The organism is Pseudoalteromonas sp. CO325X (genome assembly GCF_004208955.1).
GTDB lineage: Bacteria > Pseudomonadota > Gammaproteobacteria > Enterobacterales > Alteromonadaceae > Pseudoalteromonas > Pseudoalteromonas ruthenica.
The window spans coordinates 1-57,671 of record NZ_SGPG01000006.1 but is presented as its reverse complement, the minus strand read 5'-3'; the positions used below and the strand labels follow the sequence as shown (position 1 = coordinate 57,671).

Annotated in this window: 48 protein-coding genes, 2 tRNA genes and 1 pseudogene (1 of these 51 running past the window's edge); 24 read left to right on the top strand and 27 right to left on the bottom strand. The window is 48.3% G+C overall.

Going from position 1 to position 57,671, the window contains the following annotated elements; translation table 11 throughout:
• Positions 1-961, bottom strand: the 5' portion of a protein-coding gene (locus EXT46_RS02605) for a PLP-dependent aminotransferase family protein (RefSeq protein WP_130145072.1). It extends 464 nt beyond the left edge of the window; only the first 961 of its 1,425 coding nucleotides appear in the window; its start codon is at positions 959-961; its stop codon lies off the left edge, out of view.
• An 86-nt stretch (positions 962-1,047) separates the two neighbouring features.
• On the opposite strand from EXT46_RS02605, the gene EXT46_RS02600 reads away from it, so the two are divergent.
• The 3 genes from EXT46_RS02600 (at position 1,048) to EXT46_RS02590 (ending at position 3,822) form a co-directional block, all read left to right on the top strand.
• Positions 1,048-1,572 (top strand): GNAT family N-acetyltransferase, encoded by a 525-nt coding sequence (locus tag EXT46_RS02600; RefSeq protein WP_130145070.1) that lies wholly within the window; start codon positions 1,048-1,050, stop codon positions 1,570-1,572.
• Between the two features lie 117 nt (positions 1,573-1,689).
• The gene (locus EXT46_RS02595; RefSeq protein ID WP_130145067.1) at positions 1,690-2,847 is read left to right on the top strand and encodes a hypothetical protein; all 1,158 of its coding nucleotides are present in this window, start codon (positions 1,690-1,692) and stop codon (positions 2,845-2,847) included.
• Positions 2,848-3,135: 288 nt separating this feature from the next.
• The gene (locus tag EXT46_RS02590) at positions 3,136-3,822 is read left to right on the top strand and encodes a TorF family putative porin (RefSeq protein ID WP_130145065.1); all 687 of its coding nucleotides are present in this window, start codon (positions 3,136-3,138) and stop codon (positions 3,820-3,822) included.
• A gap of 47 nt (positions 3,823-3,869) precedes the next feature.
• Here the strand turns inward: EXT46_RS02590 and EXT46_RS02585 are convergent, their stop codons facing one another.
• Together EXT46_RS02585 and EXT46_RS02580 are read right to left on the bottom strand one after the other, a co-directional pair.
• The gene (locus tag EXT46_RS02585) at positions 3,870-4,595 is read right to left on the bottom strand and encodes a transporter substrate-binding domain-containing protein (RefSeq protein ID WP_022943939.1); all 726 of its coding nucleotides are present in this window, start codon (positions 4,593-4,595) and stop codon (positions 3,870-3,872) included.
• On the bottom strand, positions 4,582-5,469 hold the full coding sequence (locus tag EXT46_RS02580; protein ID WP_130145063.1) for an aldo/keto reductase: 888 nt from the start codon (positions 5,467-5,469) through the stop codon (positions 4,582-4,584). Before EXT46_RS02580 ends, EXT46_RS02585 begins: the two co-directional genes overlap by 14 nt.
• Positions 5,470-5,540: 71 nt before the next feature.
• Between EXT46_RS02580 and EXT46_RS02575 the strand changes: the two genes are divergently transcribed.
• Entirely contained in the window at positions 5,541-6,350 is an 810-nt protein-coding gene (locus tag EXT46_RS02575) for an endonuclease/exonuclease/phosphatase family protein (protein WP_165381044.1), read from the top strand.
• On the opposite strand, the gene EXT46_RS02570 is transcribed toward EXT46_RS02575, so the two are convergent.
• The gene (locus EXT46_RS02570; protein WP_130145059.1) at positions 6,345-9,929 is read right to left on the bottom strand and encodes a M1 family aminopeptidase; all 3,585 of its coding nucleotides are present in this window, start codon (positions 9,927-9,929) and stop codon (positions 6,345-6,347) included. The genes EXT46_RS02575 and EXT46_RS02570 overlap by 6 nt on opposite strands.
• An 8-nt stretch (positions 9,930-9,937) precedes the next feature.
• Positions 9,938-10,822 carry an ABC transporter ATP-binding protein gene (locus EXT46_RS02565; RefSeq protein ID WP_022943935.1) on the bottom strand — a complete coding sequence of 295 codons (885 nt, stop codon included), beginning with the start codon at positions 10,820-10,822 and terminating at the stop codon, positions 9,938-9,940.
• A 162-nt stretch (positions 10,823-10,984) separates the two neighbouring features.
• On the opposite strand from EXT46_RS02565, the pseudogene EXT46_RS02560 reads away from it, so the two are divergent.
• Positions 10,985-11,661 (top strand): annotated as a pseudogene (locus EXT46_RS02560) (nitroreductase family protein).
• On the opposite strand, the gene EXT46_RS02555 reads toward EXT46_RS02560, so the two are convergent.
• Genes EXT46_RS02555 through EXT46_RS02545 form a run of 3 tightly spaced genes read right to left on the bottom strand, consistent with a single transcriptional unit; the run spans position 11,656 to position 16,270 of the window.
• Complete coding sequence (locus tag EXT46_RS02555) at positions 11,656-12,711, bottom strand: efflux RND transporter periplasmic adaptor subunit (RefSeq protein ID WP_130145057.1); 1,056 nt, start codon at positions 12,709-12,711, stop codon at positions 11,656-11,658. The pseudogene EXT46_RS02560 and the gene EXT46_RS02555 overlap by 6 nt on opposite strands.
• The gene (locus EXT46_RS02550; RefSeq protein WP_130145055.1) at positions 12,701-15,970 is read right to left on the bottom strand and encodes an efflux RND transporter permease subunit; all 3,270 of its coding nucleotides are present in this window, start codon (positions 15,968-15,970) and stop codon (positions 12,701-12,703) included. Before EXT46_RS02550 ends, EXT46_RS02555 begins: the two co-directional genes overlap by 11 nt.
• A 3-nt stretch (positions 15,971-15,973) precedes the next feature.
• Positions 15,974-16,270 (bottom strand): metalloregulator ArsR/SmtB family transcription factor, encoded by a 297-nt coding sequence (locus EXT46_RS02545; RefSeq protein WP_022943931.1) that lies wholly within the window; start codon positions 16,268-16,270, stop codon positions 15,974-15,976.
• A 136-nt stretch (positions 16,271-16,406) separates the two neighbouring features.
• Between EXT46_RS02545 and EXT46_RS02540 the strand changes: the two genes are divergently transcribed.
• Genes EXT46_RS02540 through EXT46_RS02530 form a run of 3 tightly spaced genes read left to right on the top strand, consistent with a single transcriptional unit; the run spans position 16,407 to position 18,778 of the window.
• On the top strand, positions 16,407-16,595 hold the full coding sequence (locus EXT46_RS02540) for a DUF2892 domain-containing protein (RefSeq protein ID WP_022943930.1): 189 nt from the start codon (positions 16,407-16,409) through the stop codon (positions 16,593-16,595).
• Position 16,596: 1 nt separating this feature from the next.
• A complete protein-coding gene (locus EXT46_RS02535) occupies positions 16,597-16,941 on the top strand; it encodes a rhodanese-like domain-containing protein (RefSeq protein WP_022943929.1) in 345 nt (114 codons plus the stop codon).
• Between the two features lie 58 nt (positions 16,942-16,999).
• Positions 17,000-18,778 (top strand): alkaline phosphatase D family protein, encoded by a 1,779-nt coding sequence (locus EXT46_RS02530; RefSeq protein ID WP_130145053.1) that lies wholly within the window; start codon positions 17,000-17,002, stop codon positions 18,776-18,778.
• Here the strand turns inward: EXT46_RS02530 and EXT46_RS02525 are convergent.
• Together EXT46_RS02525 and EXT46_RS02520 are read right to left on the bottom strand one after the other, a co-directional pair.
• Positions 18,775-19,320 (bottom strand): PH domain-containing protein, encoded by a 546-nt coding sequence (locus tag EXT46_RS02525; protein WP_022943927.1) that lies wholly within the window; start codon positions 19,318-19,320, stop codon positions 18,775-18,777. The genes EXT46_RS02530 and EXT46_RS02525 overlap by 4 nt on opposite strands.
• Positions 19,313-19,717 carry a DUF3224 domain-containing protein gene (locus tag EXT46_RS02520; RefSeq protein WP_130145051.1) on the bottom strand — a complete coding sequence of 135 codons (405 nt, stop codon included), beginning with the start codon at positions 19,715-19,717 and terminating at the stop codon, positions 19,313-19,315. The genes EXT46_RS02525 and EXT46_RS02520 overlap by 8 nt, the downstream gene beginning before the upstream one ends.
• A 139-nt stretch (positions 19,718-19,856) precedes the next feature.
• Here EXT46_RS02520 and EXT46_RS02515 point away from each other — a divergent pair, with 139 nt between their 5' ends.
• The gene (locus tag EXT46_RS02515) at positions 19,857-21,644 is read left to right on the top strand and encodes an ABC transporter transmembrane domain-containing protein (protein ID WP_130145049.1); all 1,788 of its coding nucleotides are present in this window, start codon (positions 19,857-19,859) and stop codon (positions 21,642-21,644) included.
• Here the strand turns inward: EXT46_RS02515 and EXT46_RS02510 are convergent.
• Both EXT46_RS02510 and EXT46_RS02505 read right to left on the bottom strand, forming a co-directional pair.
• A complete protein-coding gene (locus tag EXT46_RS02510; protein ID WP_045980297.1) occupies positions 21,634-22,266 on the bottom strand; it encodes an OmpA family protein in 633 nt (210 codons plus the stop codon). The genes EXT46_RS02515 and EXT46_RS02510 overlap by 11 nt on opposite strands.
• 83 nt (positions 22,267-22,349) lie before the next feature.
• The gene (locus EXT46_RS02505; RefSeq protein WP_130145047.1) at positions 22,350-23,132 is read right to left on the bottom strand and encodes a transporter substrate-binding domain-containing protein; all 783 of its coding nucleotides are present in this window, start codon (positions 23,130-23,132) and stop codon (positions 22,350-22,352) included.
• Positions 23,133-23,207: 75 nt separating this feature from the next.
• Between EXT46_RS02505 and chrA the strand changes: the two genes are divergently transcribed.
• A complete protein-coding gene (gene chrA / locus EXT46_RS02500) occupies positions 23,208-24,347 on the top strand; it encodes a chromate efflux transporter (protein ID WP_130145045.1) in 1,140 nt (379 codons plus the stop codon).
• A 7-nt stretch (positions 24,348-24,354) separates the two neighbouring features.
• On the opposite strand, the gene EXT46_RS02495 is transcribed toward chrA, so the two are convergent.
• The 4 genes from EXT46_RS02495 to speA all read right to left on the bottom strand — a co-directional run bounded on the left by EXT46_RS02495 (position 24,355) and on the right by speA (position 29,338).
• Positions 24,355-25,548 (bottom strand): mechanosensitive ion channel domain-containing protein, encoded by a 1,194-nt coding sequence (locus EXT46_RS02495; RefSeq protein WP_022943920.1) that lies wholly within the window; start codon positions 25,546-25,548, stop codon positions 24,355-24,357.
• On the bottom strand, positions 25,545-26,465 hold the full coding sequence (locus EXT46_RS02490) for an acetyltransferase (protein WP_130145043.1): 921 nt from the start codon (positions 26,463-26,465) through the stop codon (positions 25,545-25,547). The genes EXT46_RS02495 and EXT46_RS02490 overlap by 4 nt, the downstream gene beginning before the upstream one ends.
• A 2-nt stretch (positions 26,466-26,467) precedes the next feature.
• Complete coding sequence (locus EXT46_RS02485) at positions 26,468-27,361, bottom strand: acyltransferase (protein ID WP_130145041.1); 894 nt, start codon at positions 27,359-27,361, stop codon at positions 26,468-26,470.
• Positions 27,362-27,457: 96 nt separating this feature from the next.
• The gene (gene speA / locus EXT46_RS02480; RefSeq protein ID WP_130145039.1) at positions 27,458-29,338 is read right to left on the bottom strand and encodes a biosynthetic arginine decarboxylase; all 1,881 of its coding nucleotides are present in this window, start codon (positions 29,336-29,338) and stop codon (positions 27,458-27,460) included.
• Between the two features lie 160 nt (positions 29,339-29,498).
• Between speA and speE the strand changes: the two genes are divergently transcribed.
• Both speE and EXT46_RS02470 read left to right on the top strand, forming a co-directional pair.
• Positions 29,499-30,359 (top strand): polyamine aminopropyltransferase, encoded by an 861-nt coding sequence (speE, locus tag EXT46_RS02475; protein ID WP_022943916.1) that lies wholly within the window; start codon positions 29,499-29,501, stop codon positions 30,357-30,359.
• A 185-nt stretch (positions 30,360-30,544) separates the two neighbouring features.
• Positions 30,545-32,578, top strand: coding sequence for a glycoside hydrolase family 97 protein (locus EXT46_RS02470; protein WP_130145037.1), 2,034 nt, complete (start codon positions 30,545-30,547; stop codon positions 32,576-32,578).
• Positions 32,579-32,656: 78 nt separating this feature from the next.
• Here EXT46_RS02470 and EXT46_RS02465 read toward each other — a convergent pair whose 3' ends face one another.
• From EXT46_RS02465 to EXT46_RS02450, 4 genes are all read right to left on the bottom strand, one after another.
• A complete protein-coding gene (locus tag EXT46_RS02465; protein WP_130145035.1) occupies positions 32,657-33,037 on the bottom strand; it encodes a DUF6768 family protein in 381 nt (126 codons plus the stop codon).
• Between the two features lie 11 nt (positions 33,038-33,048).
• On the bottom strand, positions 33,049-33,561 hold the full coding sequence (locus EXT46_RS02460) for an RNA polymerase sigma factor (protein ID WP_130145033.1): 513 nt from the start codon (positions 33,559-33,561) through the stop codon (positions 33,049-33,051).
• A gap of 403 nt (positions 33,562-33,964) precedes the next feature.
• Positions 33,965-35,020 carry a potassium channel family protein gene (locus EXT46_RS02455; protein ID WP_130145031.1) on the bottom strand — a complete coding sequence of 352 codons (1,056 nt, stop codon included), beginning with the start codon at positions 35,018-35,020 and terminating at the stop codon, positions 33,965-33,967.
• Positions 35,021-35,065: 45 nt separating this feature from the next.
• A complete protein-coding gene (locus EXT46_RS02450) occupies positions 35,066-36,853 on the bottom strand; it encodes a DUF885 domain-containing protein (protein ID WP_130145029.1) in 1,788 nt (595 codons plus the stop codon).
• A 232-nt stretch (positions 36,854-37,085) separates the two neighbouring features.
• On the opposite strand from EXT46_RS02450, the gene EXT46_RS02445 reads away from it, so the two are divergent.
• The 12 genes from EXT46_RS02445 to EXT46_RS02390 all read left to right on the top strand — a co-directional run bounded on the left by EXT46_RS02445 (position 37,086) and on the right by EXT46_RS02390 (position 49,409).
• Entirely contained in the window at positions 37,086-38,036 is a 951-nt protein-coding gene (locus tag EXT46_RS02445; protein ID WP_130145027.1) for a diguanylate cyclase, read from the top strand.
• Between the two features lie 90 nt (positions 38,037-38,126).
• Positions 38,127-38,882, top strand: coding sequence for a bifunctional demethylmenaquinone methyltransferase/2-methoxy-6-polyprenyl-1,4-benzoquinol methylase UbiE (gene ubiE, locus EXT46_RS02440; RefSeq protein ID WP_022943908.1), 756 nt, complete (start codon positions 38,127-38,129; stop codon positions 38,880-38,882).
• Positions 38,883-38,891: 9 nt separating this feature from the next.
• Complete coding sequence (locus EXT46_RS02435; RefSeq protein WP_130145025.1) at positions 38,892-39,515, top strand: SCP2 sterol-binding domain-containing protein; 624 nt, start codon at positions 38,892-38,894, stop codon at positions 39,513-39,515.
• An 11-nt stretch (positions 39,516-39,526) separates the two neighbouring features.
• Positions 39,527-41,125 carry a ubiquinone biosynthesis regulatory protein kinase UbiB gene (ubiB, locus tag EXT46_RS02430; protein WP_130145023.1) on the top strand — a complete coding sequence of 533 codons (1,599 nt, stop codon included), beginning with the start codon at positions 39,527-39,529 and terminating at the stop codon, positions 41,123-41,125.
• A 70-nt stretch (positions 41,126-41,195) separates the two neighbouring features.
• Complete coding sequence (gene tatA / locus EXT46_RS02425; protein ID WP_053911688.1) at positions 41,196-41,438, top strand: Sec-independent protein translocase subunit TatA; 243 nt, start codon at positions 41,196-41,198, stop codon at positions 41,436-41,438.
• A gap of 6 nt (positions 41,439-41,444) precedes the next feature.
• Positions 41,445-41,765: a Sec-independent protein translocase protein TatB gene (gene tatB, locus EXT46_RS02420; protein ID WP_130145021.1), complete on the top strand. Its 321-nt coding sequence runs from the start codon at positions 41,445-41,447 to the stop codon at positions 41,763-41,765.
• The gene (gene tatC / locus EXT46_RS02415; RefSeq protein WP_130145019.1) at positions 41,758-42,498 is read left to right on the top strand and encodes a twin-arginine translocase subunit TatC; all 741 of its coding nucleotides are present in this window, start codon (positions 41,758-41,760) and stop codon (positions 42,496-42,498) included. Before tatB ends, tatC begins: the two co-directional genes overlap by 8 nt.
• Positions 42,495-43,046: a hypothetical protein gene (locus EXT46_RS02410; protein WP_045980264.1), complete on the top strand. Its 552-nt coding sequence runs from the start codon at positions 42,495-42,497 to the stop codon at positions 43,044-43,046. Before tatC ends, EXT46_RS02410 begins: the two co-directional genes overlap by 4 nt.
• Positions 43,047-43,055: 9 nt before the next feature.
• Complete coding sequence (locus tag EXT46_RS02405) at positions 43,056-43,829, top strand: TatD family hydrolase (protein ID WP_130145017.1); 774 nt, start codon at positions 43,056-43,058, stop codon at positions 43,827-43,829.
• 2 nt (positions 43,830-43,831) lie between these two features.
• Positions 43,832-45,619 carry a sensor domain-containing diguanylate cyclase gene (locus tag EXT46_RS02400; protein ID WP_130145015.1) on the top strand — a complete coding sequence of 596 codons (1,788 nt, stop codon included), beginning with the start codon at positions 43,832-43,834 and terminating at the stop codon, positions 45,617-45,619.
• Positions 45,620-45,628: 9 nt separating this feature from the next.
• Positions 45,629-46,639, top strand: a complete 1,011-nt coding sequence (gene hemB, locus EXT46_RS02395; protein ID WP_022943899.1) for a porphobilinogen synthase — start codon at positions 45,629-45,631, stop codon at positions 46,637-46,639.
• Between the two features lie 130 nt (positions 46,640-46,769).
• Positions 46,770-49,409, top strand: a complete 2,640-nt coding sequence (locus EXT46_RS02390; RefSeq protein ID WP_130145013.1) for an ExeM/NucH family extracellular endonuclease — start codon at positions 46,770-46,772, stop codon at positions 49,407-49,409.
• A gap of 6 nt (positions 49,410-49,415) precedes the next feature.
• Here the strand turns inward: EXT46_RS02390 and EXT46_RS02385 are convergent, their stop codons facing one another.
• The 7 genes from EXT46_RS02385 to EXT46_RS02355 all read right to left on the bottom strand — a co-directional run bounded on the left by EXT46_RS02385 (position 49,416) and on the right by EXT46_RS02355 (position 57,669).
• Entirely contained in the window at positions 49,416-50,138 is a 723-nt protein-coding gene (locus EXT46_RS02385; RefSeq protein WP_130145011.1) for a transporter substrate-binding domain-containing protein, read from the bottom strand.
• Between the two features lie 82 nt (positions 50,139-50,220).
• Positions 50,221-50,967 carry a hypothetical protein gene (locus EXT46_RS02380; RefSeq protein ID WP_130145009.1) on the bottom strand — a complete coding sequence of 249 codons (747 nt, stop codon included), beginning with the start codon at positions 50,965-50,967 and terminating at the stop codon, positions 50,221-50,223.
• Between the two features lie 56 nt (positions 50,968-51,023).
• Positions 51,024-52,811, bottom strand: coding sequence for an alkaline phosphatase (locus EXT46_RS02375; RefSeq protein ID WP_130145007.1), 1,788 nt, complete (start codon positions 52,809-52,811; stop codon positions 51,024-51,026).
• Between the two features lie 12 nt (positions 52,812-52,823).
• Entirely contained in the window at positions 52,824-54,422 is a 1,599-nt protein-coding gene (locus EXT46_RS02370) for an alkaline phosphatase (RefSeq protein WP_130145005.1), read from the bottom strand.
• A 232-nt stretch (positions 54,423-54,654) separates the two neighbouring features.
• Positions 54,655-56,742, bottom strand: coding sequence for an elongation factor G (gene fusA, locus EXT46_RS02365; RefSeq protein ID WP_045980256.1), 2,088 nt, complete (start codon positions 56,740-56,742; stop codon positions 54,655-54,657).
• 743 nt (positions 56,743-57,485) lie between these two features.
• A tRNA-Met gene (locus tag EXT46_RS02360) sits at positions 57,486-57,562 on the bottom strand.
• Positions 57,563-57,592: 30 nt separating this feature from the next.
• A tRNA-Met gene (locus tag EXT46_RS02355) sits at positions 57,593-57,669 on the bottom strand.
• Positions 57,670-57,671: the final 2 nt, after the last annotated feature.

The following is a 57,671-nucleotide window of genomic DNA, read 5'->3' as shown; positions in this document are numbered from 1 at the left end:
CAAAGGACAGTGTATCACTGTAGTCACATATGCTGATCACCGCTAGAGAGCTATCTTCATCTAAGAGGCTCGCAATTGACGGAGGTCGAAACTCACTAAAACTAAGCTCACCACGGTCATATTCGATTAGCGCAACATCATGGCGCTGCGCCCAAGCCAACAATGCACGTTTTTGTTGTTCGCTCAGCAGGCGCCCTGTCGGATCTTGATAATTAGGGTTAAAAATATAAGCGCGAATGTCATGCTCTTGTCGAGCCTGCTCCAATAATGCCAATTCGGTTTCGAAGTCGGGCTGTATAGGGACACCCACATAAGCTTGAGCGCTGTGGTGCAAATGCGCCAATATAAAAAATGAGCTTGGAGACTCAACTGCCACCTTATGCTCACTCAACCCTAATCCCTTTAACGCCAAAGTAAGTGCCGAACTGCGTCCATGGGTGATCACGACCTCGGCTGGATTTATAAACTGCTGACTCAACGCATAATGTGTCGCAATTTCTTGACGCAGCGAATCAATACCGGCTTCACGATTGTCTTGGAGTAATTTAAATGGACGCTGCCTGCGCACACGCTTTTGCGCCCGCGTGAGTAGCGCTTCGTTGTCTAATACCGTACTTGGCCCAGTGCAGGATAGCGGCACTATATCTGCGTCGTTAAAACTGTATTGCACCGCTTTGTGTAACGGCATGGAAATCAGCTCACTTGGGATTAATTTATCACCAAAGTTTTGTTGCGCAGTGCTTTGTTGACGAGCACAAACGTAATAACCACTGCGCGGCCGGGCCTCAATGAGTTGTTGTCTTTGCAAATGTTCATAAATTTTAGCAGCTGTCGATATCCCAACTTTTCTTTCACGAGCGAAATCCCGGACAGAAAGAAGCCTATCACCCTGTTTTAATTGGCCATTATTAATTGACTTAGCTAGTACCTCGGCCTCTCGCTGATAGATAAAACTGGGCATCTGTATTGCTTATTTTTCATTTTTATTGTGTCTGTTTTGCTTTTTTACGTGCCATTACACTGGTTGTCAAACGAAAAGGAGCTAACATGACCCTATTAATAGACACACCAAGGCTGCAGATGCGTCATTTCCGGCTTGCTGATGCCGAAGCAGTGCGCGCATTTAATTCCAACACCGAAGTCACTCGGTATACCGGAGACCCCGCTCAGATAAGCACCAGCGAACAGGCTCGGCGCCTCATCAAAGACGTTTGGTTACACGAATACAAACGTTATGGTTACGCTCGTTATGCCTTGATACACAAGCAACACAACAAGTTAATTGGATTTTGTGGTTTTAAGTTCAACCCACAACAACAGCTTGCTGATTTAGGCTACCGCATGCTTCCTCAGTATTGGCAACAGGGTCTTGGCTATGAGGCGGCACAAAGCGTCATGACATATGGGCTAACCACCCTCGCATTACCAGGAGTTTATGCCGAAGTAGATAGTGCCAACACGGGCTCTGTACGCATTTTGCAAAAACTTGGTTTTACGCACACGGATTCATATCGTCAATGGGGGCTCAACCTACAACGCTATGATTATCTGTGTGCTCCCTATAGTAGATAAGCCTCCAAGCTACTTAAAACAGCAAAGTCAATATTGCATCAACACACAATGTCAGTATGATGCACAGCCCCGCTCAAAGTGGGCTGTGTTGTATCAAGTGGAGTTGTAGTACCAAGCATGAAGAAGTTGCTTATATCCCCATCAAAAATGGCGCTGGGTGAACAAGAAAGTCAGATTTATCAAAATATTTTAAAACAGGCGACCGATATCAGCCTAAATCTAATGGCGGTGAAGGTTGAAAACCACCCAGACGAGTTCTTAGGTTGGTGTTATGAGTTACTTGACGCACTCAATAACCGCCTAAACTACGAGTTACTAGAGCCTCAGCAGCTCCCTTGTGTAAAGAAGCTACACACACTGCTTACTGAAGCCATTAGCTTTTTGCAACTGAAGGCCTTACGTATTACTCCCTGGCCAGTGCTATGTGAATACCTGCAACAGCAGCAATCACGCGTTTTATTAGATGAACACTTAGCCTTATGTGACTACATCGACAGGTTACGGGAACAGTCGTTAGCTGAACTCACTAAAGAGGACCGCCTTGTAGTCGCGGGTAAACACCTCAACAGTCATGACCCAGCAGTCTACCGCTTTGATGTCGAGCTCTTTGCTGCAACGAGAACCAATAAAGCATTTCACCAATTGCTGGCTGATTTCCCAGCTCTTTTTGATCAGGCTTTGGCGCACATTCCACTACAAGGAGAGGTAACACGCGAGCATTACAGTGCCTTTGTTACAGCCTATCAAAGCATCTTCATCGATGCCGATGAAAAGCCTACACTTGCTCCGGCAACGCGCCTGTTAGCCATGCGCCGACCCGATGTATTCACTCCTGCCAGCCAAGCTAAATTAGATACTTTGTGCGCTGCGCTAGGTGTTGCCAAATTGAGTAACCGCGACTTCGAACGATATTGGCAGGAGCTGGTATGCACTATAACTCGCCTACCCTGGTACACTATGGCCAGCGGCGACAATGACCTAGAGCAACGCTTGTGCGCCAACAAAGCACTCTTGCCATGCTTATTTTTCTATTTCGCCGAGGATAGTGCGCAGCAATCAAACTACTACAAGCTGCTCCATAAGCCGAAGCGTTCATCTTCCAGCAAAGCACCTAGACGCAGCAAAGAGTCTGCAGCAACGCTGGTAGATAGAGCTTTAGCCGAAGATGATATCCCAGAGCATATTCGCGCCAAGCGCGACTCTATCATCGCCGAAGTGGAGAAAGGCCGCAGCATCAATGATACCCTCACCTTGATGCGCACCATTTTCGGTTAACCCCTCATCCCATACAGAGCGCCGCTCGGCGCTCCAGCTTATCAAGCGCCTCCCCCAGGTTTGCAGCAACAGTACCAGCGCATAACGAGTCACAGTGGTGTGAATTATCTCGGTGCATCCGCATAAAATATGCACCAGGGTCGTGCAACAGATCACTTTGTGAAATCAGGCCATTTTCAAAAATCAATACCAAGCTGTTGAAAAATATTTAATTATTAATTTATTTCATACTCTGGCATGGCCTTTGCCCTGTTTATGCCAACACAGCGCGAAAACGGGAATGAAACAATGATAAAAACAACACGCTGGCAAGTCTCGGGGCTACTCTGTCTCGCCCTGTTGCCTATGACAGGCCATGCTAAGAACAGTCTAACTGCGAATGTGGCGGCTAGTTCAAACTATTATTGGCGAGGGATCACACAAAGTGATGACCAAGCCGCAGTATCGGGCGGCTTAGATTATGCTACGGACAGTGGCTTCTATATGGGAACTTGGCTATCCAATATTGATTTCGGCGAAGCCGCAAGCACTAGTTATGAAATGGATTTGTACGCTGGCTTTGGCGGCACAGCGGGAGAGATCGATTACGACGTTGGTTATATCTATTATGCCTACCCTGATGCCGCTGACGACATTGGTTTTGGTGAGGTTTATGGTTCACTAAGCTGGCAATGGCTGAGCGCAGGGGCGAGCTACCTACTTAATGCCGAAGACGATGCCACCAGTGAAGAAGATATGCTTTATTTAGAGCTCAATGCTAGTTTTCCAGTTTTCACCGACACTGAGCTCGCATTCCACCTAGGCCATTCTAGTGGTGACACCGTTCGGGAGTGGTATGGTGAAGATGATAGTTACTTAGATTATGGCGTTAGCATCAGTAAAGCCGGGTTCACACTTGGCCTGTTGCAAACTGATCTTGATGCTGATGACGATTTGAAAGCCTACGTGTCCTACAGTATGGACTTTGATTTGTAGGTATTTACCGACTTATTGTTGCTGCAAACCAGGGGCCGTCAGGCCCTTTATCTTTTATTTTTCTCATCAAAAACCTGCTTTAGAGCTTGCACTAATTGAGGATCAGAGTGTTTATTCACTGCCAAGCATAATGGCGTTCGTTGACTTTGCTGTAACTCCCACACCTTGATTACTGTATTGGCCGATAACTCCCTTTGGCGCAGCGCTAAGGTCATCGCAGCTTCTGTATTTAAAATTAAATCTAACCTTCCAGCTAGAAATTTAGTCATGCTGACCTCAATACTAGCCGCCACATCTAAGTGCCGCTCATCACTAAACCCCTGTTGCCGCAAATGCTGATGAGTCCAGCCGTCTCGACTCACTGCGAGCGTATACTGCTTCACATCAGCCAATGAATGCACTTTTATGCGCTGATCATCACTGCGCTTGTAGATAAACATAGGAGTGGGCGCACTGATGGGACAAAACCAGTGAAATAACTGGTGCCGCTGTGCGGTTTTATAAATTGCGAATATACCGTGGTTAGCGCGAGTTTTAGCTAAATTATAGGCTCGCGCCCAAGTAGTAAGGTGAATATCAGCATCAATATTGGCGGCTTCTAAAGCCCCACGCACAGCTTGCGTTGCCCGGCCAACCACCTGACCCTGCTCATTAAGGTAGTTGTAGGGCGGCCAGTGCTCGGTATAAAGCTGTAGCTGGGGCTGCGCAACGAGGCTAAAGCTAAGACTCATTGCAATTAGCCACACATAGATGTGATATTTAAGGTACTGCATGGCCTTTAGATGCCTGCCATATTCGATACCATTGCTCATGGCTTAATTCTAGCAGCTGAGCGCCAACTGCACTGCGAATACGCTCAATATTCCCCGTACCTAACACCACAGCAGGTTGGCTTGGGTGCTTCAACAACCACGCATATACCACTTGATCTAGGCCGCTTGCCCCGATTTCCTGTGCGATTTGCTCTAGTGTTTGCCGTAACCTTTGCGCCTTTTCAGTCATACTCGTAAATATCTCGCCACCCGCCAGCGGCGACCAACACATCGGGTTTATGCGCCAACGTTGACACTGATCTAAAGTACCCTCATCTAACGCATTCATCTGATAGGGAGAGAACTCAATTTGATTGGTTTGCAACGGGAAATCCAACCGCGACTGCAATAACTCAAACTGACTGGTGGTAAAGTTAGAAACGCCGAAGTGCAATACATCACCACGCGCTCTCAAGGTATTGAATGCTTCAGCCACTTCATCTGCCTGCATTAAGTAGTCTGGGCGGTGGATCAGCAAGCAATCTAAACGATCGGTGTGAAAATGCTGCAGTGACTTTTCAGCACTGGCGATAATATGCTCACGGCTGGAGTTATAGTGATTAACATGCCCGGGCACAGCGCGCTTACCCTGCTGCAGCGCAATGCCGCACTTGGTGATGATACGAATTTGTTCACGTACGCTGGGTTTGAGCTTTAATAACTCTCCGAACGCCGCTTCACAGCGATATTGACCATAAATGTCAGCATGATCTGTATCAACAATGCCCTGCTCAATACATTGCTCTACAAACGCGAGGTTTTGTTGGGCGCTGCGCTGCCAATCGAGCATGCGCCAAAACCCTAACACTAAAGGCGAAATAGTTCTGTGTGCCATACTTTGCAACCTGATATTTTTTTGCCACTATAGCACAGCCCATTGGCAGCCCTTCAAGGTACATCATTGTCGTGATCAGTTTATATTTGGTGTTTTACAGCGCATTTCTACTTTGGCAACAGTGGGTGTTACCAGCTGCCAGTGAAGACATCCAGGGCATTGTCTCAACGCCACGGCAATGCGCGCAGCAACTCAGAAAACCAATCACCACGCACACTGACGTCCTACCACAGCGTATTGAAGTCCTCAGTTGGAATATTTATAAAGCACAACATGAACAGCTGTTACCGGATTTAAGAGCGCTGTCTCAGGGCGTTGACTTTGTGCTTTTACAGGAGGCGTTTCGCGACCAACAACTCTTCGCTATCAAGCCTTATGCACGCTTTTCCCCCGGCTTCCGAGGGTGGTCAAAACAAACCGGTACCTTATTGCTCAGTGATTTTCAGCCACAGCTCTATTGTCGCTTTTACCAACACGAACCCTGGCTGCGAACACCGAAGGCATCAAGTATAAGCCGTTATGCGCTAGCGCAGGGGGGCAGTTTACTTGTGGTGAACCTCCACGGTATCAACTTTACCTGGGGCACCGAAGACTATCAACGCCAACTAAAAACCTTAACCCTGCTCATCGCTCAGCATAACGGGCCTGTTATTTTTGCTGGCGATTTCAATACCTGGAGCCACTCCCGTCAACAATTAGTACAGCAGCTATTAACTCCTTTGCAGTTAGCACCGGTGACTTTATCCCCTGACCAGCGCACGCGTTTTTTTGGCTACGCTCTGGATCAAGTGTGGACCCGAGGGGTAGAAATAAAAAGAGCTCAAGCGTTGGCACGCGAGAGCTCAGATCATAACCCGATATTGGTGTCGTTAAGCTTATAGCTTTTTCACGTTATTAGCGCTATCACGATCGACTAATTTAATGAGTGGGTCGACACCTGCAAAACTTGGCCGCTCATCAACGTACAGCTCTAGTGTATTGGCGCCTGAGACCAGCTCATGCTTTTGTAAATAAATCACTGAATCGTTGGCACTTAACTGTTCAGGGTCAAAGTGGAACAAGCCGATATCCACCAGCTGCTGCATGGGCTCTTCTGTCTCGACCCCCTCACCATTGGCATATACTTTTTTGGCATCAATGCTCAAGGTCACTTTAAACTTACCGCTTTGCTCATTTGTTTCACTCACGACTACATCTTCTAGCGCTAGCTCATACAAAGTGATGCGTTTAAACTGATCATCAATAAAGGCCTGTTCTTGCTCATTCGCTTGCGCTTTGAGGTGACGCAACAGGTCAAGAGTTGTGGGGTAAGGGTTCGTTTGGTACTTAAACTCCTGTAAAAAGTGCTGCAATGCCGTGTTGGTGCGCTTATCGCCTAACCTATCAGCAACCGCCATCATCACCACCGAGCCTTTACGATAGTGCAAATATTGCTGATTTTCAGAGCGATACAACGGCATCTCGCGATAACTTTCCATAGTGCGGCCCTGTAAATAGCGATCTAACTCATACTTGAGGAACTTACGCAGCTTTTGCTCGCCATATTTTTCCGCCATCACTTGCAGTGCACTGTACTGAGATAAGGTTTCAGATATGACCGCCGACCCCTGCACATTGGCGGCACCAACTTGATGCCCCCACCACTGGTGCGCAACCTCGTGAGCGGTTACATAATAAGGCAGGTTAATATCATCGGGGTCTCGCAAATCGGTGATGAAGCCAATACGTTCAGAATAAGGAACGGTGTTTGCGAAGCTCTGCGCAAAGCCACGGTAACCTGGGAACTCGAGGATTCGTAGCTGTTTATGCTGGTAAGGACCAAACTCTTTGGTGAAATAATCGATAGAGTCCTTGGTAGACTGGATCATCGTATCGACATTCCACGGGTGGTCACGATGATAAAAAACTTCAATATTGATGCCTTTGTAACGCTCTTTCTTCACCTCTAAGCGGGCCGACATAATATTGTAGAAGTCTACCATAGGCGCATCCATCTCATAGCGATAAGTCCGGCGCCCGCGTTCTTCATCTACTTGTTCACTTTGCAAATAACCTGGGGCGATAGCAAATTGATCAATATCAGTGCTCACCGTGGCGCTGAAATCAATAAAACCGATGTTGGCACCAAAGAAATTTTGCCCATAATAGCGACTATCCTCGAGGTCATTGGCACGCTCAAGCTCAGGTAAATCACGCTTGCGACGCTCGTTGCGATCCCATAACTGGTAATCAAGGCGATAGCCAAATACCGGTAATAGTTCCGCGTTATTAATAAAGGTGCCATTTTCAACCAAGCTGGTATCAAAGCCGCTATCTTTAAAGCCTTGGTGGGCACGTACCACAGTTAAAGTGCCTTGACGCACCTCCCCTGGCTGCAAAGGTTTTTCGAACTCAAACCACCAAGAGTTTAAGTCATCAATCTTTTCACCTAAGGCACCGCCTTCTAGTTGCACCTGCCATTGTTCACTGTACTGCGGTTTACTCACCAAGAAACGTTCAATCACTTGCTCAGTTGGGTTGGTGAACGTGATATCGGCTTGTGCTTCAATACGTCGGCGCTGCGGATAGATATCAGCGGTAATATCCACCTTAGTTAACATAGGCACAGGCGCTTCTTTATATTGGCCCAACTGCTTTTCGTATTGCACCTGCAGAGCTTGAATATCGTCTTTGGTGTGAAATTCGTTCAGTACCCGCGTGTTGTGGTATATCCACGCGCCGCTGGCGACAAACATCACCAACCCACAGGCTGCCAATACTTGCCCTTTACTGCCTAAGTTATAACTGAGCAGTCGTATACGCGCCAATAGGCTTTGTTGCGGACCTCGGTGCCATAAGCCGTAGCCTAATGCTGCCAAAGCTAAGGTCATACCTAACCAATACACATTGTACCAATGCACTGCATTAAGAAAGTGACCGTAAGTATTCAAATCAGAATAAGGCGCGGCTGGGGAGCCGGCAAAGTCATACATGTTGTGACTAAAGCCATAGTTGTTAAGGATCAGGCTTACGGCGTAATAGACAATAAACAGTACCATGCCCACATATTTATTGGGGCTGATCACTTGGAAGAAGAAGGCCAACACTGTGGTCATAAATAAAGGCACTAAGGTTAAGTAACCCAAGCGGAATAAGTATTGACCCAGTTCGATATTAAAGTGACCTTTGATCAGCTGATAACTAATAGTGAGCGCCATCCCCACTACATATAACATCACTAATACAGCGGTCACAGCGGTTAACTTCGAGCCCCAAAACACTAAGTTATGTGCTGGGTAAGAATCGATGATATCGCCAAACTTTGAGTTGCGTTCACGCCATACCACTTCAGCAGAGTAGTACACCAACACAATGACCATCAACACGCCCATGGCCCCTTGAATAAGCGGAACCATAGTTTGTGTCAGCGGCCAGTTGGATACGCCATAGCTGACCCCTGGTGCGAGTAGCGGAGCAATCAGCATAAACAGCGTGATGGTCGCTAAAATCAAAAACGCTGGGCTCATTAATACCTGAGCAAACTCAAAACGGGTGCGCATCATAAACTGACTGCGGGTATTAATGCTCTGTACTCGCACAGAGATATTGTTGGCTAATGCTTGTTGCGCGCGCTTACGCATTGATTGCGATACACCTGGGCGCTTTTTATCTTTACCTTGGCTTTGATAACCACTTTTGAGTCCTAGCAGCGCAAACACGACTCCTGCGACAGCGAGCCATAGCACGCGGTTATACAGCAGGTAGCTGGAAAAAGGTAATAACAGTTCATTCTTCTCAACCGTGGTCCAATAACGCGTTACATCTGCAAATGCACCATAACCAAAGGGGTCTAATAATGCCGCCCACACCCGTACCGACGGCTCTTCAAAATACACCGAAAGGGTCGAATAAGTGAGAAATAGAATCACGGCGGCAATATATACAGCCATCATGGTACGAAAACGCAGCGCCGCTACATGACAAAACACCGCAATCACAAACAAGGTGGGCAAAGCGAGAACCAGATAAGGCTGCAGGTAGTGAGATAAATGCTGCTCGCCCAGCAGCTCGGCTGGCGACCAACCAAGCATGACGCCAAAAGCGCTCCCCGCAAACACACCTAAGGGTACAAACAGCATTACCACCGCAGTCACCACAAAAGAGCCTAAAAAGTGACCCAAGGTGTAAGCCTGCTTATTAAAGGGCTTGGTGTACACCAGCTCTAGCATGTTTTCAGTATCGTTGCGTAAGCTGGATGAAGCGACAAAGTTCACCACCGCAAAAAGCACGAAATTCAACGCCACAACTTGCACAAAAGCATTCACAAATGGGCCGTTGAGATGCACGTTAGAACCCCACAACGGGAGGTTATCGCTCATGGTCATGGCAAACGAAAGTAGGAAAAACAATAAACTACAAACGTAAAAAGATGGCTGGCGCAAAAAATAGCGCAGCTCAAAGGTGAGCATTTTAAGTAACATATGCCCTCCTACGCCTGTGCCGCTGCACGTTGCTGGTATAAAGTCGAGAAATACACGTCTTCTAAGTTACTGGGCACGGCCTCAAATCCTTCCGGCGGCGCATCGGCAAATACATGTAAAATAGTATTGCCAGCAAACAAGCGTTTAGAAATCACCGGTAGATGCTGCTCAAGCTCTAACGCCTGCTGTTGATTGGCCACTTCTTTTCGCCAAATCTGGCCATTAAGCTGATGGGTCAAATCGATAGGGTTGCCTTGCAGGAGAATCTCGCCACCCGCTAGCACCGCCATGTTAGGACATAACTCACTGACATCATCAACGATGTGAGTTGATAAGATCACCACTTTTTGCTCACCCAAACTAACTAATAGGTTGTGAAAGCGATTCCGCTCTTCAGGGTCTAAGCCCGCAGTCGGCTCATCGACTATCAGTAGGTCAGGGTCGCCAAGCAGCGCTTGAGCAATGCCAAAGCGTTGGCGCATACCTCCTGAAAAACCACTCACTGCTTTCAGTTTATGCTCATACAAGTTGGTGTGCGCAAGTAGGCCATCGACCACTTCTTTACGCTCTTTGGCGTTGTCTAACCCTTTTAATATCGCCATATGATCGAGCAAATCTGCTGCACTAACTCGGGGATAGACGCCAAAATCTTGTGGCAGATAACCCAGGCGGCGGCGCACTTCCTGCGGCTGTTTAAATACATCCAGTCCATCAAACTCGATGGTGCCGCTATCCGCTGTTTGTAAGGTTGCAATGGTGCGCATCAATGATGACTTTCCGGCACCGTTCGGCCCAAGGAGCCCAAACATGCCTTTAGGGATTGTTAAATTCACTCCTTTGAGCGCTTGCACGCCATTGCCATATGTTTTGGTAAGGCCTTGAATCGAAAGCACGGGGTATTCCTTTTTATATTTATTATTAGTGCCTAGGGTTATACCACAGGGGAAAGCGGGTACAAAGATGAACGCGACGTTAATATGTAAGTAAATATGATGTAGACAGAAATACCATTCGGACCTAGGCTAAATTCACCACCACCATTGAGCGAGTACACTATGCAGCCCCACCAACATACCCCGTTAACCGACTTTATTGAGTACCCTGCCGCGCAAATGCTGACGCGTGCGCAGGAGTTTTTAGACACCGCCAAACGTCGCCACAGTATTCGTAGTTTTAGCGACCGTGCGGTTGATAAACGCATTATCGAAACCTGCATTCAGGCGGCAGGCACAGCGCCGAGTGGAGCTAACCACCAACCCTGGCACTTTGTCGCTATCAATTCCGAAGCCGTAAAAAAGCAAATTCGCGAGCAAGCAGAGCAATTAGAGCGCTCGTTTTATGAGGGCCGGGCTGGGCAGCAGTGGCTAGATGCACTCAAACCTTTGGGCACCGATGCGCAAAAGCCATATTTACAACATGCGCCTTGGTTAATCGCGGTCTTTAGCCAGAAAAAGGCGGTTTACACACCGATGAGCAGCAACCCAATTATTATGTTCACGAGTCTGTTGGGCTCGCCACAGGCTTTTTAATTCAAGGCTTACATCGCGCCGGGCTAGCCACCCTCACGCACACTCCCAAGCCGATGAGCTTCCTGAGCGAAATTTGCGGCCGCAACAAGGACAATGAACGTCCCTATATGCTTATCGTGGTCGGCTACCCAAGTGACGATGCCACGGTGCCTAACCACGCTTTACAGAAAAAATCGCTGGCTGAGATAGCAACATTTTTATAGCGCTGCGGGCTGCGCTTCGGTGGCTATTATCTCACCGGGAGCCAGCCCTGAAAGCACCTCAACCTGATCCTCCACAACTTGCCCCAAACGAACATAGCGGCGCTGCAATTGCCCTTGCTTTACCACCATGACCATGTCCAGCTGACCGTGTTGGTGCACCCACTCGCGGGCCACCAGTACTCCTTGGCGTGAAGACGCTGGCAGCTCCAACTGCGCATACAAGCCTGGCAGCAGCTTCGCACTTTGTGGCGCCGCAAAGCGCATCAACAGTGAGCGCGAACCACTGTCCGCTGCGGGGACCACCTCCACCAGCGGCACGTCTGCGTGTAGCGCTAACGCGGCGATTGAAACTCGTCGCTGTGTGCCAATATCCAAGGTTAATGCCTGGCCTTCACGCACCGCAAACTCAAGTTGAAGCTGCTGCGGATTGTAAATGGCCAGTAGCGCCTGCCCTGGGCTCGCGGTATCACCCGGCTCAGCGAAACGCTCGACCACGCGCCCAGCAATAGGTGCAGTAATGGTGGCGTACTGTAAGGCAATCTGCGCTTGTTGCAACGCTTGTTGGGCCTGCTCAACACTGGCTTTGAGGTTGTCATGGTTGGCGGTAGCTGCATCAATATCGTTTTGCGAAATCAACCCTTTTGCAAATAGCTCATTAGCACGGCGAAGCTGTTTACTGGCCTGCGTCAATGACGCTTGCAATGCATTTACTTGCGCTTGGGCTTGCTGCACTTGGCTTTGTAGCGCCTGTTTATCAAGCTCAATCACCACTTGCCCTTGCTTTACGGTGTCGCCTGCACGCACTAAAAAGCGCTCAATCTGTGCTAATACCCGTGCTGAAACTTGGGTATTTTGCTTGGCAATAACCTGCCCTGGCACCACTTCTGCCACATTTATGACACTAAGCTCAACCTGATGGGTGGCGCCTCGGTATGATTGTTCATCGGTTTTAACTCCTGGCGCAATATGCTGAGTAAGCACCCCAGAAAACCACACTATTACGGCGGCTAAAATAGCTATGACGAGCGCCGCTGTTAACTTAGTTCGCATTGTTTGCTTCCTCTTTTGCAAAGACCAGGTAATACACCAAAGGCACGACCAGCAAAGTGAATAGGGTTGAGGCGAGAATGCCGAAAATAATCGCGATTGCGAGACCGCTAAAGACGGGATCAAAAATGATCATTATATTGCCCAGCAGGGTGGTCCCAGCGGTTAACAGCACTGGTCGCATACGTACCTGCACAGCGTTAATAAGCGCCGTTTTAATGGCTTCACCTTGGCGTCGTGATTGTTCAATAAACTCCACGAGGATCAGTGAATTACGTATGACGATTCCGGCCAGGGCAATCATGCCAATCATCGCCGTGGCGGTAAATAACACCGGCTCCGGCGCGCCGGCAATAGCGCGCTCACCCAATTGATTCAGTAACCAAAAGCCGGGCATGATCCCAATAATGGTAAGCGGGATGGCCGACATAATAATTAATGCCAAGCTCATGGATTTTGTTTGCACCCGCAACAACACTAAAATGGCTGCCAACGCAAAGGCAAAGGCAATGCCCATATCGCGAAACACATCAATGGTGATGCGCCACTCCCCTTCGCCGCTAAAAGATACATCAATCCCCTCGCTAAGGTGCCATGCTTGAGTACCACCCGAATTAACAAAAGTACGCTGCTGCCAAGGGGTGCTTTGCAATTCTGCCACGCCCTTATCGGCACTGACATCGGCAATCACTTCCGCCGGGGTACGGCCATTGAGCTCAGCCATGACATAGATAACCCGTTGTAAGTCTTTGCGCACAATGGGCTGGGGTCGCGCTAATGAGTTAAACTCGCCCAACTCGGACAGCGCCACCATAGGCTGAGGAGCGCTAGATAAACCAAGCTCCGAGCTACTTTGGCTAATATTGCGCTGACCTTTCACCTGCAGGGCGCCAACATGTGTTTGCGTACGGTGGCGATATGGCAGCGTCACCTCGATAGGCAGCGGGTTGATTTCATCATCAACATAAAGTTGACCGACCTGCTGACCTTTTAATGCCACCCTTAGCGCCGTAGCGATATCGGCGCTGGCTACCGCCGACAGTGCCGCTTTGCTAGTGTTGGTAACAAAGCGCAGCTGTGTTTGCGCGGCGGCCATGGAGCTGTCAACTTCAACAACATGGGGCTCTTGGCGCAGCCGCGCCATCACTTGGCGTGCGGCCTCACGATGCTGTAGCGCATCAATAAACGGTTTGGCATAGACCTCGGCGACCAAAGTGCTCAGCACCGGAGGTCCGGGCGGCACCTCAATCACTTTAATAGTGATCCCATCTTGATTAAATTCGGCCAGCTTATCACGCAGCCGTAACACCACGGCATGGGACTGATGCTGGCGTTGCGATTTATCGTGTAGTAATACCCGTAACTCCCCCTGATGCTCGCCAACGCGGCGGTAATAACCTCGCACCATACCATTAAAGTCCATACTCGAAGGCTGGCCGACGTACGCGGCAATGGCCTTGACCTCATTGAGCTGCCACACCTTGCGCTGAACCTGCCGGGTTACCGCCGCTGTATGCTCCAATGCCGTCCCTTCGGGCATGTCAATGAGCACCTGCACCTCACTTTTATTATCATAGGGCAGTAACTTCAGCGGTACGGCACGCATCACCGGTAAGCTGGCACTGAATACAAATAACGCTAAAACCGTATACAGCACCCATTTGGCTCTGCGTGGTTGGCTAAGGATATAACCCAGCAATTGCGTGTATTTCTGCATCGCTTTGCTTGGCTCACTGAGCGCCAGACCTTGCTCTGGCTTGAGGATACGCATAGCTAGCCATGGCGTTACGAAAAATGCCACCAGCGTCGATAGCGCGACACTGATTGGCACGTTAAACGCCATGGGCGCCATATAGGGACCCATCATTCCGGTAATAAAGGCAAGTGGAAAGAAGGCCACCATAATGGTCAATGTTGACATCAACAGCGGCGTGCGAATTTCGCTGATGGCAGCGACGATGTTATCTTTTCGATCACCAGAGCGATTAAGGTAGCGACTGATATTGTCTATGCCGGTGATTGGGTCATCGACTAATAGCCCCAAGGCTAAAATGAGCGCGAACAAGGTGACGCGGTTAATGGTGTAACCAAATGCCCAATCTAAGGTGAGGGTGAGGCCATAGCAAATAGGCAAGGCCAAGGCGATCACGATCGCTGGACGCCACCCTAGAAACACGCCAATAAAGAGCACCACGGTAATAATGGCAAAAGCCAGGCTGGCGCCGAGGTTATTGACTTTGTCATTCGCTGTTTGGCCATAGTCGCGTAGCGTCACCACTTTGACTTCTGGCGGCAACAGCTGTTGTTGCAAACGCGCCATTTCTCGATGCACCGCATCGGCAACCGCTACCGCATTACTACCCCCTTGCTTTGCCACGCTTAAGGTCACTAAGGGCAGCTGCTGGTGTTCGCCATGTTGTAACCACTGGTAATGACTGGGCTCACTGGGGCCAACGGTGATCTCGGCGACGCTATCTAAGCGCACTGCCTGACCATTGACAACATTAACCACTAACTCACTGAGCTGCGCTTGGTCACGTAATGCATCACCAGCTTGAACATGCACCCGCCATGGGCCTTGCGCATCGTTGACTCGACCCACTTCATGCAACTGATTTGATACCTCCAGCGCATAGAGAACATCTTGTACCGTGGTTTGATGGGCATTGAGCGCGCTGATATCGAGATAAATATAGGCGCTGCGTTTACGCCCAGCGACCACCTTTACCTCACTCGTATCCGCCAAGCGTTGTAAATTAGTGGCTAACTCCTGCGCCATGCGAGTGAGGTCATAATCGTTATAGAGCTGCGGTGCCTCGCTATATAAGCCCAACATCACAATGGCCACATCATCGACCGATATGGGCTTAATCTGCCACTGCTTAACCACCTGAGGCATGGTGTCTTGATAGGCATATAATTTTGCATAAGTGTCTATCAAAGCTTGCTCGCGGGAGTGACCCACCTCGAAGCGCAGTGTGGTCACTAATTGCTCATTAGCCGTGGTGGAATAGATGTGTTCAACCCCAGGAATTTGCGCCAGCAGCTTCTCTAGTTTGATGGTCACCAGCCGTTCGACTTGTGGCGCTTCAATACCGGGCACGGCCACGGTGATATCAAGCATAGGCACGGTGATCTGTGGCTCTTCCTCACGCGGAGTATAGCTTAAGGCCAAGGCGCCAAGCACCAAGGCCACAATGAAAACCACCAGCGCAAAAGGGCCATTCAAACTTGCTTTTACTGTTTTATCCAAGGCGTTCACAGCCTACTCCTGACAAAATAGCGTGTATAAAGTCTGCAAAATGGCCTTCGCGTTATCATCACACAACTGGTAGTAAATGGTCTGACTCTCACGCCGCGTGGTCACCATGTTTTCGTTACGCAATACAGCGAGGTGCTGTGACAATGCCGACTGACTTAACGGCACCGCATCATTGAGCTGGGATACGCTGAGTTCACCCTGCTGCAAACTGCATAGGATCATTAGACGATTTTTATTTGCCAGAATCTTCAACAGGCTTTGTGCCTGCTCAGCGCTGTCGGCTATTTTACTGAAATCCACGTGTCGCTCTTGTTGTGAACTGAGAATGGCAGAAGTATAGAAAGGAATATTAGCCTTGTCTAATATTAATTGTTGCTAATTTAGATTTTACTAATATACTGAATATAGTCTCTCATCTCAAACAAGGTGTATTGCTATGAATATATCTGCTGCGCTGCGACTGATTGCCGGCGTTATGGTCCTGATATCCTTACTGCTGGCGCATTTCGTCGACTCTAACTGGCTATTTTTTACTGTATTTATTGCCCTTAATCTTATCCAATCAGCATTTAGCGGCTGGTGTCCTATGATGTATATATTAAAAAAGCTAGGCATGGAGGAATAATATGCTGACCCCAATCCCAGATTTACTGAAAACCATCACCCCTAATCAACGCCGAATTAGCGCCGAGCAAGCGAAAGCAGAGCTAAGTGATAATCATGGCTTATTGATTGATGTACGCGAACCCGCCGAGCATGCAACCAAAGCCGCCACTGGTGCTATTAATATTCCTCGGGGGCTACTGGAAATGAAGCTGATGGAAATTGAAAAAGACGCCAACCGCCCTATCTACTTACACTGTGCCAGCAGTGCGCGGGCGACACTAAGTGCCGAGCAGCTCACGCGCGTTGGCTACAAAAATGTCACCGTCATAACCTGTAAGGCCGAGCATATTTGTCAGGTGTTTTAACCTAACAGTAACATGACTCCGATATGCTCTGTATTTTTAGGTTAATGGGTACAGAGTAATGACGTTAACGCGGAGAAGTTTTTTAAAGGCATCGGCAGCCGGGTTTGGTGCTGCCGTTTTATCGCTCGGCCTCAGTGGCTGTGTATTCGATAGTGACGATGACGATAGCGTCGATGTGAGCTTTGATCACGGTGTCGCCAGCGGCGACCCACTCAGCGATGCCCTCATTATTTGGACTCGAGTAACACCGCAACAGCCAGTTAGCAGCCTCAAAGTGCAATGGCAGGCGGCGACCGATCCCGAGTTTATCAACATCAGCCATGATGGCGAGGCGCAGGTAAGTGCCGACAGTGATTTTACACTGAAAGTGGACTTACAAGGGCTCGATGCGAACACTCAGTACTATTACCGCTTCAAGGCATATGGCAAAACCTCTCCTACGGGTAAAGGGAAAACGCTGCCAACAGGCAATATCGAGCAAGTAAAGTTTGCCGTGCTTTCATGCGCAAACTACCCTGCTGGCTATTTTCATGTATATGGCGAGGTTGCCAAACAACCTGACTTAGACGCGGTATTACACCTTGGCGATTACCTCTATGAGTACGGTAATGACGGTTATGCCACTGCCGATGCAGCGGCCCTTGGGCGCCTACTACCGCAAGATAACAGCACAGAAATGTTATCGCTTGAAGATTACCGTAAACGTTATGCACACTACCGCACAGATACCGACCTGCAAGCAGCGCACAGCCATTGTCCATTTATTGTGGTGTGGGACGACCATGAAATAACCAATGATACCTGGCGTGATGGTGCCCAAAATCATAGTGAGGACGAAGGGGATTTCACTCAACGTAAGCTTTATGCCTTACAAGCTTACTTCGAATGGATGCCCATACGTAATGTGGCCGACAAAGAGCGTATTTATCGTCGTTTTGATTTTGCTAACCTAGTGTCTTTGTACATGCTGGATACCCGCGTACTGGCCCGCGATGAGCAACTTAGCTTTGCTGATTTTGATCTTGCTAGCGCCCCTGGACAAGCGCAGTTTGCCAGTGCTATTAGCTCCTCATCACGGGCTCTTTTAGGTAGCGAGCAATTAACTTGGCTACAAGATGGCATTATGACCTCTGACTGCCAATGGCAAGTACTCGCACAGCAGGTCCTGATGACGAAGATGCATATGCCGGTGGAAGTATTACAGCTGCTCGGGAGCCTGCAAGTAGCCTTGGCTAGTGGCGAAGATACAAGCGCCCTGCTCACCCAAGCCAATGCATTGTTCGCTGAGTTGGCGCAAATAAAAACACGCATACTAGCTGGGGATCCCACTGTCAGTGCCAACGAGCGCGCCCGAGTAGAAACCAAAGTACCCTACAACCTTGATGCCTGGGACGGTTACGCTTATGAGCGCGAGATGTTGCTCGCCAGCGCCGTAGCTGCGCAAAAGGATTTAGTTGTACTTGCTGGCGATACCCATAATGGTTGGGCAGGTCAATTGCGAACCGACGCCACTAATCCCATTGCTGCTAATCAAGCGGCTGGCGTTGAGTTTGCCACCGCTTCGGTTTCTTCCCCTGGACTTGAAAGTTATTTATCCCTGAACACTCAGGATCCGCAGGCAGTAGCACAAATAGAGCAGGTCATCACCTTGCTGATTGACGACCTTACCTATAATAACTTAGTGGATCGGGGTTATCTCACGGTGACGTTCACCGCCGAGCAGGCACAGGCGCAGTGGCATTACATCAACACAGTAAAAGACAGCAATTACCAAGTGCTTTCAACACGTTCAAAGCAGTTATCGGTGAATGCCGGTAGTCGTCAGCTGATAAGTTAATCTGAACGCTGCTCGAGATGCTTGAGTCGCGTATCAATCCGTTCTACAACTTCGACCAAGCGTGCCAACAGCGCTTGGTCGCTAGGTTGTGACATAGACTCTGATTGTGTTTGTTGGTGCTCAGCTAACCGCTCTTTTTGCGCCAAAATGGCCTCACGGAACTGCTGTGCATCCACCACTCCAATGAGTGACACTAACGCACCGGTACCCGACTGGCCCGCTGTTTCAAAGCTCAATTGATGAATACCAAACAGTCGCATCAATGGCCCTTGCGTTAACCCCACATCAGTAATTTTATCAAGGGGAATGGTTTTTTCAGTGCGTACCAAAATACCGCGTTTAACAAACAGCTTTTTTTCACTCAAGGTTGCCGACATGGCCGCCAACATACGCCCTGATACAAGCCACACAACAATGGCAATAACGGGGATAAAAACAATACCAAACAAGGTCACGGTAGCAACCAATAACCACAAGACCAACCAGTATTGTTTCACTTTGGGGTTAAATTGCGCGCTGTGTAAAATCGTTTCACTACTCATTAGTACTACCTAGCTGGTAGTCAAATACGTAATGGTGAGCACCATTGTCCATATTGATGGTCATTTTCCCACTCAAGCCTCGCAATTCGCCGCTACCTGAATCCGGCACCACCTCAAGGATCAGTGTATCTTTGCCTTGGTTCATGGTACCGAAGTGCTGGAGTACGAAGCTGCCTTTTTTGTCACCCAGTGTCCCAGTGACCTGCTCCAAGGCAACATAACCAGCAGAGCCTTGCACTGGCGTGCGGGCACTGAGCATTTCACCTTGACTAATACCGTGGAGCTCACCACTAAAGGTTTTATCTATCGACATTCTTCCTAAATCAATACCGTCTACCCCAGTGGCATAACTTTGTTGCGGGTTTAATTTAACGGTAAAAGTTCCTGTTGCTTGCATGGTGGCTTCCTGTTGGTTAGTCCTTGTACTCTAGTTGTATAGAAAAACCACCAACAACGCAACGTTGGTATCATAGCAACCATGGCGCCAGTGCACAGGTTTGATACACTGAGCACTTAATCCGCAGCAAAGTACGCATATGAACACAGCCGGTAACGAAAAAAGCGCTTTGCGCTACCTCCGCCCTATTTTTAAATTTGTGTGGCCTTATAAGTGGGTGGTTATCGCCGCCCTCGCAGCGCTACTACTGACCGCAGGTATTAACCTCTCGTTGGGACAGGGGCTCAAGCAAGTGATTGATGACGGCTTTATTGCTGGTTCAATTACTCAGCTACGACAATCTGTGATGGTGCTTATTGCCCTAATCGCGATCATGGCGGTGGGAATTTTCTGCCGCTTTTATATGATGTCGTGGCTAGGTGAGCGCGTTAGTAACGATATTCGCAAGGCGGTGTTCGCGCGTATTGTCTCCCTGCACCCAAGTTACTTTGAAGAGAATCGCAGCGGCGAAATTATGTCGCGCCTAACCACCGATACCACCTTACTGCAAAGCATCGTCGGCTCGTCTTTATCCATGGCACTGCGCAGTGCGTTGATGCTCGTCGGCGGCATCATTATGTTGTTTATCACTAATGTGAAGCTGACGTTGATCGTACTGCTGTGTGTACCGCTGGTGCTCTTACCTATGAAGTTATTCGGCCGCCGCGTACGCACGTTAGCAAGTAGCTCCCAAGACGCTATCGCTGATATCAGCACCTATGCTGGCGAGGTCATGCAAAACATCAAAACTGTTCACAGTTTTAACCGCCAAGCGATGGAGCAAAACGCTTTCAATGGTGAAGTAGATAAAGCTTTCTCAGTCGCCAAACGACGAATACTTCAGCGCGCCATCCTGATAGCCCTCGTGATTTTTATCACCTTCTCGGGGATCAGTTTTATGCTCTACAGCGGCGGCGTGGATGTTCTCAATGGCGCTATGACAGGCGGTGAGCTGGCAGCCTTTGTTTTTTATGCTGTGGTGGTGGCGATGTCGGTAGGCACAGTGGCGGAAATATATGGCGAACTGCAACGCGCAGCAGGGGCCGCTAAGCGCCTAGTAGAACTACTGCAAGTACGCAGCGATATAATCGACCCAACTAATCCGGCCCGCTTTGACATCAAGCAAAGCGAAACGGCCATCTTAGCTTTTAATGAGGTGAGTTTTTGCTACCCCTCGCGACCAGATAAACCCGCCCTTGATGGATTTAACCTAACCATTAACGCTGGCGAGACCATTGCAATTGTCGGCCCTTCGGGGGCGGGGAAAAGCACCTTGTTTGAGTTGTTACAGCGTTTCTATGACGTGAGCAGTGGCCAAATTAAGTTGCACAACAAAGAACTTAACACTTTGTCTTTACACGCGCTTCGTGACGAAATGGCCATGGTGGCCCAGCATCCAGTGCTGTTTAGCGCCGATGTTTATCACAATATCGCATATGCGCGCGAAGACGCCACACAAGCCCAAGTTATCGCTGCCGCGAAGCAAGCCTATGCACATGAATTTATAAACGACTTACCTGATGGCTACAGTAGCTTTTTAGGGGAGCGAGGTGTGCGCCTATCGGGAGGGCAAAAACAGCGCATTGCCATTGCTCGTGCGATTTTAAAAGACCCTAATATTTTACTTTTAGACGAAGCGACCAGCGCTTTAGACGCCGAAAGTGAGTTTCATGTGCAAGCCGCGCTGACCCGACTCATGCAATCCCGCACAACGCTAATTATTGCCCATCGTTTAAGTACGGTGATGCATGCGGATCGCATCGTGGTCATGGACCAAGGTAAAGTGGTGGCCGTTGGTGACCACCCGACATTATTGCAACAATCGGCGCTGTATCAGCGCCTATGCGAGTTGCAATTTAATCAGCCTTCGCAGTTATCTAGTTCTTAACGTTAGGCACGATTTGGATTTCTACACGACGGTTCAAAGCGCGACCGTTAGCCGTGGAATTATCCGCAACAGGGCGACTTTCGCCAAAGCCTTGAGTGCTCACACGCGCCGCTAAAATTTGCTTGTTCACCAAGTAATTTTTAACGCTCTGAGCACGCTGCTCAGATAAACGTTGGTTATAATCACTGGCGCCGGTGCTGTCGGTATGACCTTGAACGCTCAGGTAGGTTTTCTCGTACTTGTTCATAACACTGGCAATTGCGTCTAAAGTACGGTGGAAACCACTAGAGATATAAGATTGATCGGTGGCAAAGGTAATATTTGAAGGCATCACTAAACGGATGTTATCGCCCTCGCGAACCACTTCCACGCCCGAGCCCGCTAATTCATCTCGAAAAGCCTGCTCCTGCTTATCCATGTAGTCACCTACCGCAGCACCCGCTAAGGCGCCAATGGCGGCACCGATAAAAATACGCTTGTCGTCATGATCGCCCGTCGCTTTACCTAGTACGGCGCCAATGCCGGCACCAATACCTGCACCTTTTTGCGTATTGGTTGCTTGGCAACCTGACAAAACCACTGTTACCGCTACTGCTGTAGCCACTGTAGAAAAACGAGTCATACGTTTAACCATTGTGAATTCCTAAATAGTTGAGTATGCAGGTGATACTAGCAAAGATTAATGAACTAGAGGTTAAAACCGTGCTAATTAATTCCGTTTTGAGGCATCACTGGAGGTAGCGCATAAGGTTTGACCAACGCACTTAACTCGCCACTGTTAAGCATTTTCTGGTACTGCTGATTAATTTTCTCAGCCAGTGTGCTGCCAGCAAAACGCGATGCAAACGCCATATGACCATAAATGGCGTCTTGGTACCTATATGGGTGCTTCATAAGTTGATGTGCCGGACGTTGCAGTACGCCCATGGCATGTTCTGCCGTCGCTTCAACGCCAATAAACAGGTCTACGCGGTCTTTAAGTAACATATCTAAAGCGATTTGCTCTGACGTCACTGGTACTTTTATCAGCTTTTCATCATTGTCAAAGCGCGCAAAGTGCGCCGCTCCGCGCATCACCGCAATACGTTTCCCATACAAGTCGTTGTAGCGCTCGATGTTAAAGCTGGGTGTCTTTAGCGAATAAAAGCTAAATGATGAGTGTAATGCCATGTAAGCTGGCGTAACAAACTGCAGTTGTTGTTCACGAGCAGGGGTACGTATTAGCCCGCCCATTATATCTACTTCATTATGGGTGAGTAAGTAAACACAGCGAGAAAACGGGCATGCAATTACGTTGATATCGAAGTTTAGCTCTTGTGCTATCGGACGCAGGATATCAATAATCAGCCCTTTAGGTGCGCTCGATTCGGTATTGCTATACGGCGGCGCATGATCGACGGCCACACTAACAACCGTGCGAGCACTGGCACAAAGCGAATATACCAACGTAACTATCAGCAAAAAAAAGACGCGTGTTCTTACTACCACCTGTGCCCCTTGCAACTAACACCGCTGTGCCTGTACTGTCATATTAATGACAACTAATCGAAGTATAGTTTAGCGATGAAACTTTTATCGTTATTTTATCAGTTTTTCCTCCTCGGCTGCACTAGCTTTGGTGGCCCAGCAGCACATTTAGGTTACTTTCAACGCCACTTCGTTGAAAACAAGCAATGGTTATCACAGCAGCAGTACGGGAACTTGATCTCGCTCAGCCAGCTATTACCAGGTCCCGGCAGTTCGCAGGTAGGCTTCGCAATTGGCTTACACCATGCGGGCGTGCTTGGTGGCATCGTTGCTTTTGTTGGCTTCACCTTGCCCTCTATGTTGATTATGGTGTTATTGGCTGTTGGCGCGCAGCAATTAGGCTGGGGGCTGTCTGGGTTAATCATTGGCCTAAAACTTTTCGCAGTCGTCATTGTTACTGACGCACTGATAACGATGACTAAAAGCTTTTGCCCTAACTGGCAAACAAAAGCGTTAGCATTGCTCAGTGCCTTGGCACTTATTTTTGTTCCTTCCCTTTACACTCAACTGGCCATTTTAGCCGTAGCTGGCGTAACCGGTGCTTGGTTATTAAAACCGATGGAGTGCGCCGAGTCCGAGTCGCCTACACGACTTAACTGGCCGGCTTTACTGCTCTTTTCAGTGCTGTTTTTACTTACCTTTAGCGCGGCTTCTGGCTATTGGCAACTGGCTGGGCAGTTTTATCAAGCGGGATCTTTGGTATTTGGCGGCGGCCATGTGGTGTTACCGCTGTTGGACACTATTCTAACGGATGTTGACAGCGATGCATTTTTATCCGGCTATGCAGCCGCTCAGGCTATTCCTGGGCCGATGTTTACCTTTGCTACGTACCTTGGTGCTATCATGACACCGCATGCGCCTTTGCTAGGCGCTACCTTAGCCACCTTAGCCATTTTTACGCCAGGTTTTTTGTTGGTTATCGGCTTTCATCGCCACTGGCAGTCGTTATTGAGCAACCCACTCGTTGCTGGCGTGAGTAAAGCCATTAATGCTGCAGTGGTGGGCTTTATTGCTGCCGCTTTATACAACCCGATCATCCCCTCAGGCGTAAGCCAATGGTGGTATGGTCTTGTTGCCATTATCGGGCTGTGGGTGTTGCGCCAGTATAAACCGCCAATACTTATGGTAATCGCCAGTTTTGCAGCGCTGGGGCTATTGCTGGCAAAGTTGCCCTAATCACCGATTAGTTAGGGCTACTCATTTGCCCAGTAATACTCTGATATGGGCGTAATTCGAACACAGGCAGCATCGCGAGCAGATGATCCATAATTTCAGCCTGCAAGTGCTCATAAGAGATCCAGCGTTTATCGGCACTGAAGCAGTAAAATTCAATAGGCAGGCCGTGGTTTAGTGGCTGCATCTCGCGCACCATTAAGGTCAGCTCATTGTTGATGCGCTCATGCTGCTTCAAGTAGCCTTCGGCATAGCGGCGAAATAACCCGAGGTTAGTGACCTGCTCCGGCAAGTTACTGGCTTTGACATAATCATCAATATTAATGCTGTCGCTGATACGTTGCTGCAATGCCTCGTCGGCGAGGCGAATACTGTTCATATCGATATTCAACGAGCGCTTTATCCGGCGACCACCAGACTCTTGCATACCGCGCCAATTCTTAAATGAGCCGGCCACCAGCATATAAGTTGGAATTGTGGTGATAGTGTTATCCCAATTGCGCACTTTAACGGTGTTCAGGCCAAGATCGATAACTTCACCGTCAGCGCCGTAGTTATCAACCTGAATCCAATCTCCGTAGGTAACCAAGCGATTAGCGGCAATTTGAATACTGGCAACGAAGCCCAAAATCGTGTCTTTAAACACCAACATAGTGACCGCTGCGATAGCACCAAAGCCAGAGATAATGTAGGTGGGAGACTTCTCCAGCAGTAATGAGAAGATTAAGATGGCACAGATTATAAAAGTCACCAGCTTTACCAGTTGGATAAGACCTTGAATCGGGACTTCTCGGGCAAACTCAAACTGATTATAGATAGCACCACCAACACTGACGACACTACTGACGATAAAGCCGCCATAAACAATAAGCGCTATCTGCGCTAAAGTCCGTACAACGCCACCCACCAGCTCGGTGCTTGGAAAAACGTTCTGGAAAAAGGCTAAAAACACCACACAGCAAATAATACCGGCGACGCGACGATTCAGCTTTTGTAGCAACGGCGCCAGCATGGTAATGCGCTCTGGTGATAACTTGGCGGCCAGCGACTGTACACCTGGCAACATCAAGCTGCGCAGGAAAAAATACAGCAATAGAATCGCCAGCATCCCCAAACCTGTGGCGGTAATCGCACTGAATAAACTGGCTTGTTCCATGCCCTCAAACCAAGGCTCGATCAGGGTTTGTAACTGGCTCTCATTCATAGTTCACCTGTTGAATTCGCAACGTCAGGACACACCTCAGTGACAGGTGCATAATTGTTAGCAATCAACGCATCTTTCTGATGCCACATAACATTGAGGTGTTTTTGAAACTCAACGCGAAAGGCTTTATCTTGCTGATAGTCCCCCACAAGTTGTGGTGCAATTTCTCGCACCTCTACTGAGAGTTCAATATGAGTAAGTCGGCCAGTTAAAAAGTCGCGACAGATATGGCTGCCCTGTGATTGGTAATGCAACGTTGCATCTAACAGACCGTCAAATTGCTCCCCTAGCACTTGCAGTGCAAAGGCAATACCGCCAGCCTTGGGCTTGAGCAAATGGCGAAATGGACTCTCTTGGCGTTGATGTTTACTGGCAGTGAAACGTGAACCCTCAACAAAATTAACGATACACGATGGATACTGTTTAAAGTTATGGCAACTGCGTTTGGTTCGCTCTACGTCCATACCTTTGAGCTTTGGATTCTTGGCTATTTGCTCTTTGCTAGCACGCTTCATAAAGGGCATACCCATAGCCCATGCACCGCTACCAATCAGTGGCACATATTTTAACTCATCTTTGAGGAAGAACTTCGGTGCGGGTAGCTCATTCACCGCACTAAGTACAACGATATCAAGCCAGCTAAGGTGATTAGATATCAGTAAATACCAAGCGCCTTTTTGCACTTCACCGTTGAACGACACATCAAAGTTCTCACAGCCGATCTTTAACCCTAAACGATTGCCACCACGCCAGCCATTGTAGGCGCTATGTAATAATACGGTTACTACATGCAGTGGCAACACTAACTTCACTAAGCCTAAGAGGAATACGATTACTCCCCACACCAGTGTATTCACTAGCAACACACAGCCAGCTAAAATCCCTGCTAACCAATTGGGTAGAAATCGCTTGAGCATAGTTAACTCCTGTTATGCTTTGCTAAATCGTCAAATACACGGTCTTTGTCATGCCACATATCATTAAGATGCTGCTGAAAAGATACCCGAAATTCATTGTCATTGCTGTAGTCACCCACCAACTTTTTATCAAGCGGGAGTACCTCAACATGCACAGCAACCTCTTTCACTTTGCCTGCAGCCAAGTCCAAAAATGTGGGGATGCCACCGGGGTAATGAATGGTCACATTCACTATCTTACTGATCTGCTCTCCCATCGCTTGCAGCACAAACGCGACACCACCCGCTTTAGGCTTCAGTAAATGCTTAAACGGACTGCGTTGGCGCTGATGCTTGTCGTCGGTATAGCGCGTCCCCTCTACGAAGTTGACAATAGACACCGGCATTTCTTTAAACTTTTCGCAGGCTTTGCGTGTGGTTTCGATGTCTTTGCCACGCAGTTTAGGGTTCTTCTTAAGCTGCGATTTACTGGTGCGTTTCATAAAGGGAAAATCTAACGCCCACCAGGCTAGGCCTAAAAAAGGCACGTACAGTAGCTCTTTTTTCAAAAAGAAGTTCAAAAATGGTATGCGGCCTCGAAAGATGCGCTGCATCACCAAAATATCGACCCAACTTTGATGGTTGGCAATCACGAGATACCAATCTTTTTTGCGTAGCTTATCAAGGCCACTCACTGTCATCTTATAGGGAGTGAGCAATTTTTGATTCAATGAGTTACCACCCACCCATAACCCTGCCATGGCTTTTGCCGCCGCACTCATTAACTTTTGCCAAGGCTTGATGGGCAATAATTTCAGTAACCCGCAAAGCACGATGGGGAAAAACCAAAACAGGGTGTTAATCGTGTACAAACTAACACTTAAAACTTGCCTAACTACAGCTACTACAGCGCGCAAAACGACTTTCCTATATAGGTATAAAAAACAAGCGCTAATAATAGCGCTTTTTATCGACAACAGAAAACCGATCTGTTGGTGTTACTAACAACAAAGTTAATCTTCGAAATAGGTGTATCCGCTCAAACCTTGTTGTAGCTGTTCAATATACGCCTTTTTGATGTCACTATCGATATCAAGCGCGTTGATACGCTGGTGATAGACTGCTGCTAAGTCATCGCTATCGTAATGCACAAATTTTAATACGTCCTGAACACTGTCGCCCTTGAGTTTATGACTTAATTTAAACTCGCCATTATCACTGTGCACATGCACCGAGTCGGTATCACCGAAAAGGTTATGGAGATCGCCAAGAATCTCTTGATACGCACCCACCATAAACATAGCGACATGATACTGTTGGCCGAATTCATAACGCGGTATCGGCAGGCTCGTTTCAATCCCCGCCCCGTCAACATAATCACGAATTTGACCATCGGAATCACAAGTGATGTCTTGGATAATCACACGCTGCTCCAATGGCTTATCTAAGTTTTCTATAGGTAGTACCGGGAATAATTGGCCAATACCCCAGACATCGGGCAGTGATTGGAACAGCGAGAAATTCACAAATAGCTTATCAGCGAGCTTTTCGTTAAGGTCGTCCAATACCTCGCGATGGGCACGCACCGAATCCCGCAAACAATCACGTACCTTATGTAAGGTGCGGAAATAAAGCTGCTCTACCAACGACCACTGCATAATGCCCAACATGCCATGAACATACTGGCTATGAGCCTCACTAAATAAGTGCATGGCATCGTGATAGCTCTCCAACGCCATACGACTGCTCACCGCTTCACAAGTGTGCCGCATTTCTATCACTACAGAAGGCAAATTTTGGTACTGGTCGATGGCTACATCGTTATTTGGGATGCGCTCCACATCCACCACATCGGTAATCAGCACGGCATGGTGAGCCGTCAGTGCTCGTCCTGACTCGGTAATGATATGTGGATGTGCTAAATCATGGCTGTCGCTTACCTCACTAAATGCGGCCACCACATTGCGCGCGTATTCTTCCACGGTGTAGTTCATAGAGCAGCTGCTGCGCGACCCCGAACCTTCGTAGTCCACACCTAGACCACCACCGACATCAACGGTTTTTAGCGGCACGCCCATTTGCGATAACTGCGCATAGTGGCGTGCACACTCTTTGAGCGCGCGTTGAATGTCGCGAATATTGGCAACCTGTGAGCCAATATGAAAATGCACGAGTTCCAGCAAATGTAACTTGCTTTGTTGACGCAGCAGTTCGACCGCTTGCAGTACCTGCGAGGCGGTCAGGCCAAACTTGCCTTTTTCGCCGCCGGTATTTTGCCACTTGCCCTTACCCACAGAGTTGAGGCGAATACGTATACCTATTGCTGCTTCTAGGTTCATGGCCGCCATTTCTTTGAGTAAGGCATCCAATTCAGAGAGCTTTTCGATAACAATATTAACCTTGTGGCCCATGGCTTGACCAATTAATGCGAGACGCAAAAACTCACTATCTTTATAGCCATTACACACTATGGTGATATTTTTTTGTGCTAACCCCAATATCGCCATTAACTCCGGCTTGGAGCCCGCCTCTAAACCGACTTGGTTACTATCATGGGCCAGCAGCTTATGCACCACCGAGCGCTGTTGATTCACTTTAATTGGGTAAACACAGGTATAGCCGCCTTGATACTGCTTCGCCTCATTCGCCTTAGCAAAGGCACCAATAAGCCGTGAGGCTCGGTGCTGCAGAATATCGGTGAAGCGCACTAATACCGGTAACGTCAGACCTTGCTCTTTAAAGCTTTCCACCAGCTTATTTAAAGGCAAACCGGGGCGACTATGATCGCCATCAGGATACGCTACGAGCTCGCCCTGCGGATTAATATCAAAGTAACCGTCGCTCCAGTGACTTACGTTATATACGGCCTGAGCAGCCTGGTAACCCCATTGCATAAAGCACTCTCAATATTGACCTGTGAATTTGCCGCTAGTGTAATACCTTAAAGTGTTCCTAGCGAATAGAAAATCGTACGGATTGGGCTAAAATTTCATTGAGCATTATGACGCTCACTGGCAAAATTGTCCCTCCACTTTACTGGCGATTATTGAGCACATGACAAGTTTAGATAAAAACCACTGGTTTACCGAGGTAAGCGACCGTGACGGTAGCGCTTTCTCATTGCGTATTAATAAGTTGCTTGAACAGCAACAGTCTCCGTTTCAACACGTAGCAATGTATGAAACCACCGATTTTGGTAACCTGATGGTGATTGACGGCTGCACTATGGTCAGTAGCCGAGAAAACTTCTTTTATCATGAAATGATCGCCCACCCAGCGCTATTTAGCCACCCGAACCCCAAAAACGTGGTGATTATCGGCGGTGGCGACTGCGGAACCCTGCGCGAAGTACTTAAACATGACAGCGTCGAAACTGTCACGCAAATCGACATTGACCAAGTTGTCACTGAGATGTCGCTGAAATATTTCCCTGAGTTGTGCAGTGCCAATGATGACCCCCGTGCCACCTTGCTCTTTGATGATGGCATCAAATACATGCGCGATGCGCAAGCCGAGTCGATTGATGTCATTATTGTCGATGGCACTGACCCTGTAGGCCCCGGCGAAGGCTTGTTTAATCATGCTTTTTATCAAAGTTGCCTTGCAGCATTACGTCCAGGCGGTGTGCTGGTTCAACAAAGTGAAAGCCCGCTTATGCATATGCCATTGCTGCTGGAAATGCGAGCGGCCATCAAGCAGGTTGGTTTCGGCGCGTTGCAAACCTTGCCTTTTCCACAGCCGATTTACCCATCGGGGCTGTGGTCAGTCACCTTAGCACGCAAAGGCCTGGGTTTTGACGGCTTTAGAGCCTGTGACCCTGACGCCCTCAACACCTTATATTACACGCCGGGCGTACACCAGGGTGCGCTCGCGGAGCCACCTTTTATGACCAAGGCCTTTAATCAGCAAGGCTAATCAGATGGGCGACTATTCGCCCTGACTCTCGCTATGTAATATGTGAATACGTATGCAGAGTCGTGTATTTCATCGCTAACCCCCTTACTCTTAATGCTTCCAATTCAAGTACCTGTAGGCCTGCGTTTGCCAGCACACGTAACAGCCATCGCTTTGGCCTCGGGTATAACAAGCAGGATAGGTTGATGCGATTATTACTTCCCTTACTACTGGCCTCACCTTTGGCGTTGGCAAAAACAGTCGATGTTAGCTCTCCCGATGGCAAAATCACGCTTACATTAAGCGACGAAGGGGCGCCACATTATCATGTGAGTTACGATGGCAAAGCGGTGATTAACCCATCTAAACTGGGTTTTTATTTTGCCCATGCCGCTCCGCTAAGCGATGACTTAACTATTAGCCGCAGCGAACGCCACAGTGCCGATACCACCTGGCAACAACCTTGGGGTGAACAACGTTTAATTCGCGATAACCATAATGAGTTGGCGGTTACTTTTAGCGACCCAGAGGCTGCTGAGCAGTCTTATACCGTGCGCGTAAAAGTGTTTAATGACGGTCTTGGGTTTCGCTATGAGCTTACCGGTAAAGAACGCCCCGATTACCGTATTACCGATGAACTCACCGAATTTGCCCTTGCTGGTCAAGACAATGAGGCGCTGTGGATCCCAGCCCGAGGCTGGAATCGCTATGAATACGTTTACAACCGCACTAACACCGCTGAAGCTGCTCATGTACACACCCCCTTCACCGTAAAAATGCAAAACGGTATTCACCTCAGTATTCACGAGGCAGCACTGGTCGACTACGCAGGCATGACCTTAAACCAACGCCGACCAGGCACGTTTAAGGCTGATTTAACTCCTTGGTCCGATGGCATCGCAGTGAAAACAAAAAATGGTTTCACCACTCCTTGGCGGACCATCCAAATTGCTGATAAAGCCACTGGGCTACTCAACTCACACCTGATTTTAAACCTCAATGAGCCCAATAAACTCGGTGATGTGTCTTGGGTTAAACCCGGTAAATATGTCGGTATTTGGTGGGGCATGCACATCAATGAAAACACCTGGGGCAGTGGCGACAAGCACGGAGCCACCACCGAAAACACCCGCAAATATATGGACTTCGCCAGTAAATATGGCTTTGACGGAGTGTTGGTTGAGGGCTGGAACCAAGGCTGGGATGGTGATTGGTTCTATAACGGTGACTTATTTAGCTTCACCGAGAGCTACGATGATTTTGACATTGAGGCCATTGCCAAATACGGTGAAAAGCGTGGCGTAAAATTGATTGGTCACCATGAAACCTCCGGCAATGTCAGTAACTATCGCCAGCAAATGGACGCCGCCTTCGCCCTCTATCAACGCCATGGTGTTAGCCAGATCAAAACCGGTTATGTTGCCGATGGTGGCAACATCAAGCGCCTTGATGAACAAGGCATTGCTCGCTATGAGTGGCATGACGGCCAGTTTATGGTCAATGAATATCTCCATAATATTAAACTTGCCGCCGAGTATCAGCTCAGTATCAATACCCATGAGCCCATTAAAGCAACTGGCTTGCGCCGTACCTACCCAAATTGGATCACTCGCGAAGGAGCCCGAGGTCAAGAGTTTAATGCCTGGGGAACGCCGCCCAACCCGCCCGCGCACACGCCGATGCTGGCTTATACGCGTATGCTCGCCGGACCTATGGATTTTACACCGGGCATTTTCGATATGGGCTTCAACGGTTTAGGAGCTGACACTAATCGCCCGCAAACAACGCTGGCAAAGCAGTTAGCACTGTACGTGGTGTTATACAGCCCGATTCAAATGGCCGCCGACTTGCCACGCAACTATCTCGCCAAACCCGCAGCGTTTCAATTTATTCAAGATGTACCGACCGATTGGGAAAAAAGCCAAGCCATTGCTGGCGAAATGGGTGAATATGTGGTTTTTGCTCGTAAAGAGCGTCAACGCGATAACTACTCTGGCAAGGATTGGTACCTCGGTGCTATCACCGATGAGCAAGCTCGAGACATCACCATTAAACTTGACTTCCTTGAGCCAGGGAAGCGTTTTGAAGCGCAGATATATGCCGATGCTGAAGATGCTGAATGGGTTAACAACCCCTACAGCATGGACATTCACACCGAAAACGTGAGCAGCCAAGATAGCTTAACCCTGCGCTTGGCACCAAGCGGCGGCACCGCCATTCGCTTTAAAGCACTAGACTAACCCACTCACAGGCCGACGCCCGGTCGGCCTGTATTACCTGAACCGTTCACAAATGCCCTGCCGACACATACATAGTGATTAGCTTGATTGTCGCGACGCCGCGCCCGCGCTCTGCAAGTTTAATTCGCTGCGCTTTATTTCACGTAATATTGAAGTCCGGTTCATTTCCATAAATAGCCACAATTTGATGGCTATTTGTACCAACAGCCCAGCGATAAACCACACTCCCCAAAATACCTGCTCGGTGATAACGGTGGCCATGTAGAATCGGTAGCCGGCGTAAATAAAAGCCGCCGTCGCGAGTAGAGCAAGCAGCGTCGAAAGCCAAACCCAACGGCGCATAGAGCCACTATAGATGTGCCCAAGGCGATTAAATAAGCCCTGTTCACGAGATAAAATCTGATCTAACTGCGCTTGCTCACTGTGTAAACTCGCTTTAATTTGTTGCTCAACACTCATAACGCTCTCTCCTATTGCTGTGCCCATTGGCTTAATCTTTTTCTGGCCTTGTGCAAGCGTGACTTCACTGTGCCTTGAGGAATATCCAACACCACTGCAATGTCGCTAATGGCTAGCTCTTCAAGGTAAAACAAATACACTGTATGACGCTCCCCCCAAGGCAGTCTGGCTATCAGACTCAACATATCTAGGCTTTGCTCCAAACTTATAGGTTGCGCCGCCACTAACGGTGCTTCGGCTATACCCTGCTCTTTGTACTGACGCCGTATTACATCAATAAAGCGCCGGTAAATAGCACGAAATAACCAAGCTTTAAATGCTCCGGGCTCCAGCAACGAACGTATATCTTTGGCTACCTTACTCCATACTTCCTGAGTAATATCACCAGCATCTTGGGGAGATTGACACAGCTTATAAGCAAAACGATAACTCGCTTGATAGTGTAGCTCGCATAATTGGTTAAACGCCTGCTTATCACCGCCCTGCGCCGCCAAGACCAGCAATGCCGTATAAGATTGTTTCATAGCCTTTCCAGGTGTTTATTAGCAAGACGCGCTATGACTTACAAAGGTTCACGTATATTGAAAATAAATAACGCTTGATTGCCGCTATCGCCCCTATGAACGTGTAGCGCAAAAACCAAGAGGGAGCACGTACATCAGTCATGCCGGCCGACTCAGCCAACAAAGCATGAAGTGCAGGGCTAATATCCTTCTCCGTAGACGTCATTGTATTTGGCGAAAGTGCGAGTTGCTGTGAACTTTATCACCGCGATGAAAATACACCCCTTCTCACAGCAAGCGATACAGCTCAGCGCATTAAGGGAAAGAGCGTCAACCGCGAGCCCATGGGGCCGGGCCCGCAGTCCAATATTGGCAGCTATTTACTTGTACAACAGCGAGAACTGCTATGAGTACAAAGCAATCGTTAAGGCCACTTAACCTCGGATGCCAACACCCGCTCGGGGGCAATGTAGTGAATGATATCGCCACCTTGGATGGCATAATCCAACGGCGGATTTAAATCCATATCTAAGGCGCTGCGATTATGAGCAATCCCTAAAATAGTGGCGTCGTATTGGTGTTTAAATAGAGTAAAAATATCGTTGTAGGTAAACTGGCCGACATCGTTGGGGATCATCATAGAAAAATGGGTATCCCCATGCAGGCTAGACATAATCTCCTGCTGCACCCGACTCGCCCCTGGGTCCTCCATAGAGCGCACTAAAACTTCCGCTGTGCGGTTAGAGCTGCACTCCACATTAGCACAATGTTCACCTAGCATCTGTGCCTTGCTTTCATCGTCAAAATAAGCACAAATATGGGCACTTTCCTTTACCAGCTTGCTAATCTTTAGCGCCGTAGTGAAGCTTTGGTTATCATCGGCTCCCTCAACAATTATTTTATCTGCTGTGGCAATGCCTACGCGTTTAAGTTGCTCTTCATCGGTGTAACTACTGAGCTTAACAAAGCTGACATCGGGCTCGGAGAAAAACGGATGCTCCATATCATCGGTTACTGCGAGTACAATTTCACGCTTTACCCGCTTTTCATCAGCAAGAATATAGCGCACCATTTTTCTGGTGCGCACTGGGTGCCAACCAAAAATAATGATGTGATTAGCAAAATGAGTCACGTCTTTTTCACCTGTCATAGCGCGCCTTATTAAATGTGTGATGGACTGCCCTGCTTTACCCAGCAACATGCCGAACAAGGCCAAACCGAAGGGGATCTGAACCAAAGCCACCAATAAGCGGCCCATCTCTGTAGTCGGACTAAAGTCGCCGTAACCCACCGTTGAGGTAGTCACGACATAATAATAAAAAAAGGTATTCGCAGAGGTAAGCGCATGCTCCCCAGCAATTGACAATAGCACCCAAGTGAGTGCCATATGTGCCAAGGTGACAAACACCACAACCTGCCAACTAAGTTGGTCAATATGATTGCGTATCGTCAGTAGCACACGCTTTAAAATAATCGGCATAGCTCGCCTTATTAGTATACTTATGGGCGCAATTGCGCCCTTCCCTTACTTCGCTTTGGCACCGTTTTGGTTGTTAGCAAGTGCCTCGTCGATATAGTTATCTATTTGTTGTTCCAGTACATTAAGAGGAATTGAGCCATGGCGCAAGACCTGATAGTGGAACTCGCGCACGTCAAAATCATGGCCTAAAGCGTTTTCCGCTTTAGCGCGCAAGCGCTTAATGGTGAGCTCACCAATTTTGTATGACAGCGCCTGAGCCGGCCATGAGATATAGCGATCAGTCTCGGTTTTCACATTATGCAGCGACAGCGCGGTATTATCACGCATAAAGTTCAGCGCTTTATCACGGCTCCAACCGAACATGTGCATGCCTGTGTCGACCACTAAACGCGCTGCGCGCCACATTTCATAAGTAAGACGACCAAAATTACTGTAGGGATCTTGATAGAAGCCCGCTTCTAAGCCTAAATACTCACTGTACAGCCCCCAACCTTCGCCAAAGGCCGATAAATAGGCGTCGCGTCGATAGCTAGGTAGGTAATCAAGCTCAGCATTGAGGGCAATTTGTAGATGGTGACCCGGTACGGCTTCGTGTAGGGTCAAAGCTTCTAAAACATATAATGGCCGTTTATCCAGTGCATAGGTATTAACCCAGTAGTAACCAGGCTCATCATCTTTGCTTGCCCCCACATAACGACCTGTGGTGTATTTTGGCGCAATACTCGCTGGCACCGGAGCGACACCGTAAGGTTTGCGTGGTAACTGCTTGAATAGTTTAGGCAGCTGCGCATCCATCTTTTTGGCGATGAATGAGGCTTCTTTCAATAGCTCTTCCGGTGTCTTAGCGTAAAATTGTGGGTCGGTACGTAAAAATTCAATAAACTCAGCAAAACTGCCTTCGAATCCTAAATCATCAATAATCGCCTGCATTTCGCCGCGAATACGAGCCACTTCTTGCAGACCGAGCTCATGAATTTCTTTCGCAGTCATCTGCGTGGTGGTGTAATGACTCGCTCGATTAGCATAATAAGCTTTGCCATTTGGCACTTCAGAAATCCCTATCGATTCACGTGCACCTGGCTGATAGGTTTGCGTAAAGAAATCGTAATAGCCTTGGTATGCTGGCAATACCTGTTCACCGATAACGCGCTTAGCTTGCGCTTGCAGCTCAGCAAAGGCCTCATCACTCACCCCTGCGGTGTTACGCTTGAAAGGGGCATAAAATGCAGACTCGGTGACATCATCGACCAAGTACGCGCTTATCGACTCCTCATAGCCGGCAAGCACGGCTTTAGGTTGCGTTAACCCTGTTTCGAGCCCTTTTTTCATCCAATAGATGTTTTGCTCAAAGAACCGAGGCACTTGGCGCAGGCGCGCTAAGTAGGTTTCAAATCCTTGAGCAGAACTGTAATCTCCACGCTGCACCATAAATGACAAGGATGAGTGAAAACCATATTCGGAGGTAAGGGGCATATAGTGCGTATTGAACACATACTCATCGACACTGTTTTGCACCTGCGCAGTCAAAATTTGCAGATTGATCTGATTCTCTTCACTGAGCGTGCTTTTATCGATAGCTTTAAGCTTATTCAATAATGCTGTTTTATCTTGGTATTGCTGCTCTAAGAATTCAGGCGATAAATTGGGGAGCAAATACCCGTCAACCTCTTGCTTATAGGGGTTTACGCTTTCTCGATAACTGACAACCTGCTCAGCCAATGTGGTGAACTGGTTATTAGTATTGGTCTTGTGTGCTGAGCTTGCGCAGCCACCCAAAGCAAGGGGAATCGCACAGGCCAATGCCAGTTGCTTAATATGTGTTCCTAGGTTCATGCTTTATTCTCATTGATTGTGCATTTCGCCATACTCTAGCCTACCACAGCGCGCGAGCCAACCGCTTGCGACCAGCGTCCAAATGTCGGTTCTGCGCATAAAGTGGGCGCTTGGTCGCAATTATGTAACCAGAGTATTCCAAAAGAGAACAATTTGCTTTTTAATACCGCCAAGGGATGTATAAGCAAGCTAGGATTGGCTGCACCTCCATTTCAACCTGGTGATTGTGATTATGATGTTCCATGACTCCATGGCCAACGCGCAAGAGAAAATGACCCAAGTCTGTCATTTGCTCGAACTGCATGCGCTGCCGCCAACACCTTTAAATTACCATGTGCTGTACCAGCATGTGAGTGAAGGCGAAAGTGCACTGAGTGAGGCCTTACAAGCTGCTGTAACCGAAGGCCGCATCATTGATTCAGTGTTAATGGAAGAGTTGTATATACAACATCTCACACCGGATCATCAAAAGCAGACCGCTATGGTTGAACGTATTAGCGAATTGATAGGTAATCTAGAGCGCAATAGCAAAAGCAATCAAAAACACATCGACCATTACCACCTCGAAATTGATCGTTGTGCTCGCGCTTTAGATGAACATGATGTTGATAAAAGCCGACACCAGCTGCGTAAGTTAGCCGAGCATACCCTAGTGTTAAAAGGGCAAATGCAAAAGTTTAAGCAACTACTGGAACAAATAAAGCAGCAATACCTTAGTACTAAATCGCAACTAAAACGCCTTAAAGACAAACACCATCTCGACCCACTCACCGGCCTTTATCACCGTCATTATCTCGATAAAAAATTTCAGTATTGGGCCAAGAAGCAGCATCAAATCTCTTTGATCCGTATTGATGTCGAAAACTATCAACAGTTTTGTCATGACTACGGCGACAGCATTGGTAATTTAATGCTCGAAAAAGTAGCCACCAAAATAGACAAATATGTCAAAGAAAGTGGTTTTTGCGGGCGCACCCAGAATGAGCAATTTACCATTATGATGGCCGACGTCGAGGCACAAACCGTGGACCTCATTGCCGAAAAAGTACAAGCCGGCATCAGTAAGCTTCGCTTTGTAAGTTCACGCAGTGGTAAACAGCTCCCTGGTGTGGCGTTTCAATGCCAAACCATACATCGCCAGCAAGAGCCTAACTTTAGCGCCCTCGTCTCATCCACTCATTAGCTTCTGTGCTTGCTAAAAACGGCTTAATCCTTGAGCTGTTACAGGGCCTCAAGTACACTATGACAAACTCTCCCTCTGGGCTTAAATTAGATGAAAGAAGCTGAGCAAAAAACCACCCACTTTGGCTATAAAACGGTTGCTACAAGCGACAAAGTTAACCACGTAGCGGATGTCTTCCACTCTGTTGCTGCCAAATACGATTTAATGAATGACTTGCTCTCTTTTGGCATCCACCGCTTGTGGAAACGGGTTACCATTGCCAGTTCAGGAGCCCGCAAAGGGCAAACCATACTAGATTTGGCCGGTGGTACAGGCGATTTAACCGCTAAGTTTAGCCAACTAGTGGGAGAGACTGGCAAGGTGATTCTCGGCGACATCAATGACTCAATGCTTAAAGTGGGTCGCGATAAACTGCGCGACCGAGGCCTAGTCAGCAACATTGAATATGTACAAATGAACGCCGAAGCGCTGCCATTTCCCGATAACAGCATAGATGTGATCACCATTGCGTTTGGTTTACGTAATGTGACTGATCAGAGCAAAGCCCTTGCTTCGATGTTTCGCGTATTAAAACCCGGTGGACGATTACTGATTCTTGAGTTTTCCAAGCCTGAACATGAAGTGCTTACTAAACTGTATGATATGTACTCATTCAACATTTTACCGCAGGTCGGTAAAGCGGTACTCAATGACAGTGAGTCATACAAGTATCTAGCAGAATCAATCCGTATGCACCCGGACCAAGACACCTTGGAAGCCATGATGAAAGAAGTGGGCTTTGAGCAAACCAGTTATCAAAATATGACCGGGGGCATTGTTGCCCTCCACCGTGGCTTTAAATTTTAAGAGGCAAATATGCTCTCTCACTTTGCTGTAGCCAGCGCTGAAAAGCTGGCTAACCGACTGATACTGCTTGATCCGCAGTTGCAGCAAAGGCTGCAACAGATAAACACTCAAGTGCTGGTACTGCACATTCGTGACTGGCAGCAGTATGTAAGTGTTCACTATGGTGATGCAGGGCTAATGCTGCAAGCCCATAATGAAGCACCCGAGCAACACCAATGCTTTATTAGCGCTGATACTGATACATTAATGAAGCTAAAGGATCCCTCTTTGCTCACCCAGCTTATCCGCCAAGATAAGCTCGACCTTGAAGGCGATATTCATCTGGCCCAAGCCTACAGCCAAGCCTTTAATGATTTGGATATTGATTGGCCCGAGCACTGGTCTAAATATATCGGTGATGCGCCAGCACAGTTGCTATGGCAAACTCTCAGTAAAGGTAAAACGCAAGCTCAGCAGAGCCTCACTAAACTCGACCATATCGTGCTCACGCTCTTGCAGGATGAACTTAAAGTGAGTATTCACCCGCTAGAATTAGAACAATTCACGCGCCAGAGTCGCCAGCTAAAATCCGACGTCCAGCATCTTGAACAACGTATAGATGCGTTGTTGACGCACGTTCAGCAAACACAGTAAAGAGGTGCCCTTTGTCTGCGGCAAGACTGTATTTCATCACTAAAACCTTATTGCAGTATGGCATCGATGAACTGCTGCCACAGCAGAAGCTTCCTTGGTTTGCCAAATTGGCTCGACGCAGTATTTTTTGGTTACGTAATCGCCATAAGGATAAACCCGCAGGCGTGCGTTTACGTTTAGCGCTACAAACATTAGGGCCGGTGTGGATTAAGTTTGGACAAATGCTCTCTACCCGTCGCGACTTGCTACCACCGGAAATCGCCAGTGAGCTGGCTCTGCTACAAGACCAAGTCCCTCCTTTTGCAGGTGATCAGGCCAAAGCCATTATCGAGCAAGCACTGGAAGTTAATGATATCAGCGACGTGTTCAGTGAGTTTGATGTGACTCCCTTGGCTTCCGCATCAATTGCGCAGGTGCATACGGCCACTCTCATTGACAACGACGGTGACCACCAAGATGTGGTCGTTAAAGTCATTCGTCCTAACATCAAAAAGCAAATAGATGCCGATTTAGCGCTGATGCAGCAATGCGCCCGAGTTGTCGCTAAACTGCTTAAAGAAGGCCGCCGTTTACGTCCGGTGGAGGTTGTTAAGGAGTATAAGAAAACCCTTATCGATGAACTCGACCTGATGCGCGAAGGCGCCAATGCGATTCAGCTACGACGTAATTTTGAAGACTCGGAATCACTTTATATACCCTTTGTGTATAGCGACTTTAGCCGCACCAATGTGCTGGTTATGGAACGTATATATGGCATTCCCGTATCCGACACCGATGCCTTATTAAAGCAAGGTACCAATATGAAGTTATTGGCGGAACGTGGCGTTGAGGTCTTTTTTACGCAAGTATTCCGCGATAGCTTCTTCCATGCGGATATGCACCCTGGCAATATTTTTGTTTCCTTTGATAACCCTCATAACCCGCAATATATCGGCATCGACTGTGGCATTGTTGGTACCTTAAATAAAGAAGACAAACGCTATTTAGCGGAAAACTTTATCGCCTTTTTCAATCGTGATTATCGTAAGGTTGCTGAGCTGCATGTGGATTCTGGCTGGGTCCCTGCCGATACCAGTATTGAAGAGTTTGAATTCGCTATTCGCACTGTTTGTGAGCCCATATTTAACAAGCCGCTAGCGGAAATTTCGTTTGGTCATGTGTTGGTTAATTTATTCAATACCGCTCGACGTTTTAATATGGAAGTGCAGCCACAGCTCGTACTACTGCAAAAAACACTGCTTTATGTCGAAGGACTAGGGCGACAGCTTTACCCTCAGCTAGATCTGTGGAAAACCGCCAAACCCTTCTTAGAAGACTGGGTTAAACAGCAAGTAGGGCCTTGGGCGGTCGCCAAACAAATGTACGCCAACTTACCATTTTGGGCAGAGAAGTTTCCTGAGCTACCGGATCTGATCTACCATAATTTGAGGCGTCAACAGCATCCTCCTGCGCCACCAGCAACCAATCACAAAGCGATTATTTTAGCGTTAGCTGGCTGCACAGGACTGATCGTTGCTTGTTTAGTCGCGCTGGCGCAACATCCTGTATTTTCAGCAGTCAGTGCCGTCGCCGGGTTTGCAGCGCTGTTTGCTGCTTGGCGTAAAGGCTAACAGCACTATGACATCATCTTTGTGCGCGGTATACTTCGCCACAGTTTAGTAGGACATTTCGGAGACAGTTATGGGTTTTGGCGGTATTAGTATTTGGCAGTTGTTGATCGTATTAGCGATCATCGTGCTACTTTTTGGCACTAAAAAGCTACGTAATATAGGCGGTGATTTAGGTAATGCAGTAAAAGGCTTTAAAAAAGCGGTATCGGATGACGAGAATAAGCCCGATGCAAAATCAGATGATGCTAAAATTTCTGAATCGAAACAACAGGCTGAAGAAAACCCAAGTCAAAAAGACAAAGATAAGGTGTAGCCACCCATGGGCATGTGGGAGTTATTGGTGGTGTTCGTTGTGGGCCTTATTGTACTTGGCCCTGAGCGCTTGCCTGTGGCGATTCGAACGGTAAGCCGCTGGGTAAAAACAGCCAAAGGCATGGCTAATAATATTTCTGCACAGGTCAATGAGGAACTGCGTGTACATGAGCTACATCAGAACCTTAAAAAGGCTGAACAGCAAAATATGGAAAACCTTCCAGACGATGTTAAAGATTCGGTGAATGAATTACAAAAAGCGGCCCAGTCAGTAACGCGTAGCTACGACACATCGCCAACCAAAGACAGCAGTAACAAACATGAGTGAACCTCAGCAAAGCGGCTTTATAGCCCACCTGGTCGAATTACGAAACCGCCTAATGCGCTCTTTACTGTGCGTATTACTCGTCTTTATTGCCTTGGTCTATTTTGCTAACGACATTTACGCCTTTGTCGCCGCCCCCTTACTGGCGCACTTACCAGAAAATAGCCAGATGATTGCTACCGATGTCACCGCGCCGTTTTTTGCCCCTTTTAAATTGACCCTGTTTGTCGCCGTATTCGCCGCTATTCCCTTTATCCTGCATCAGGTCTGGTCATTTATCGCCCCAGGCTTATACCAGCACGAAAAGCGCATGTTAATACCCGTATTGCTTTCCAGTGTGCTGTTATTCTATGGTGGTATCGCTTTTTGTTACTTCGTTGTCCTCCCCATCGTACTCAGCTTCTTCACCGGTATTGGCCCTGAGGTTATGACGCTGACGCCAGACATCAGCAGCTATTTAGGGTTTGCATTAAAGCTATTTTTCGCCTTCGGTATTGCCTTTGAAATTCCGGTAGCCATCATGCTGCTTTGTTGGAGTGGGGCCACGACCACCGCGAGTTTAAAGCAAAAGCGCCCTTATATCGTGGTTGGGGCTTTTGTGGTCGCGATGTTTCTAACGCCCCCCGATGTGTTATCACAGACCTTGCTCGCCTTACCGATGCTGTTATTATTTGAGCTCGGCCTGATTTTGGCCGCCTTTTATAGCGCTAAATCACCACAGGAAGAAAAACAATGAAAAAATATTTAGTATCCGCCGTGCTCACCGCTTGGGTGGGAACACTTTCTCCCGCAGCCATAGCCAATGACGGCGTGAATATTCAAGCGCTAAAGGCCTGTAGCTTTATTGAAAATGATTTTCGTCGCCTGCTGTGCTACGACAACATCATGGCCGGCAAACCTATTGATGCCATGCCTAAAGGCGAAGTGAAAAACACCAACGCTGCACCGCAAAGTAATAAAAAAGCGCAAGCCGCAAGTGTTGCCGGTGCGCCAGCAAAACATAGCAAAGCCAATAAAGCAGACTTTGGCCTAGAGCATAAAAAAGAAAAAGAACAAAAAGACGATAATAACGAGCTTCGCGCGCGTGTAAGCCAAGTTGATGAAGCCCCTTATGGTGAGCTTATTTTGACTCTCGACAACGGCCAAAAATGGCGCCAAATTGGCACCGAACATTTTCGTTTGAATAGCAATGATACAGTGATTATTAGCCGTGGCATGTTCAACTCTTTCCTACTGAAAAAACAAGGTGCAAATAAGTCTATCCGTGTTAAACGCGTTGATTAAGTAGCTGCCATGATAGATATCGGAGTCAATCTCACAAGCAACCAATTTGCAGCAGATACTGACGCTGTGGTTGCTCGTGCGCGCGACGCAGGTATCACCAATATGGTAGTGATTGGTTGTGACGAGCGCGATAGCCAGCATGCAGTTGAGCTGGCACGTCGCCATCAGTTGTTTTGCACCGCCGGTATTCATCCCCACAATGCAAAAGATGCAAGCGCCGAGCTCGAACACGTTATCGCCCAGCTAGCCAGTCAAAGTGAAGTACTGGCTATTGGTGAATGCGGCCTCGACTACAACCGCGACTTCTCACCGCGACCTGTACAGCGCGAGATTTTTGCTCGCCAGCTAGCTTTGGCAAATGAATTATCGCTGCCCGTGTATTTACATGAACGTGATGCCAGTGCGGATATGCTAGCACTGCTGCAAGAGTATCAACCCCGTGGAATTGTGCACTGCTTTACCGGCAATGCTGAACAGGCTCAGCACTATCTTGAGTTGGGCCTGTATTTAGGCATCACAGGCTGGGTATGTGATGAACGTCGCTCGCAAGCGCTCAATGAAGCCTTGGCGCATATTCCTAGGGAGCGATTACTAGTTGAGACTGACGCTCCTTACCTCTTGCCTCGGACAATACGGCCAAAACCAAAGTCACGGCGCTGTGAACCCCATCACCTTAGCTATGTGGTCACCCACTTAGCTCAACGCTACGCATGCACGGAGGCAGAGATCATCGCGCAGACCAAACATAACTTTAGCCAATTGTTTAATGTGGAGCTGCGTTAGTTATGCGTTTGCTTGCTTGGGCGATGATGCTGCTGTGGTCGTGCTCAGCGCTCGCCTCAAGCATGAGTATCAATACCGAAGCAGACTCCTTAGCAACAGCACAAAATTCACCTCATTGGCAACCCCTTAATAAGCCGTTTATCAACTTGGGCAACAAAGTGCGTTATGGCTGGCTGCGGGTGAATTTAAGCTCTCACCAATACCCACCCAGCGTGTATATTATTGCCATCGATAACCCGTTAATAGACAGTCTCAAAGCGTTTCATTTGCGTGATAATAAGCTAATCAACACGCGCACTATAGGTAGTCAGGTTGATACTGCAGGTAGACTTTTTAAAGATGAATCACTGTCCTTTTATATTGATACCCGTAGCCCTGGGGAGCACTGGGTCTACATCGAAGTGATCGCCAGTGACGGCTTTAGAATGCCGGTTAAGGTGCATACTCTAAAAAGCTACTTTGAGTACAAAAGCAGCTTCAATAGCTTATTCGGGGCGGTGATGGGCCTCGCTGCAACGCTGATATTGACCACCTTATTCTTTTTTATTCTGTCACGACAAGCCCGCTTCTTATTGGCCACGGCATACATTAGTGCTTTGGCACTGATAGGTATTTACGTGTTTGGCTATGGCTATCGCTATTTGCACCCCGATACACCTTGGCTACAAACGGCGGTGTTGCCCATACTACTAATGGCTGCACCAAGCCTCTTAATTGCCTTGAATCAAACACTGATAGCGCCGGTAAAACGTAAAATGGTGATTACAGTCATGCTCATTACTGTGGTTATCGGCCTACTTCCAAACCTATTACCTGCCGCTATTGCCGACCCTATCGTGGTTGTTGCGAGTACCTTATTTTGTTTATTCGGCACGGCCTACAGTGCTTGGCAGGGGTATCGCAAGCAACAACAACAGTTATGGGTACTCAGTATTGCCAGTCTGATGTTACTCGCGCTTATGAGCTATTTTTGTCTCAACTATTTTGGTTTCGCATTGCCGATTAGCAAAACCAGTTGGTGGCTTTTTTTGCCCCCAGCGAGCAGTGCCTTACTGGTCTGTTTTGTAGTTATTCGCAACTTATTAAGTCAGCACAGTGAACGCATGCGCGCACAGCAACAAGCGCTGGCGGAGCAGCAAACGCGAGACCAATTACTGGCTCAGCAGCTGGCACTAGAGGAACAAACTAAAGAAGAACTAGAAAATAAAGTAGAAGAGCGCACTATAGAGCTACAAATTACTCTGCGGGAATTAGAAGAAAAGAACACTGAGCTAGAGCGCATTAATAACGAGGACCCATTAACGGGTGTCAAAAATCGCCGCTTTTTCGATAAGCGTTTAGAGCATGAGTTACGGCGCTCACAACGGGATGACGCTCCGTTGAGCCTGCTAATGATAGACATAGATCACTTTAAAAAGGTCAACGATAGCTATGGTCATCCCGCTGGCGATGCAGCTATTAAATTGGTGTCACAAACTATCAAAGCCTGTTTGCGCCGGCCATTTGACCATGTGTGCCGCTTCGGCGGTGAAGAGTTTGCCGTTATTTTACCTAATACCACTCACGAAGGCGCCCTCAAGCTGGGCGAAGAAGTATGCACTGAGGTAGGTCAACAACAGGTTGAATTCTCAGAGCACCAATTTTCATTAACTGTTAGTATTGGCGTGCATACCGCTTACGGGGAAACCACCGCTCACGCTGGCGACATCACCCATATGGCGGATGAGGCGCTATACCATGCTAAAGCGCATGGTCGTAATCAAGTAATTAGCTCACAATCTTTGCCTTAGGAGAGCATTATGGCCCAATCAGGACTCGACCTGTTTCCTTATACGCGTATGCGTCGTTTACGTAAAAATGACTTCTCTAGACGCTTAACTCAAGAGCATGAGCTCAGCGTTAATGACTTAATTTATCCAGTGTTTGTCTTGGAAGGCAAAAACCGCCGCGAACAGGTTGAATCTATGCCTGGCGTTGAGCGCTTGTCCATCGACTTATTGATTGAAGAAGCCAAAGAGTTGGTCGCTTTAGGTGTGCCCGCTATTGCCCTATTTCCAGTCACACCCAGTGAAAAGAAATCTCTGCATGCCGAAGAAGCCTATAACCCAGAGGGATTAGCACAACGCACGGTGCGCGCTTTGAAGAGCGAACTGCCTGAGCTGGGAGTGATCACCGATGTTGCCTTGGACCCCTTCACCGTGCACGGTCAGGACGGCATCATTGACGAGCAAGGCTATGTTATCAATGACATCACCACCGAGGTGTTGGTGAAACAAGCGCTGTCACACGCCCAAGCGGGTGCCGATGTCGTTGCCCCCTCAGATATGATGGATGGTCGTATCGGCGCTATTCGTGAGGCGCTAGAAGAGCAAGGCCTGATCAATACCCAAATTATGGCTTATTCTGCCAAGTATGCGTCAAGCTATTATGGCCCATTTCGCGATGCGGTCGGCTCAGCGGGTAACCTCAAAGGGGCTGATAAAAAGACCTACCAAATGAATCCTGGAAACTCCGATGAGGCCCTCAGAGAAGTCGCGCTGGATTTACAAGAAGGCGCTGATATGGTCATGGTGAAACCAGGCATGCCCTACTTAGATATTGTTCGACGCGTTAAAGATGAGTTTTCCGTGCCCACCTTCGCCTATCAAGTCAGTGGTGAATACGCCATGCACATGGCTGCTATTGAAAACGGCTGGTTAGAAGAAAGAGCCATTGTTATGGAGTCTTTACTTGCCTTCAAACGTGCAGGGGCTGACGGTATTCTCACTTATTTTGCTAAACGCGCGGCGCAGTGGCTTAACGAATCTTAAGCTTAACACCCAACTTTTTTCTGAGAAAAAGCGCTAACAAGTTAACAACTTGAAATTTTCGTGTAACTTATTGGGGGCATAATATGTCCCCCCCTTTAGGGATAAATAACAATACACGGGAAGCTATCTAATGAAAAACACAGTCACACCTATCGCTCTAGCGGTGGCGGCCTCGTTGGCATCGCTCAGCGCTCAAGCAGATATCTTAATATCAGAATATGTCGAAGGCAGTAGCAATAATAAAGCCATCGAGCTTTATAACCCCAATTCAGAGTCAGTCGATTTAAGCCAGTATAGTATTGAGTTTTACTTTAACGGCAGCACTACGGCTGGTTATACTCTCGATCTCTCAGGCTCACTGGCAGCTGAAGGCGTTTTTGTTGCCGCACATGAATCAGCAGATGCTGCAATTCTAGCAGTCGCTGATCAAATTGCAGGCGGTGGTTGGTTCAACGGCGATGATGCCATTGTGCTTCGTAAACAGGGTGACGTCATTGATAGCCTTGGTCAGGTTGGCCTCGATCCTGGTTCGCAATGGGGTGAAGGGCTCACCTCTACGCAAAATAATACCCTGCGCCGTATTGATGGCACCGGTGCTCGCACCACCCTTGACACCGCCTATATCCCTAGCGACTTCTTTATTGGCTATGAGCAAGACGACTTCAGTGATTTGGGCACCTATCAAGGAGGTTCCGGCCCAGTCGACCCCGACCCTGATCCAGAACCAACCCCCGAGCTCACATGTGCTGATCCAGCCACTACCATTAGCGAAATCCAAGGGCCAGGCATGGCCAGTCCCCTGCAAGGCGAGCAAGTTATTGTCGAAGCGGTGGTCAGTGCTGATTACCAACAAAGTGACGCCCTTAATGGCTTTTTCTTAGCATCACTCAACGCTGATAATGACCCCCTCACCTCTGAAGGTATTTTTGTTTATCACAGTGATGATGACGTTAATGTCGGCGACCGTGTACGACTTCAGGCCACCGTTGATGAATACTACGGCGCCACACAATTAAAGAATGTGACGGCGCTGAAGAGTTGTGGTACTGCACAAGCCGATATCACTGAAATCACGCTACCGGTTGACAATATCGACGAGCTTGAAGCCTATGAAGGCATGCTCATCAGTGTCGCCCAGCCAATGTACGTAGTAGATAGCTATAATTTGGCACGCTATGGAGAGCTTGGCCTAGCAACAGAGCGCTTATATCAAGGCACCCAAGTGGCGCTACCAGGTGATGCCGCCAATGCGCTTGAAGCGCAAAACCAGCTAAAACAGTTATTACTTGATGATGGCTCAACACAGCAAAACCCTGAAGTGATTCCTTATCCTGGAGCTGGACTGGACGCCTACAATACCGTGCGCTTAGGCGACAGTGTAGAAGGCCTCACTGGGGTGCTGGGCTATGGTTTTGATCGCTACCGTTTACATCCAACCACGGCTGTACAGTTCACTGCCAGCAACCCGCGCACTGAAGCGCCAGTACTCAATGAGCAGGGCGATATAAAAATCGCTAGCTTTAATGTTTTAAACTACTTTAACGGTGATGGCCAGCAAGGCGGCTTTCCAACCTCTCGCGGCGCCGATGATTTGCAAGAATTTATTCGCCAAGAGCAAAAGCTCGTTACCGCCATCACCGCCATGGATGCCGACATTGTTGGCTTAATGGAAATTGAAAACGATGGCTTTGGCGAGTTCAGTGCTCTAAGTTCGTTAGTCACTGCACTGAACGATGCAACTGATAACGGCGAATATGCCTTCGTTGATTTTGCCGTAGCCGAGGTTGGCACCGACGCCATCACCACCGCGCTCATTTACCGTAGCGACCGCGTACAAGAAGTTGGCACAGCCAGCATCAATGATGAAGACGCCTTATCCTATGGTAACCGCGCGGCGATCGCACAGAGTTTCCGTGATGTTGAAAGTGATGAAGTGTTAACGGTTGCTGTCGCTCACTTAAAATCCAAAGGTGGCTGTAGCCGCGCCGAAGGGCTCGATCAAGACCAAAATGATGGTCAAGCCTGTTATAACGCAACGCGCGTAGCCGGTGCCGCACAGTTCGCTTCATGGTTGGCGAGCCAACCCACTGGGGTGGCTGATGACGATGTGATCATTGTCGGTGATATGAATGCTTATGCGCAGGAAGACCCCATGCAAACCTTTGCCGACGCTGGATTTGCCAATGTCATTCCTACGCTGGAAGGTAATACGTTGGGTTACTCATATAACTTCCAAGGCCGCTTAGGCAGCTTAGACCACGCTTTGGCATCACCCAGCCTTATGAGCAAAGTGGTTGCTGCTACCGATTGGCATATTAATGCTGATGAGCCTCGGGTGTTAGACTACAACTTAGAGTATAAAACCCAGGCACAGCAGGCCAGCTTGTATGCCGAGCATGCATATCGCGCATCAGATCATGACCCCGTCATCGTCGCCATCGCTGCCGAGCAATCTGAGCCCGAAGAACTTGTGGGCGAGTTTACTGGCCTTAGTGGATGGTTTTGGCCTCGCAACTTTACTATCGACTTACCAGAGGGTTACCAAACGCTAGATATCGAGCTCGTGGGTGGCTGGGGTCAAGTTGATCTGTACGTTAGCCACCAACGTCGCCCGTCTATTTTCCGTGCCGATTGTGCCTCACGTAACTGGGGGACTGCAGAGCAATGTCACTTTGATAACCCTGCTGCTGGAAAGTGGAAAGCCCGTATTCTTGGCCCTCTGCCCTATGGGAATGTCACGTTACGCTACCGTGCGGTTAAAGCCGACTAATAGGGTTTAATACCGAGCGAGAATGGCGTCACGAGCGCCATTCTCGATTATCTTTTTTAGTCCCTGTTCAAATAACTTTTGCAGCCGCTCGCCATCTGGGTGATGGGGAGAAAAAGCAAGAAAGATATCGGTTCCTTCATTAATAAATGCCACTTGAATATTATCGCTAATCCCTTGGGTACGACGTAGATAATTTGCTGATTTAATGAAAATAAGCGCACTGTCTAAGCGCCCTAACATCAGCCTTCGCATGTTAGGTAAATCGGAGTTAGCATACGCCGCCACCACTTTATGTTCGGCCACCAAAGCAAGAAACTGGTCGCCATAGCCATATCCTCTAACAATACCTACTAACTCGCCATTAAACTGCGCACGATTAGTAATTTTCAGAGCCCGTTGGGTATTGTGATAATATGCAGAATACGCCTTATAAAGAGGAGTACTACCGAGTAAGTACTTCTCTTTACTGATAGCATCGATAGGCACATTAAAGCCCGCCACATAAGCACCGGTATCGAGGTAATGCAGCACCCGCGCATAAGGGTAAATATGGTAGTCGACTGACACGTCTACCGCTGCAAAAGCGGCCGTGATTATATCATTCGCCATGCCCGTACCATCGGCATTGGCATAGGGAGTCCATGCGTCTTCAGCAGCGATAACCACGCGCTCGGCTTGGCAAGGTGCAGTTAGAAACAACAAGGCAAGAAATAGGCAGCCGCGACTCATGCTCTCTCCAGCACACCACAAATTATTTTATTATAGGCACTGCTTGGTTGGTCGCGACAAATTATCCTAGATATCTACATGATCAATGGTGGTGGCCGCCTGACATAGCTTGGCCATCACTGTGATAAAACCCTGATGCACCGTGCTCAATAAAGCCCTGATTTATCATTTTCGCCAAAAATGGGTCATGTTCATTATCGCCCACATCGGCATAGTCCGTAGTTTGATAACGGTCCCAATGAGCAAATTGTTGCTGCACTTGTTGCGGGTTAAGCTGGTAACTTTGCAACGTTAGTCTGCTTATTTGTTGCCACCTGTCTTGATGGTCAGCGTCTTCACGTGCCACCACAAGCTGCTTGACCAGCTGCAATGCTGGCAGCCATACCAGCGTCATTTTATAGCCATTTTGCTGGCGTTCGAAGTGCTGCTCTTGGCCGCAGCCCTCACCTTGCGTACGTGATGGCGGTTGTGAAAGTAGGTCACTGTGCACTAACTGATATTTTTGTGACCAACTGACTGGTTGCCCGCCCTCTTTTAGCTCACCAGGTTGGTACTCAATGCCTCTTTGGTAATGCTCAAAATAACGAATAGGCCGCACTTGCTGATTAGATAGACGTTGCCAGAGCTCAACGACCCCCTGGCTGTTGGCCTGATGCGCTACCTGATCGTGCAGCCGCCAAAGCGAAAATAGCTGCTCTTCTTGAGCGCCTTGCTGCTGTATATAATTGGCTTTTAACACCTGCGCATTCGCTTGGCATTGCTGTTGCGCATACACACTGGCACTACACATGGCGACTGCCAAGGTGGCTAATTTGACATACTTCATCATTTTATCCTCCACTTAGGGCCGAGGACATAGCAATCTATGCCCTCGACCTTAGGTGATTAATTACCTAGCTTGGCTTCTGCTTTACTCACTAAATCTGCAGCGTGATTAATCACGTGGAAGATATAGTTTTGCTCATTAGTTCCGGTCACTAGGTGGGCTCCAGGACCCTGGGCATACACACCCACATCTTCACCCGCATGAGTTTCTGAGCTAAGTGGCACCAGCGCTTCTTGGTGGAATCCCGCTGTGGTGGTGTCAATGGTGCTCAAATCCACACGACCAGTGACAATCTCACCGTTGTAGCCAGCATCAGCGTTGGTCTGTGCGCCAAGGTTCTTAAAGCCGTTGCCATTGGTGTAGCCCAAAGTGGTGTAAGGCATTCCATCGGCTGCCAAGGTAGGCTCGTCGCTGCCAACGGCAACCACTTTACCTAAAATAGGGTTACCTCGTTTCGGGTAGCCAGCAATGGTAAATACATGGCTATGATCTGCGGTTACGATGATCAGGGTCTCATCCGTGTTGGTCTTTTCCATCGCGGCTTGCACCGCCTCGGCCAACTCCACCGTGTCGTGGAGTGCGTTATAGGCATTTCCTGCATGGTGAGCATGATCGATACGGCCCGCCTCTACAGTCAGAAAGAAACCTTCGTCATTGTTATCAAGAACATCAATGGCTTTTTCCGTCATCGCCGCCAGCGACGGCTCACCGGCGATATCATTGCTTCGGTCTTGCTCATACTGCATGTGCGATTCGTTAAATAGCGCAAAGATGCGCTCAGTGCTGGCAGGATCGATAGCATCAAAGCCCGCTTGATCCATCACATAGGTGCCATTGGGGTAAGCCGCTTGCCATTGCGCCGTTAAGTCACGGCCATCGGTGCGGTCACCCTCGGTGCTGCTTTGCGCATCATTGCTATTAAATGCGGCATCTTTTGGCAGGAAGTGACGACGACCACCGCCCATTACCACCTCAATACCATCAATATCGACGTCGAATCGCGCTTCCAGATTAGGCTCAAAGTTAACTAATTGCGAGGCAATGTCTTCGCACCCAGCCGCGACCGCATCAGCGGGCATATCGGAGATGTCTTCCCAGTTACGGTCGGCCGACTTGGCATAGGTGGCAGCCGGTGTGGCGTGAGTGATCCGCGCGGTTGACACAATCCCTGTTGATTTACCTGCGATTTCTGCCAGCTCTAAGGCGGTTACTAACTCATTGCCGGACACCGATGCACAATCACCACGGGCAATCCCTTCAGCCACGCCAATCACACCCACATCGGTTTTTACACCTGTCGCCATAGCCGTCATAGTGCCAGCTGAATCAGGAGTTTGCGCATCAACATTATAGGTTTTAGCAAAACCAGAATATGGCATGGTTTCAAAGCTCAGCTGGTGCTCCTCACCCATTTTTCCTTGTAGTTGCCCAGCTAAAATACGTGCAGCTGTGACCGTGGAGATGCCCATCCCATCACCTACGAACAGAATCACGTTTTTCGCTTTTTGATTACTGCTGCTTAGCTGCTCGGCACGTTGTTGTGCCTGCGCGACTTTATCCTGAGCATCGCTAAACCAAGCGTTGCCCGTTAGGTTAGCCAGTTCATCATCATCTAATGTAGTTTTAATCGGGTTACAATTGGTCGTTTGCGCTGCAACTTCATCGCCATCAAGCTCGCCATTGCCATTGTCATCGGCACCCACTTGAGTGTAGACACCACCATTAATGCATTGACTATCACCCACAGCTATGTCGGTGTTAACAGTTAGAGTCGGCGCGCCATCATCGTCAGAGCAACCCGCCAGTGCCGCAACCACGGCAAGAGAAAGAATATTTAGCTTTTTCATTGTAATACCTACTTACTTAGTGAGCTCAAGGGCTGAGTCGATAATGTGGAACACCATGCTTTGTTCAATCACTCCCTGCGCTAGATGCGCGCTGGGACCCATAGCATGAAGGGAAATATCTTCGCCTGCGTGTGTCTCTGAGCTAAGTGGAATGGTTGCTTCTTGGTGAAAACCTGGGGTGGTGGTATCGATACCCGCCAGATTTTGACGCCCGGTTTGCGGCGCATCGCTGTAGCTGACATCAGCGTTAGTTTCCATGCCTAGATCGCGAAAGCCCAAGCCATTGGCATAGCCAAGCGTGGTGTATGGCTTACCATCCGCTGCAAGCGTCGGCTGCTGCTGCCCTACCGCCACTACCTGACCTAGAATAGGGTTACCACGTTTAGGGTAACCGGCAATGGTAAAGACGTGGCTGTGATCCGCAGTCACCAAAATCAATGTTTCTTCGGGGTTAGTGTTCTCGATGGCATACTGCACGGCATTAGCCAGTTCGATTGTATCGTTCAGCGCATTGTATGCATTACCCGCGTGGTGAGCGTGGTCAATACGCCCGGACTCAACCGTAAGGAAAAAGCCTGTATCATTATTATCAAGCACAGATATTGCTTTAGCGGTCATTTCCGATAGGGAAGGCTCACCAGCAAGATCATTGCCTCGGTCAGCTTCATATTGCATATGAGATTCATTGAACAGTCCAAACACCCGCTGAGCGTCATCGGCTATCGCATCAAAACCTGCACGGTCCCATACATAGACACCATCGGCATACTTTTGTTGCCATTCCTGAGTTAGGTCGCGACCATCGGTGCGGTCCCCTTCGATAGCGCTGCGGGCATCAAGAGTGTTATACGTTTCGTCTTTCGGTAGGAAGTGACGGCGGCCACCGCCCATAACCACTTCTATGCCATCCACGTCAGTACCAGCAAAGCGAGCTTCAAGGTTTTGTTCAAAGTTAACCAATTGCGTAGCGATATCCTCACACCCTTGTGCAACCGCCTGCGCAGGCATGTCTGACACGTCTTCCCAGTTACGATCTGCTGATTTGGCATACGTTGCTGCAGGAGTGGCGTGGGTAATACGGGCGGTGCTGACGATACCAGTACTTAATCCTCGAATTTCAGCAAGCTCCAAAGCAGTAATTAGTTCATTACCAGCTACTGTGGCACAATTTCCGCGCTCGATATCTTCATCTACACCAATCACACCCACATCAGTTTTAACTCCTGACGCCATGGCGGTCATGGTGCCTGCTGAGTCTGGGGTTTGTGCATCAACATTATAGGTTTTTACCTGAGCCGAATAAGGAAACTTCTCGAAGCTAAGGTAACCTTCTTCACCCATTTTGCCGTTATTTTGGCCCTGTAGAATACGGGCTGCTGTGAGTGTGGATACCCCCATACCATCGCCAACAAACAGAATCACATTTTTGGCCTTAGTCAGTTTTTGCTGATTGGCCAATTGCTGCTTCTCGTTGAGCTTATTCTTATCTGTTTGATACCACTGACTATTGGTCTGAACGTCAGGCAAGACTCCGGCCTGCACTGGTGTGCACACCAGCGAGGAGAAGGCCGAGGCTGCCGCCATCGCCAAGGCTAACTTTGATACTTTCATTTTTTGTTCCCGTGAGTTTTATTATTTAGCGCTGTTAAGAAGCTGTTCTTAACCACAAATATGTACCAGCAAGGGTTGTACTGGCGTCGTTACTGTAGGGAACGAATGTTTCTAAAATATAACCATTTATTGACGGACAGATGATGAATATATGACAGCGAATACGGGAGCAGAGGAATAGGCATAAAAAAACCCAGGCACTAGCCTGGGTTTTTCTTAGAAGAGGCGACTATTACTTCGCTTCTTTTTTCGCTTTTTCTGCAGCGATTACTTCGTCAGCAACGTTTTGCGGACAAGGTGCGTAGTGTGAGAACTCCATAGAGAACTGACCACGACCAGAAGTAATAGTACGTAGGTGGCCGATGTAACCAAACATCTCAGATAGTGGTACTTCACCCTTGATGCGTACGCCCATGCCGCCCGCTTCTTGGTCTTTGATCATACCACGACGACGGTTAAGGTCACCGATTACGTCACCCACGTTGTCTTCAGGAGTGAATACGTCAACTTTCATGATTGGCTCAAGAAGTTGTGCACCCGCTTTAGGGATAGACTGACGGAATGCGCCTTTTGCAGCGATTTCGAACGCGATAGCTGATGAGTCAACTGCGTGGAAAGCACCGTCAAATAGTTCAACTTCAACGTCTAGTACTGGGAAGCCGGCAAGAACACCTTCTTCCATCATAGATGCGAAGCCTTTCTCAACTGCTGGCCAGAATTCCTTAGGAACGTTACCACCAACAACGCTTGAGCTGAACTTGTAGCCTGAACCTACTTCACCTGGCTTGATACGGTAATCGATCTTACCGAATTGACCAGAACCACCTGATTGCTTCTTATGCGTGTAGCTATCTTCGATTTCTTTGGTGATAGTTTCACGGTAAGCAACCTGAGGCTGACCAACAATAAGGTCTACGCCGTAAGTACGCTTAAGGATATCAACTTTGATATCAAGGTGCAGTTCACCCATACCTTTAAGGATGGTTTCACCTGAATCTTCATCAGTCTCAACTTGGAAAGATGGATCTTCTGCAACCATTTTACCGATTGCGATACCCATTTTCTCTGTACCACCTTTATCTTTAGGTGCAACAGCGATTGAGATTACTGGATCAGGGAAGATCATCGCTTCAAGCGTACATTCGTGCTTAGGATCACATAATGTGTGACCAGTTTGCACGTTCTTCATACCAACAACAGCGATGATGTCACCCGCCTGCGCTTCGGTAAGTTCGTTACGCTCGTCAGCTTGCATCTCAACCATACGGCCGATACGCTCAGTTTTACCTGTTGCTGAGTTAAGTACTGTGTCACCTTTTTTCATGCGACCCGAGTAGATACGGATGAAGGTAAGTGCACCAAAACGGTCGTCCATGATTTTGAACGCAAGCGCTTTAAGTGGCTCATCTGCAGATACAGTTGCAACTTCACCAGTAGGCTCACCAGTGTCTTTGTCAGTTAGTGGCTGCGGATCTACTTCTGTTGGTGAAGGTAGGTAATCAACTACAGCGTCTAGCACTAGCTGCATACCTTTGTTCTTGAACGCTGAACCACAGTAAGTTGGGAAGAACGCAAGATCACGAGTACCTTTACGGATACACGCTTTGATTTGCTCTAAAGAAGGCTCTTCACCTTCCATGTATGCTTCCATTAGATCGTCGTCTTGCTCAACGGCAGTTTCAACAAGCATCTCGTGATACTCATTTACTTTGTCTACCATGTCAGCTGGAACGTCTTGTACTTCGTAGTTTTCAGGAAGACCTGTGTCATCCCAAACGTATGCTTTCTTCTCAAGTACATCAACAACACCAGAGAACTGGTCTTCGATACCGATAGGAAGAGTCATCACTAGTGGGTTTGCGCCAAGTACTTTTTTCACTTGCTCTACAACGCGGTAGAAGTCAGCACCCATACGGTCTAGTTTGTTTACGAAGATACAACGTGCTACTTCTGATTCGTTCGCATAACGCCAGTTAGTTTCTGACTGCGGCTCAACACCACCAGAACCACAGAATACACCGATACCACCGTCAAGTACTTTAAGTGAACGATATACTTCTACTGTGAAGTCAACGTGTCCAGGAGTATCGATTACGTTTAAACGGTGACCTTTCCACTCACATGTTACAGCTGCTGATTGGATTGTAATACCACGCTCAGCTTCTTGGTCCATGAAGTCGGTCGTTGATTCGCCGTCATGTACTTCACCGGTTTTGTGAATTTTACCGGTGAGCTTCAGAATACGCTCTGTCGTGGTCGTTTTACCCGCATCTACGTGCGCGAAAATACCAATATTTCTGTATTTTGATAAATCTGCCATTGCTTTACTCTATTGGTCGAAAAATTATTCGGCGGGAGTATATCACCTCTTGTGGCGAACATCATCATAGAAACCGCTTAAAATGCAATCAAATTAGGAAAATCTTGGGGTCGCCAATAAAATCGTTTGAGCCAAGGTAGGATGCGGCTTTGCCGGAGCTAAAAAGACATGATTTCATGTTGATAAAACGCCACAGTAGCAATACAAAAATGTGCCAAAAGGGGTATAGCGTTTTATTTAAAACAACGCAGGGTAATTCATTGTAAAGCTTGAATATGAACGCGACACGCCGTGGCGACGACCTTAGATCGAATAAATTTGAAGTAGTAATTGGTAGTGAAGTCTACTAAGAATTGGTTGCGGGAGCCGGATATGAACGCGACACGCCGTGGCGACGACCGTAGGTCGAATAAATTTGAAATAGTAATTGGTAGTGAACTCTACTAAGAATTGGTTGCGGGAGCCGGATATGAACGCGACACGCCATGGCAACGACCGTAGGTCGAATAAATTTGAAATAGTAAGTTGGTAGTGAGGTCTGCTAAGAATTGGTTGCGGGAGCCGGATGTGAACGCGACACGCCGTGGCGACGACCGTAGGTCGAATGGATTTGAAATAGTAATTGGTAGTGAGGTCTGTTAAGAATTGGTTGCGGGAGCCGGATATGAACGCGACACGCCGTGGCGACGACAGTAGGTCGAATGGATTTAAAATAGTAATTGGTAGTGAAGTCTACTAAGAATTGGTTGCGGGAGCCGGATTTGAACCGACGACCTTCGGGTTATGAGCCCGACGAGCTACCAGACTGCTCCATCCCGCGTCAATATAGGTGATAACTGGCGATAAAAGTTGGTTGCGGGAGCCGGATTTGAACCGACGACCTTCGGGTTATGAGCCCGACGAGCTACCAGACTGCTCCATCCCGCGTC

Excerpts from the sequence above, each read along its gene's own strand:
- EXT46_RS02600 (WP_130145070.1), top strand. The coding sequence starts at position 1,048 with ATGACCCTATTAATAGACACACCAAGGCTGCAGATGCGTCATTTCCGG.
- EXT46_RS02595 (WP_130145067.1), top strand. The coding sequence starts at position 1,690 with ATGAAGAAGTTGCTTATATCCCCATCAAAAATGGCGCTGGGTGAACAA.
- EXT46_RS02590 (WP_130145065.1), top strand. The coding sequence starts at position 3,136 with ATGATAAAAACAACACGCTGGCAAGTCTCGGGGCTACTCTGTCTCGCC.
- EXT46_RS02585 (WP_022943939.1), bottom strand. The coding sequence starts at position 4,595 with ATGCAGTACCTTAAATATCACATCTATGTGTGGCTAATTGCAATGAGT.
- EXT46_RS02580 (WP_130145063.1), bottom strand. The coding sequence starts at position 5,469 with ATGGCACACAGAACTATTTCGCCTTTAGTGTTAGGGTTTTGGCGCATG.
- EXT46_RS02570 (WP_130145059.1), bottom strand. The coding sequence starts at position 9,929 with ATGTTACTTAAAATGCTCACCTTTGAGCTGCGCTATTTTTTGCGCCAG.
- EXT46_RS02555 (WP_130145057.1), bottom strand. The coding sequence starts at position 12,711 with ATGCGAACTAAGTTAACAGCGGCGCTCGTCATAGCTATTTTAGCCGCC.
- EXT46_RS02540 (WP_022943930.1), top strand. The coding sequence starts at position 16,407 with ATGAATATATCTGCTGCGCTGCGACTGATTGCCGGCGTTATGGTCCTG.
- EXT46_RS02535 (WP_022943929.1), top strand. The coding sequence starts at position 16,597 with ATGCTGACCCCAATCCCAGATTTACTGAAAACCATCACCCCTAATCAA.
- EXT46_RS02530 (WP_130145053.1), top strand. The coding sequence starts at position 17,000 with ATGACGTTAACGCGGAGAAGTTTTTTAAAGGCATCGGCAGCCGGGTTT.
- EXT46_RS02525 (WP_022943927.1), bottom strand. The coding sequence starts at position 19,320 with ATGAGTAGTGAAACGATTTTACACAGCGCGCAATTTAACCCCAAAGTG.
- EXT46_RS02520 (WP_130145051.1), bottom strand. The coding sequence starts at position 19,717 with ATGCAAGCAACAGGAACTTTTACCGTTAAATTAAACCCGCAACAAAGT.
- EXT46_RS02515 (WP_130145049.1), top strand. The coding sequence starts at position 19,857 with ATGAACACAGCCGGTAACGAAAAAAGCGCTTTGCGCTACCTCCGCCCT.
- EXT46_RS02510 (WP_045980297.1), bottom strand. The coding sequence starts at position 22,266 with ATGACTCGTTTTTCTACAGTGGCTACAGCAGTAGCGGTAACAGTGGTT.
- chrA (WP_130145045.1), top strand. The coding sequence starts at position 23,208 with ATGAAACTTTTATCGTTATTTTATCAGTTTTTCCTCCTCGGCTGCACT.
- EXT46_RS02495 (WP_022943920.1), bottom strand. The coding sequence starts at position 25,548 with ATGAATGAGAGCCAGTTACAAACCCTGATCGAGCCTTGGTTTGAGGGC.
- EXT46_RS02490 (WP_130145043.1), bottom strand. The coding sequence starts at position 26,465 with ATGCTCAAGCGATTTCTACCCAATTGGTTAGCAGGGATTTTAGCTGGC.
- speA (WP_130145039.1), bottom strand. The coding sequence starts at position 29,338 with ATGCAATGGGGTTACCAGGCTGCTCAGGCCGTATATAACGTAAGTCAC.
- speE (WP_022943916.1), top strand. The coding sequence starts at position 29,499 with ATGACAAGTTTAGATAAAAACCACTGGTTTACCGAGGTAAGCGACCGT.
- EXT46_RS02470 (WP_130145037.1), top strand. The coding sequence starts at position 30,545 with ATGCGATTATTACTTCCCTTACTACTGGCCTCACCTTTGGCGTTGGCA.
- EXT46_RS02465 (WP_130145035.1), bottom strand. The coding sequence starts at position 33,037 with ATGAGTGTTGAGCAACAAATTAAAGCGAGTTTACACAGTGAGCAAGCG.
- EXT46_RS02460 (WP_130145033.1), bottom strand. The coding sequence starts at position 33,561 with ATGAAACAATCTTATACGGCATTGCTGGTCTTGGCGGCGCAGGGCGGT.
- EXT46_RS02455 (WP_130145031.1), bottom strand. The coding sequence starts at position 35,020 with ATGCCGATTATTTTAAAGCGTGTGCTACTGACGATACGCAATCATATT.
- EXT46_RS02450 (WP_130145029.1), bottom strand. The coding sequence starts at position 36,853 with ATGAACCTAGGAACACATATTAAGCAACTGGCATTGGCCTGTGCGATT.
- EXT46_RS02445 (WP_130145027.1), top strand. The coding sequence starts at position 37,086 with ATGATGTTCCATGACTCCATGGCCAACGCGCAAGAGAAAATGACCCAA.
- ubiE (WP_022943908.1), top strand. The coding sequence starts at position 38,127 with ATGAAAGAAGCTGAGCAAAAAACCACCCACTTTGGCTATAAAACGGTT.
- EXT46_RS02435 (WP_130145025.1), top strand. The coding sequence starts at position 38,892 with ATGCTCTCTCACTTTGCTGTAGCCAGCGCTGAAAAGCTGGCTAACCGA.
- tatA (WP_053911688.1), top strand. The coding sequence starts at position 41,196 with ATGGGTTTTGGCGGTATTAGTATTTGGCAGTTGTTGATCGTATTAGCG.
- tatB (WP_130145021.1), top strand. The coding sequence starts at position 41,445 with ATGGGCATGTGGGAGTTATTGGTGGTGTTCGTTGTGGGCCTTATTGTA.
- tatC (WP_130145019.1), top strand. The coding sequence starts at position 41,758 with ATGAGTGAACCTCAGCAAAGCGGCTTTATAGCCCACCTGGTCGAATTA.
- EXT46_RS02410 (WP_045980264.1), top strand. The coding sequence starts at position 42,495 with ATGAAAAAATATTTAGTATCCGCCGTGCTCACCGCTTGGGTGGGAACA.
- EXT46_RS02405 (WP_130145017.1), top strand. The coding sequence starts at position 43,056 with ATGATAGATATCGGAGTCAATCTCACAAGCAACCAATTTGCAGCAGAT.
- EXT46_RS02400 (WP_130145015.1), top strand. The coding sequence starts at position 43,832 with ATGCGTTTGCTTGCTTGGGCGATGATGCTGCTGTGGTCGTGCTCAGCG.
- hemB (WP_022943899.1), top strand. The coding sequence starts at position 45,629 with ATGGCCCAATCAGGACTCGACCTGTTTCCTTATACGCGTATGCGTCGT.
- EXT46_RS02390 (WP_130145013.1), top strand. The coding sequence starts at position 46,770 with ATGAAAAACACAGTCACACCTATCGCTCTAGCGGTGGCGGCCTCGTTG.
- EXT46_RS02385 (WP_130145011.1), bottom strand. The coding sequence starts at position 50,138 with ATGAGTCGCGGCTGCCTATTTCTTGCCTTGTTGTTTCTAACTGCACCT.
- EXT46_RS02380 (WP_130145009.1), bottom strand. The coding sequence starts at position 50,967 with ATGATGAAGTATGTCAAATTAGCCACCTTGGCAGTCGCCATGTGTAGT.
- EXT46_RS02375 (WP_130145007.1), bottom strand. The coding sequence starts at position 52,811 with ATGAAAAAGCTAAATATTCTTTCTCTTGCCGTGGTTGCGGCACTGGCG.
- EXT46_RS02370 (WP_130145005.1), bottom strand. The coding sequence starts at position 54,422 with ATGAAAGTATCAAAGTTAGCCTTGGCGATGGCGGCAGCCTCGGCCTTC.
- fusA (WP_045980256.1), bottom strand. The coding sequence starts at position 56,742 with ATGGCAGATTTATCAAAATACAGAAATATTGGTATTTTCGCGCACGTA.